Origin of the sequence: Vibrio sp. 11986-1-5, assembly GCF_963878025.1 — a bacterium.
Classification (GTDB): Bacteria; Pseudomonadota; Gammaproteobacteria; order Enterobacterales; family Vibrionaceae; genus Vibrio; species Vibrio injensis.
Window position 1 is genome coordinate 1 of sequence record NZ_CAWNVW010000001.1, and the last position, 57671, is coordinate 57671.

Annotated in this window: 48 protein-coding genes, 3 tRNA genes and 1 pseudogene; 36 read left to right on the forward strand and 16 right to left on the reverse strand. The window is 44.0% G+C overall.

Annotated elements, in window-relative coordinates; all coding sequences use genetic code 11:
* Positions 1 to 436: 436 nt before the first annotated feature.
* From AACS00_RS00005 to AACS00_RS00015, 3 genes are all read left to right on the forward strand, one after another.
* A complete protein-coding gene (locus tag AACS00_RS00005; RefSeq protein ID WP_110168090.1) occupies positions 437 to 1291 on the forward strand; it encodes a co-chaperone YbbN in 855 nt (284 codons plus the stop codon).
* Positions 1292 to 1537: 246 nt separating this feature from the next.
* Positions 1538 to 2461, forward strand: a complete 924-nt coding sequence (locus AACS00_RS00010; RefSeq protein WP_110168091.1) for an SPFH domain-containing protein — start codon at positions 1538 to 1540, stop codon at positions 2459 to 2461.
* 3 nt (positions 2462 to 2464) lie between these two features.
* The gene (locus tag AACS00_RS00015; RefSeq protein ID WP_072668630.1) at positions 2465 to 2932 is read left to right on the forward strand and encodes an NfeD family protein; all 468 of its coding nucleotides are present in this window, start codon (positions 2465 to 2467) and stop codon (positions 2930 to 2932) included.
* Between the two features lie 142 nt (positions 2933 to 3074).
* Here AACS00_RS00015 and cueR read toward each other — a convergent pair whose 3' ends face one another.
* From cueR to zipA, 5 genes are all read right to left on the reverse strand, one after another.
* A complete protein-coding gene (gene cueR / locus AACS00_RS00020) occupies positions 3075 to 3491 on the reverse strand; it encodes a Cu(I)-responsive transcriptional regulator (protein WP_110168149.1) in 417 nt (138 codons plus the stop codon).
* An 11-nt stretch (positions 3492 to 3502) separates the two neighbouring features.
* Positions 3503 to 4135 carry a DUF2057 family protein gene (locus AACS00_RS00025; RefSeq protein WP_110168092.1) on the reverse strand — a complete coding sequence of 211 codons (633 nt, stop codon included), beginning with the start codon at positions 4133 to 4135 and terminating at the stop codon, positions 3503 to 3505.
* A gap of 71 nt (positions 4136 to 4206) precedes the next feature.
* The gene (locus AACS00_RS00030) at positions 4207 to 5280 is read right to left on the reverse strand and encodes a porin (protein WP_072668632.1); all 1074 of its coding nucleotides are present in this window, start codon (positions 5278 to 5280) and stop codon (positions 4207 to 4209) included.
* A 468-nt stretch (positions 5281 to 5748) separates the two neighbouring features.
* On the reverse strand, positions 5749 to 7758 hold the full coding sequence (gene ligA / locus AACS00_RS00035; protein WP_110168093.1) for an NAD-dependent DNA ligase LigA: 2010 nt from the start codon (positions 7756 to 7758) through the stop codon (positions 5749 to 5751).
* 56 nt (positions 7759 to 7814) lie between these two features.
* Complete coding sequence (gene zipA / locus AACS00_RS00040; RefSeq protein ID WP_110168094.1) at positions 7815 to 8684, reverse strand: cell division protein ZipA; 870 nt, start codon at positions 8682 to 8684, stop codon at positions 7815 to 7817.
* 221 nt (positions 8685 to 8905) lie between these two features.
* Between zipA and cysZ the strand changes: the two genes are divergently transcribed.
* The 5 genes from cysZ to crr all read left to right on the forward strand — a co-directional run bounded on the left by cysZ (position 8906) and on the right by crr (position 13906).
* Entirely contained in the window at positions 8906 to 9679 is a 774-nt protein-coding gene (gene cysZ, locus AACS00_RS00045) for a sulfate transporter CysZ (RefSeq protein ID WP_110168095.1), read from the forward strand.
* A gap of 193 nt (positions 9680 to 9872) precedes the next feature.
* Positions 9873 to 10841, forward strand: coding sequence for a cysteine synthase A (cysK, locus tag AACS00_RS00050; RefSeq protein ID WP_110168096.1), 969 nt, complete (start codon positions 9873 to 9875; stop codon positions 10839 to 10841).
* A gap of 297 nt (positions 10842 to 11138) precedes the next feature.
* Positions 11139 to 11396: an HPr family phosphocarrier protein gene (locus tag AACS00_RS00055; protein WP_004395710.1), complete on the forward strand. Its 258-nt coding sequence runs from the start codon at positions 11139 to 11141 to the stop codon at positions 11394 to 11396.
* A gap of 146 nt (positions 11397 to 11542) precedes the next feature.
* Positions 11543 to 13267 (forward strand): phosphoenolpyruvate-protein phosphotransferase PtsI, encoded by a 1725-nt coding sequence (gene ptsI, locus AACS00_RS00060; protein WP_110168097.1) that lies wholly within the window; start codon positions 11543 to 11545, stop codon positions 13265 to 13267.
* A gap of 129 nt (positions 13268 to 13396) precedes the next feature.
* Positions 13397 to 13906 carry a PTS glucose transporter subunit IIA gene (gene crr / locus AACS00_RS00065; RefSeq protein ID WP_072668639.1) on the forward strand — a complete coding sequence of 170 codons (510 nt, stop codon included), beginning with the start codon at positions 13397 to 13399 and terminating at the stop codon, positions 13904 to 13906.
* Positions 13907 to 13989: 83 nt separating this feature from the next.
* Here the strand turns inward: crr and AACS00_RS00070 are convergent, their stop codons facing one another.
* Positions 13990 to 15144, reverse strand: coding sequence for a 2-octaprenyl-3-methyl-6-methoxy-1,4-benzoquinol hydroxylase (locus AACS00_RS00070; RefSeq protein WP_110168098.1), 1155 nt, complete (start codon positions 15142 to 15144; stop codon positions 13990 to 13992).
* Positions 15145 to 15377: 233 nt separating this feature from the next.
* On the opposite strand from AACS00_RS00070, the gene miaB reads away from it, so the two are divergent.
* The 5 genes from miaB (at position 15378) to lnt (ending at position 21179) form a co-directional block, all read left to right on the forward strand.
* On the forward strand, positions 15378 to 16802 hold the full coding sequence (gene miaB, locus AACS00_RS00075; RefSeq protein WP_110168099.1) for a tRNA (N6-isopentenyl adenosine(37)-C2)-methylthiotransferase MiaB: 1425 nt from the start codon (positions 15378 to 15380) through the stop codon (positions 16800 to 16802).
* 117 nt (positions 16803 to 16919) lie between these two features.
* Positions 16920 to 18005, forward strand: a complete 1086-nt coding sequence (locus AACS00_RS00080) for a PhoH family protein (RefSeq protein WP_110168100.1) — start codon at positions 16920 to 16922, stop codon at positions 18003 to 18005.
* Positions 18006 to 18007: 2 nt separating this feature from the next.
* A complete protein-coding gene (ybeY, locus tag AACS00_RS00085; RefSeq protein ID WP_072668643.1) occupies positions 18008 to 18472 on the forward strand; it encodes an rRNA maturation RNase YbeY in 465 nt (154 codons plus the stop codon).
* A 133-nt stretch (positions 18473 to 18605) separates the two neighbouring features.
* Positions 18606 to 19505 carry a CNNM family magnesium/cobalt transport protein CorC gene (gene corC, locus AACS00_RS00090; RefSeq protein WP_110168101.1) on the forward strand — a complete coding sequence of 300 codons (900 nt, stop codon included), beginning with the start codon at positions 18606 to 18608 and terminating at the stop codon, positions 19503 to 19505.
* A gap of 162 nt (positions 19506 to 19667) precedes the next feature.
* A complete protein-coding gene (lnt, locus tag AACS00_RS00095; RefSeq protein ID WP_072668645.1) occupies positions 19668 to 21179 on the forward strand; it encodes an apolipoprotein N-acyltransferase in 1512 nt (503 codons plus the stop codon).
* Between the two features lie 72 nt (positions 21180 to 21251).
* On the opposite strand, the gene AACS00_RS00100 is transcribed toward lnt, so the two are convergent.
* Positions 21252 to 21722 carry a zinc ribbon-containing protein gene (locus AACS00_RS00100; RefSeq protein ID WP_110168102.1) on the reverse strand — a complete coding sequence of 157 codons (471 nt, stop codon included), beginning with the start codon at positions 21720 to 21722 and terminating at the stop codon, positions 21252 to 21254.
* A gap of 121 nt (positions 21723 to 21843) precedes the next feature.
* On the opposite strand from AACS00_RS00100, the gene leuS reads away from it, so the two are divergent.
* From leuS to lipA, 12 genes are all read left to right on the forward strand, one after another.
* Positions 21844 to 24420, forward strand: a complete 2577-nt coding sequence (leuS, locus tag AACS00_RS00105; RefSeq protein ID WP_110168103.1) for a leucine--tRNA ligase — start codon at positions 21844 to 21846, stop codon at positions 24418 to 24420.
* A gap of 210 nt (positions 24421 to 24630) precedes the next feature.
* Positions 24631 to 25224: an LPS-assembly lipoprotein LptE gene (locus AACS00_RS00110; RefSeq protein WP_072668647.1), complete on the forward strand. Its 594-nt coding sequence runs from the start codon at positions 24631 to 24633 to the stop codon at positions 25222 to 25224.
* Positions 25225 to 25232: 8 nt separating this feature from the next.
* Positions 25233 to 26261, forward strand: coding sequence for a DNA polymerase III subunit delta (gene holA, locus AACS00_RS00115; protein WP_110168104.1), 1029 nt, complete (start codon positions 25233 to 25235; stop codon positions 26259 to 26261).
* Positions 26262 to 26307: 46 nt separating this feature from the next.
* The gene (gene rsfS / locus AACS00_RS00120) at positions 26308 to 26667 is read left to right on the forward strand and encodes a ribosome silencing factor (RefSeq protein WP_110168105.1); all 360 of its coding nucleotides are present in this window, start codon (positions 26308 to 26310) and stop codon (positions 26665 to 26667) included.
* A gap of 2 nt (positions 26668 to 26669) precedes the next feature.
* Entirely contained in the window at positions 26670 to 27140 is a 471-nt protein-coding gene (gene rlmH, locus AACS00_RS00125) for a 23S rRNA (pseudouridine(1915)-N(3))-methyltransferase RlmH (protein ID WP_110168106.1), read from the forward strand.
* Between the two features lie 6 nt (positions 27141 to 27146).
* A complete protein-coding gene (gene mrdA / locus AACS00_RS00130; protein ID WP_072668651.1) occupies positions 27147 to 29030 on the forward strand; it encodes a penicillin-binding protein 2 in 1884 nt (627 codons plus the stop codon).
* Positions 29030 to 30151 carry a rod shape-determining protein RodA gene (gene rodA / locus AACS00_RS00135; RefSeq protein WP_072668652.1) on the forward strand — a complete coding sequence of 374 codons (1122 nt, stop codon included), beginning with the start codon at positions 29030 to 29032 and terminating at the stop codon, positions 30149 to 30151. The genes mrdA and rodA overlap by 1 nt, the downstream gene beginning before the upstream one ends.
* Positions 30152 to 30156: 5 nt before the next feature.
* Positions 30157 to 30954 carry a septal ring lytic transglycosylase RlpA family protein gene (locus tag AACS00_RS00140; protein WP_110168107.1) on the forward strand — a complete coding sequence of 266 codons (798 nt, stop codon included), beginning with the start codon at positions 30157 to 30159 and terminating at the stop codon, positions 30952 to 30954.
* Positions 30955 to 31081: 127 nt separating this feature from the next.
* Entirely contained in the window at positions 31082 to 32257 is a 1176-nt protein-coding gene (locus tag AACS00_RS00145) for a serine hydrolase (RefSeq protein ID WP_110168108.1), read from the forward strand.
* A 172-nt stretch (positions 32258 to 32429) separates the two neighbouring features.
* Positions 32430 to 32708 carry a DUF493 family protein YbeD gene (ybeD, locus tag AACS00_RS00150; RefSeq protein ID WP_072668655.1) on the forward strand — a complete coding sequence of 93 codons (279 nt, stop codon included), beginning with the start codon at positions 32430 to 32432 and terminating at the stop codon, positions 32706 to 32708.
* A 204-nt stretch (positions 32709 to 32912) separates the two neighbouring features.
* Entirely contained in the window at positions 32913 to 33575 is a 663-nt protein-coding gene (gene lipB / locus AACS00_RS00155; protein ID WP_072668656.1) for a lipoyl(octanoyl) transferase LipB, read from the forward strand.
* On the forward strand, positions 33572 to 34537 hold the full coding sequence (gene lipA, locus AACS00_RS00160) for a lipoyl synthase (RefSeq protein WP_072668657.1): 966 nt from the start codon (positions 33572 to 33574) through the stop codon (positions 34535 to 34537). The genes lipB and lipA overlap by 4 nt, the downstream gene beginning before the upstream one ends.
* 116 nt (positions 34538 to 34653) lie before the next feature.
* Here lipA and glyA read toward each other — a convergent pair whose 3' ends face one another.
* The gene (glyA, locus tag AACS00_RS00165; protein ID WP_110168109.1) at positions 34654 to 35904 is read right to left on the reverse strand and encodes a serine hydroxymethyltransferase; all 1251 of its coding nucleotides are present in this window, start codon (positions 35902 to 35904) and stop codon (positions 34654 to 34656) included.
* 377 nt (positions 35905 to 36281) lie between these two features.
* Here glyA and AACS00_RS00170 point away from each other — a divergent pair, with 377 nt between their 5' ends.
* Positions 36282 to 36884, forward strand: a complete 603-nt coding sequence (locus tag AACS00_RS00170) for a YitT family protein (RefSeq protein ID WP_072668659.1) — start codon at positions 36282 to 36284, stop codon at positions 36882 to 36884.
* A gap of 89 nt (positions 36885 to 36973) precedes the next feature.
* On the opposite strand, the gene vexH is transcribed toward AACS00_RS00170, so the two are convergent.
* Both vexH and AACS00_RS00180 read right to left on the reverse strand, forming a co-directional pair.
* Entirely contained in the window at positions 36974 to 40084 is a 3111-nt protein-coding gene (gene vexH / locus AACS00_RS00175) for a vibriobactin export RND transporter permease subunit VexH (protein ID WP_110168110.1), read from the reverse strand.
* Positions 40084 to 41130, reverse strand: coding sequence for an efflux RND transporter periplasmic adaptor subunit (locus AACS00_RS00180; RefSeq protein ID WP_072668661.1), 1047 nt, complete (start codon positions 41128 to 41130; stop codon positions 40084 to 40086). Before AACS00_RS00180 ends, vexH begins: the two co-directional genes overlap by 1 nt.
* A gap of 332 nt (positions 41131 to 41462) precedes the next feature.
* Here AACS00_RS00180 and AACS00_RS00185 point away from each other — a divergent pair.
* The 3 genes from AACS00_RS00185 to AACS00_RS00195 all read left to right on the forward strand — a co-directional run bounded on the left by AACS00_RS00185 (position 41463) and on the right by AACS00_RS00195 (position 41898).
* A tRNA-Tyr gene (locus tag AACS00_RS00185) sits at positions 41463 to 41547 on the forward strand.
* Between the two features lie 91 nt (positions 41548 to 41638).
* Positions 41639 to 41723: transfer RNA gene (locus AACS00_RS00190), tRNA-Tyr, on the forward strand.
* 90 nt (positions 41724 to 41813) lie between these two features.
* Positions 41814 to 41898 (forward strand) — tRNA-Tyr (locus tag AACS00_RS00195).
* Between the two features lie 143 nt (positions 41899 to 42041).
* Here the strand turns inward: AACS00_RS00195 and treC are convergent.
* From treC to gmhB, 4 genes are all read right to left on the reverse strand, one after another.
* Positions 42042 to 43733: an alpha,alpha-phosphotrehalase gene (gene treC / locus AACS00_RS00200; RefSeq protein ID WP_110168111.1), complete on the reverse strand. Its 1692-nt coding sequence runs from the start codon at positions 43731 to 43733 to the stop codon at positions 42042 to 42044.
* A gap of 61 nt (positions 43734 to 43794) precedes the next feature.
* The gene (treB, locus tag AACS00_RS00205) at positions 43795 to 45219 is read right to left on the reverse strand and encodes a PTS trehalose transporter subunit IIBC (RefSeq protein ID WP_110168112.1); all 1425 of its coding nucleotides are present in this window, start codon (positions 45217 to 45219) and stop codon (positions 43795 to 43797) included.
* A 342-nt stretch (positions 45220 to 45561) separates the two neighbouring features.
* Positions 45562 to 46515 (reverse strand): trehalose operon repressor TreR, encoded by a 954-nt coding sequence (treR, locus tag AACS00_RS00210; RefSeq protein ID WP_110168113.1) that lies wholly within the window; start codon positions 46513 to 46515, stop codon positions 45562 to 45564.
* Entirely contained in the window at positions 46515 to 47087 is a 573-nt protein-coding gene (gene gmhB / locus AACS00_RS00215; protein ID WP_072668665.1) for a D-glycero-beta-D-manno-heptose 1,7-bisphosphate 7-phosphatase, read from the reverse strand. Before gmhB ends, treR begins: the two co-directional genes overlap by 1 nt.
* Before the next feature lie 265 nt (positions 47088 to 47352).
* Here gmhB and metN point away from each other — a divergent pair, with 265 nt between their 5' ends.
* The 3 genes from metN to AACS00_RS00230 are packed head-to-tail and all read left to right on the forward strand — an operon-like array spanning position 47353 to position 49885.
* Positions 47353 to 48387: a methionine ABC transporter ATP-binding protein MetN gene (metN, locus tag AACS00_RS00220; protein WP_110168114.1), complete on the forward strand. Its 1035-nt coding sequence runs from the start codon at positions 47353 to 47355 to the stop codon at positions 48385 to 48387.
* Positions 48377 to 49054: a methionine ABC transporter permease gene (locus tag AACS00_RS00225; protein WP_004395739.1), complete on the forward strand. Its 678-nt coding sequence runs from the start codon at positions 48377 to 48379 to the stop codon at positions 49052 to 49054. The genes metN and AACS00_RS00225 overlap by 11 nt, the downstream gene beginning before the upstream one ends.
* A 27-nt stretch (positions 49055 to 49081) precedes the next feature.
* A complete protein-coding gene (locus AACS00_RS00230; RefSeq protein ID WP_110168115.1) occupies positions 49082 to 49885 on the forward strand; it encodes a MetQ/NlpA family lipoprotein in 804 nt (267 codons plus the stop codon).
* A gap of 102 nt (positions 49886 to 49987) precedes the next feature.
* On the opposite strand, the gene AACS00_RS00235 is transcribed toward AACS00_RS00230, so the two are convergent.
* Together AACS00_RS00235 and syd are read right to left on the reverse strand one after the other, a co-directional pair.
* Positions 49988 to 50779 (reverse strand): Zn-ribbon-containing protein, encoded by a 792-nt coding sequence (locus tag AACS00_RS00235; RefSeq protein ID WP_072668669.1) that lies wholly within the window; start codon positions 50777 to 50779, stop codon positions 49988 to 49990.
* A gap of 4 nt (positions 50780 to 50783) precedes the next feature.
* Positions 50784 to 51329 carry a SecY-interacting protein gene (gene syd / locus AACS00_RS00240; protein ID WP_110168116.1) on the reverse strand — a complete coding sequence of 182 codons (546 nt, stop codon included), beginning with the start codon at positions 51327 to 51329 and terminating at the stop codon, positions 50784 to 50786.
* A 96-nt stretch (positions 51330 to 51425) separates the two neighbouring features.
* Between syd and queF the strand changes: the two genes are divergently transcribed.
* From queF to ppnN, 4 genes and pseudogenes are all read left to right on the forward strand, one after another.
* The gene (gene queF, locus AACS00_RS00245) at positions 51426 to 52271 is read left to right on the forward strand and encodes an NADPH-dependent 7-cyano-7-deazaguanine reductase QueF (protein WP_072668956.1); all 846 of its coding nucleotides are present in this window, start codon (positions 51426 to 51428) and stop codon (positions 52269 to 52271) included.
* Positions 52272 to 52287: 16 nt separating this feature from the next.
* Positions 52288 to 54555: a tetratricopeptide repeat protein gene (locus AACS00_RS00250; RefSeq protein WP_110168117.1), complete on the forward strand. Its 2268-nt coding sequence runs from the start codon at positions 52288 to 52290 to the stop codon at positions 54553 to 54555.
* 125 nt (positions 54556 to 54680) lie between these two features.
* Positions 54681 to 55997: pseudogene (locus tag AACS00_RS00255) on the forward strand (diguanylate cyclase domain-containing protein); the annotation flags it as partial.
* A 282-nt stretch (positions 55998 to 56279) separates the two neighbouring features.
* A complete protein-coding gene (gene ppnN / locus AACS00_RS00260) occupies positions 56280 to 57638 on the forward strand; it encodes a nucleotide 5'-monophosphate nucleosidase PpnN (RefSeq protein WP_110168119.1) in 1359 nt (452 codons plus the stop codon).
* Positions 57639 to 57671 lie beyond the last annotated feature (33 nt).

The window sequence follows — 57671 nt, forward strand, 5'->3', positions numbered from 1 at the left end:
AAAATATCGAGTTCGCACATCTTGTTGTCTGGTTATTGATTTTTGGCGAAACCATTTGATCATACGACAAGATGTGTATCTACCTTAACTTGATGATTTTTATCAAAATCATTAGGGGATTCCTCAGTACTGAGCACCTCCTTCTAAACATATTCTGAATGATGGATTGATATTCTCTGCAATCATCATTTAGGAAAGGCATTGAGTATGACCCAAATGACATTAAATCAATGGAATTGGCTCGGTGTCATGATTGTTTTGGCACTGCTAATTCTTTTTTAACACCTTTGCTTGCTGTTTTGACAAAAAACCACTTCGGTGGTTTTTTTGCACGACCTAAAGAAATGCTTCATCTTTCATGTTATTCACCAGTCTTGAGTTTTGCTTCTTTACCCCCCATTTGTTTAACAATGCCTCCATGCAATAAGGAATGATCATGCTCCCTAATCATCATAGTGATGTCTCTGCACACAATTTTCAGGAAATACTGGCCAATTCAGCTCATCAACCTGTATTATTTTATTTTTGGGCTCCCATCAGTGATGAAAGTGCTCAACTACTCCCAGAGCTACAACAACTTGCCCAGCAATACGCTGGCGCCTTCCAATTAGCTACCTTAAATTGCCAGCAAGAGCAGCATATCGCGGCTCAATTTGGTATTCAGGCACTACCAACCATTGCATTATTTATTAATGGCCAACCGGTGGATGGATTAGGTGGACCACAGCCGCTTAGTGCCATCATCGACATGCTCGATAAACACTTACCTAGCCAAGAAGAGCGTACGGTTCAACAAGCATTACAACTCGTTAAGCAGCAAGACTATACACAAGCGTTACCGTTACTCCTCGAGCTCAGTGAAACTTGGCAAAACCAAGGTGAAGTTAAGCTAGCATTAGCGGACTGCTTTATTGCCACTCGTCGTTTTGCCGAAGCCAAAACGTTGCTAGATAGCGTCCCTATGCAATATCAGCAAAGCGATTACAAACGTTTGTTGGCACAAATTGAATTGTATGAACAAGCCGCAGAAAGCCCAGCGATTAAAGAGCTAGAAGAAGTGTTAGCGCAAGATAGTACCAATGCGACTATTGCTAATGAATTGGCCTCTCAATACCATCAAGTCCAACGTGATGAAGATGCACTAGAACTACTCTGGCGCTTTTTAGAACGTGATTTAACACTATTAGATGGTGAAATGAAAAAGACATTTATGGATATTCTAAGTGCTTTAGGTCAAGGTAATCCAACTGCGGCTCGTTATCGTCGACTGCTTTATTCTCAACTTTATTGATATCTTAACCCAGCCGATAACGCTATCTTTAGTAAAAGATAGCGTTAAATTTATCATTTATTTTTACTCTTTTATCTTGCGTCTCTCCTCTCGTCATTAATCAGTCAGCTCTCATTAGCCTCTAGTTTTTAATGCTAATGATTGCCTATTCCAGTGTTCTGATAGACAATGATTTGGGAATTTTTATATTGGCACTTAAGCAACGTAAAAACGTTGTCGCAAGTTCTATAACTCAAAGGGAACGTCATGGCTATTGATTCATTGATTACAATCGGCATATTTGTCTTCGTCGCCATTGTATTTATTATGTCGGCAGTAAAAACCGTCACTCAAGGTAACAACTGGACCGTAGAACGTTTCGGTCGTTACACCCATACACTCCGTCCCGGCTTAAACATTATTGTTCCATTTGTTGATAAAGTCGGTAGACGCATCAATATGATGGAGCGTGTTCTCGACATTCCAGCTCAAGAAGTGATCAGCAAAGACAACGCTAGTGTCGTCATCGATGCCGTCTGTTTTGTTCAGGTTATTGATGCAGCCAAAGCCGCTTATGAAGTAACAGATTTAGAGCACGCCATTCGTAACCTCACATTAACCAATATGCGGACAGTACTTGGTTCTATGGAACTGGATGAAATGCTCAGTCAGCGTGACATGATTAATACCAAGTTATTAACTATCATTGATCAAGCAACCAGTCCTTGGGGCGTAAAAATTACTCGTATTGAAATCAAAGATGTTCAACCACCAGCTGATCTTACTGCTGCAATGAACGCGCAAATGAAAGCCGAACGGAATAAACGTGCAGAAGTTCTCGAAGCAGAAGGGATTCGCCAAGCACAAATTTTACGCGCCGAAGGTCAAAAACAGTCTGAAATTCTTAAAGCCGAAGGTGATAAGCAGGCTGCAATATTACAAGCAGAGGCTCGTGAACGCGCCGCAGAAGCAGAAGCGAAAGCCACTAGCATGGTTTCTGAAGCCATTGCGAAAGGGGATATGCAAGCCGTCAATTACTTTATTGCTCAAGGCTATACCGATGCTCTAAAATCTATTGGCCAAGCAGAAAATAGCAAAATCATTATGCTGCCACTGGAAGCAACCGGCTTGATGGGGTCTATTGCTGGGGTCGCAGAAATGTTCAAACATTCAGCAGAGAAAAAGGGATAACGCTTGATTGAATGGCTCGCTCAATTTAATTACTGGCATTGGTTAGCCTTAGGGCTAGCCTTATTGGCTGTCGAACTGTTAGGAACAGCAGGCTATTTCTTATGGCTTGGTCTGTCTGCTCTTTTGGTTGGCCTAGTTATGCTGCTAATCCCGATAGGTTGGCAGTTACAGTGGATGACGTTTGCCAGCTTTGTACTATTAACTACTTGGCTTTGGTGGCGTCGCCAGTTTAAAGCTGATCGAAATAGTGATGCTCAACGTTCGCTGAATCAAAAAGAAAAGCAATTGATTGGGCGACGCCTATTGCTCACTGAACCCGTAAAAGCGCAGGTGGTCACTCGATTACAATTAGGTGATAGCACGTGGTCAGCAATCAGTGACCAAGATATTGCGGCTCAGTGTATGGTAGAGGTTGTTGCTCTTGATGGTATTACGCTTAAAATTAAACCTTATCAGCCTTTAGAAAAATAAGTAGCTACTTTGAGTGAGAGCTAAGAATAACTCTCACACTCTCTATATGAAGATAGACTCACTGTATTAATTAAGATAAATCAACGTAGCCTATGCTGCTGCAGCTTCAAGTCAGAAGTAGACCGTAGAAAACGATAAAAATCTACGTGCTCTTATCGTCAACATCTTTACAAGAACCCTTCAATTCTTTAATGATCGGACAATCATGTCCTTCATCACCGGGACAAGATGCAATCCACTCTTCAAGCTGCCGCTTAATCAAGGTGAGTTCAGTCAGTTTACTCGAGACTTCCTGCAACTTTTCTTGTGCTCGCGCACGCACCGCTGCGCGCGTGCGCTGTGGATCATTGGCCAGTGTGAGCATAGCTTTACACTCATCCAGACTAAAACCTACTCGCCGACAGCGAGCAATTAATAATAAATCATCGACATGCTGTGGTGTGTAAGTTCGGTAACCACTTGCAGATCGTAATGGCACAGTGATCAGACCTTTCTCTTCATATAAACGAATCGATTTAGCACTTAATCCTGTTAATTTAGCAACTTGGCTAATATTCATCATATTTTTAATTATTGGCTTACTGCCCAAGATAAGAAAGATTTCTGTTGCTTTTCATCTAGCTCAAGATAAATTTTTTGAATCTCTTTTAATTTATCTATATCAATTGGAGTCTCTTTTACTAATGATTTAGGGTGTACCGTAGGACTAATCATCGATAAATCGTTTATCGCAGCTTTACTCCCCGAGCGATTAAATTGACGAAGTTGTTTCGTGTAATCTCCCATAAAAGAAAATGAACGACCAGGTATAAAATCTTGAGTAATAATAAGATCTCCTTGGGTGATTTCTACATTTAAACTCGGATAACGATCAAATTCCCTAGCATTGCTTTCATCCCGAATAGTCATTGCTGATGCTAAGTTAACGACTCCAGAATCGCCAACCACTTTTAATACCATGAGTGGAGATTTATATTTATTTTGCTTGCCTGACATCTGAATTATTCGCTCAGTTCGTACAAGTAACTGATGTTCACCTGGCTCTAAAGTCAATTCAGCTCGATGCCCAAAACTAACACCTTCTGATTCACCATTTACGGCCAACAATTGAATATCACGATCAAAATTAACATTAATTACCGCATATCCGTTAAACGAAATACTCAATAATGAAATAAGTAAACTAATAGGTAAAATTTTCATAGGACATCCTTAAAATGAAATGGCGAGCCAAAGCTCGCCTTATACTCTACAGCTCAATAATCTAGCTTCGCTTAGAAGTAGTATTCTACACCTACAGAGTATTCATCATAATCCGCTGATTTCCAGCGACCATTATATGAGTTACCAAAATCAAGAGTACGAGCTCGTGCATATAGTACAGCTGACGGGTCTACGAAATATAGCGCTTGCACAGAGAGCACATCATCATCGGAGCCTTTTAACTTACTACCGCCGACTTTTAGCTCATCATTTTTGGCATAACCTAGCTTAAACTGCCAATCACCTGTCGTATAAGCTAAACCGGCTGAATACGCATTTTGTTTCTCTTTATCACCAGCGACAGGTTTCGCTTCCATCATCTTATATTGCGCATAGAAGGAAAGTCCATTATCAAACCATCCTTGAACACCAAATAGATAGGCATCATTATCCCATTCAGTGCTTTCTTTTGCTACGTCGCGGTTACCTTCATAAGCTAAATCAAATTGGAAAACAGAAACTTTATAATGCGCCGCGGCACCTATCCAATAATCTTTACCATCGCCTTTCTGTGCGCCATCTTTACCGGCCATACCATAGGCTAGATTAAAAGATAGGCTATCTGCAAATGTTGGTGTATCCCAACGAATAGTATTTGAAGCACGGTCTTGGTGCTTAGTGCCACCGATAGCACCACCCCAGTCGTATACATCACCTAAACCAGGGTTAGATGCAGGCCAGTCCACCAATTCGTAAAGAGGTGACAAAACTCGACCTAAACGAACAGTACCATAACTATCATGTTTAAAACCAACAAAGGTATCACGAGCACCTAGTTCAGAACCCGGATCAGAGAACGACGGATCAACATATCCAGCCTCAATTTGCCAAATAAAAGTTGATTCAATATTTTTGAAGTCTTTCTCACCACGGAAACCAATTCGAGACTCATTATTAAGCTGAGAGCCTCCTAACTTATCATCCGTTTCTTTATTACCAGCATCGTAATCTCGGTAAGCGGCTTGTAATGCGATAACGCCATAGACCTCATAGTTATCTGCTGCAGAAACATTAAATGCGATACCAGATGCAAGCATTGTTGCAACTGCTGCACCGACTAAGGAAGGTTTAAAATATTTGTCCATGGAAAACTCCTAAAAATGGATATAGCTGTTTTTATGTTTTCCCCCAAAAGTTGGCCGCCGAAGGGAGAAAGCTTTTCCTTGTATGAGAATAAGTACTATCTCTCATCACTATCTGCATACACATTGTGTATCCATGCATTAAGACTATCTGGATAGGGTAAAACATCAATCAGATCTTAATTTTTAACTAAAAAAATATGAGCCATAACAAATTTTAAGCGAGTAAGTGATCCAGATCGAATAATTAACACATTAAACAATAAATAAAAAAATAATTTAATTAACAATGACTTAAAAATAAAAATAATTAAATAATTGAAGTAGGTCGCATTGCTCAAAAATAGAAAGTGACAAAATAGTTACATTCAATCTCACTAATTTCTCCTTATAAATTAAGTTATTTTGGGCAATAAAAAACCCTTAGTCATTGATCAAGTGGCTAAGGGTTGTCGTTAGCATTTAAAATCGTTAGGAGAGGAGATCCAACAAATCTTGCTCAGAAAATATCTCGATTCCCAGCTCTTGAGCCTTAACTAATTTAGATCCTGCCGCCTCGCCCGCAAACAGCATATCGGTGTTTTTTGATACACTACCAGTCACTTTGGCCCCTAAGCTTTGTAAAGCCGCTTTAGCTTCATTGCGTGATAATTGAACCAGAGATCCCGTTAATACCACCGTTTTCCCAGCCAGAGGTTGTGGTTTTGCAGCATCTTGAGGCTCAATATCAGGCCAAGTTACGCCTAAATCTCTTAGTTCTTGCACAACACGTTGATTCTTTTCCTGACTAAAGAAAGCATGCACATGGCTCGCCACAATCACTCCTACATCTTGAACTTCAATTAATTGTTCTATAGACGCTTGGCTGATCGCTTCCAAAGTACAAAAATGTTGAGCCAGATTCATCGCTGTAGCTTCGCCAACTTCACGGATACCTAGGGCATATAAAAATCGTGCTAAGGTCGTATGCTTAGCGTTAATTAGTGCCTGAGTGATATTTTGAGCAGATTTAGGGCCCATTCTATCTAATACCGTTAACTCACCTGCTCGGAGTTTAAATAAATCGGCTGGCGTTTCGACCATTTCTCGCTCAACGAGCTGCTCAATGACTTTATCGCCTAAACCGTCTACATCCATTGCTTTGCGTGATACAAAGTGCTTTAACGCTTCTTTACGTTGTGCTTGACATACTAAGCCGCCAGTACAGCGAGCAACCGCTTCGCCCTCAACTCGCTCTACATCAGATTGACAAACTGGACAATGACTAGGGAAAATTATCGGTTGAGCCTCCTGGGGGCGACGTTCTAACACGACGGAAACAATTTGTGGGATCACGTCCCCAGCACGACGAACAATCACTGTGTCACCAACCATGACGCCTAATCGCTCGATCTCATCCGCGTTATGTAACGTCGCATTGCTGACTGTCACACCGCCGACAAATATCGGTTCTAACTTAGCAACAGGCGTGATGGCTCCGGTTCTTCCTACTTGAAATTCAACTTCATTTAAGCGAGTCATTTCCTCTTGAGCTGGGAACTTATAAGCAATCGCCCAGCGAGGAGCCCGAGCAACAAATCCCAATTTCTCTTGCAGTGCAATATCATCAACTTTAATTACCACACCATCAATTTCGTAAGGCAAATCCGCTCGTTTTGCCATGATAGTTTGATAGTAATCTTTAACTTGCGCCGCGTTTTCTACCCGCTGCGTCTCAGGACTAACCGGAAGCCCCCAGCTTTTTAACTGTAAAAAACGTTCATAATGACTGGTCGATAACTCAGCACCTTCAACCACACCAACACTGTAAGCATAAAAAGCTAAAGGACGCTTAGCGGTAATACGAGAATCCAGTTGGCGCAAACTCCCAGCCGCCGCATTACGTGGGTTAACAAACACCTTTTGACCTTTTTTCAGTGCTTGAGCGTTCATCCGCTCAAAACCCTCTTTAGGCATAAACACTTCACCTCGAACTTCAATCCGTGAAGGCCATCCAGTGCCAGAGAGTTTAAGTGGGATCGATTTGATGGTACGTACATTTTCAGTGATGTTCTCACCTGTCGTACCATCGCCACGAGTCGCAGCTTGAGTCAATCGACCATCCACATACAATAAGCTAACGGCTAACCCATCCAATTTAGGCTCACAACAAAAACGAGTATGCTGAGTGGCAGCAACTCGCTCACCGATACGACGAAAAAAGTTATCCAACTCACTATCAGCAAAGGCATTATCTAACGATAACATCGGTCTTTCATGAGTAACGGCTTCGAAACTCGATAACGGCGCTCCGCCAACACGCTGACTAGGAGAATCTTCGCTTATCCACTGTGGATATTGCGCTTCAATTTCTAATAACTCCTGCATCAACCGATCATATTCAGCATCTGGAATGGTTGGGGCATCTTCCACGTAATAACGTATCGCATGTTCATTCAGGATCTGCCGTAACTCTTGTAATCTTTGCTCTACGCGTTGCATTGTTATTCTCTCGGATCATGAAAAAAGGCTCCGGTCGGAGCCTTAAGATAGGTTAATTATTTCTGTTTAAGCTTGAACTGTTGAATTTGTTTACGATATTCAGCCAGCCGATTGGGGGTCATCAAGTTGCGCGCATCATCTAAAACGTTAGCACCCATATCATCAGCAATTTGTTGGGCCGTTTTGAGCATTAACTTAAAGTTTTGCTCAGCATCACCGTAACAAGGTAAGGTCATAAAGAAAGAGATACCTTTGGTGGTAAATTCCGCTGGATCATCATGTTTTAATGTTCCCGGCTGTAACATATTAGCCACACTAAACAAAACTTTTCCCGTTCCCGATAAATCAGCATGACGGTGATAGATGTCCAGCTCACCATACAGCAATCCATTTTGTTGGAAGCTATCAAACAATTTACTACCCACAAAAGGCTCAGCACCTGCGCAATGTACATTAAGCACAATCACCTGCATTTCAGGCTCTTCTTCTGGGATTTCATTTTGAGTAGAGGTAATGGCTTCAGATGAGTCTTCAACTACCGACGTATCAAGACGACGTTCCTCGTCAAAATCAACGTTTGGTTCAACTATTGCCTGTTCCGAGATAGTGTTGAGATCATGACTCAAAACGCTTTGTGCTGCGTCACTATTCTCTTGTAAATCATAATCAGCAATTAAAGGATCAATTTCATGACTGGTTAAACCAAAATCGGGCTCTCGGCGATCAGGGCGAGTGACTTCGTCATTCGACGTCACTTTCGCCTCTTTTACCGCCTTCTTATCTTGACGTTCAACATTGATACGCCCGAGCGGCTTATCGCCAAACTTCGACTTCCCTTCCTTTTTACTGGTCCAAAGACCATGAAACAATAAAGCGGCTATCGCTAGCCCGCCAACAATAATGAGTACGAATCGCAATTCCTGCATCTTAAACTCTCAGTGTTTCGGTGTTGATGTTCTGAGCTTTAACGCCTATGTTGAACGTCTGCCAAAGTGGGGTGTATCGAACTATAAGGTTACTTTACCAAAAGTTACCCCTGATTTAGAACAACTTAATGTTAGAAGTTACGTCTACAAGCGCATTTTTATTATTGTAAGCTTCAGTTACAATCTAAATTCTGCTTTTTACGTTCATATCGGAAGACATCATGTCCCCACGTTCTGGATTAGATTATTTTTTTGATGGTGTTCATCTGGCTTTTTCACCGGGCATCCGTCGCTTTACTTTACTCCCACTGATCATCAACTTACTGTTGGTTGGAACGGCTTTATATTACCTTTTTACTCACCTTAACGATTGGATAAACCAGTGGCTTAACGCTCTACCCAGTTTTTTATCTTGGCTATATTACCTACTTTGGCCATTGCTCACTATCACTATCCTCGGTACTTTTTCCTATTTTTTCAGCACGCTAGCTAATTTTATTGCTTCGCCTTTTCATGGCCTATTGGCCGAAAAGGTCGAGCAAAAAATAACCGGAGAAATCGAAAGCGATCTTAGCTTATTCTCTGTACTCAAGGACACGCCACGCATTCTTCTTCGTGAGGGACAAAAACTCCTTTACGTTATTCCTCGCGCACTAGGACTTTTCCTATTGTTACTCATTCCTGGTTTGGGACAAACGCTAGGGCCTGTTATCTGGTTTTTATTCACCGCTTGGATACTCGCCATCCAATACTGTGATTATTCCTTTGATAACCATAAAGTGGACTTTAACGTGATGCGTAAGCAATTAAAACAGAAACCAGGTAAAACCTATGGCTTTGGCATGGTAGTCGCGCTATTAACCACGATCCCTGTCGTAAATCTTTTTATTATGCCAATTGCAGTATGCGGAGCTACCGCCATGTGGGTTGGTGAGTTTAAATATTCTCACACCAACCACTCGGCCTCTGCCAGCAAGACTATATCCACCAAATAGATTAACGACCTAAATAATGAAATGAATAACGTAAGGCTATAAGCGAAGAGAATAAAGCCATCTGATAAATCGCTAATAAGTTATAACTTTTTAATCCTTTTACTTTTCTATCGAATCTCTATTCTTGACCAGTATCAACCAATTTGTAGCAACGCATCAACGATTGACCAATGCGTAATAAAGGGACAGCACAATGAGTAAAATTTACGAAGATAACTCTCTGACTATCGGTAACACGCCACTGGTTCGCCTAAACAAAGTCAGTAACGGTCGTGTATTAGCCAAAATTGAAGCGCGTAACCCAAGCTTCAGTGTTAAATGTCGTATTGGCGCTAACATGATTTGGGAAGCGGAAAAACAAGGCAAACTAAAAGAAGGGATTGAGCTAGTCGAACCAACCAGCGGCAACACTGGGGTTGCTTTAGCTTTTGTTGCTGCGGCCCGTGGTTACAAATTGACTTTAACCATGCCAGAATCAATGAGCCTTGAACGTCGTAAACTACTCAAAGCGCTTGGTGCTAACCTTGAATTGACTGAAGCGGCAAAAGGCATGAAAGGCGCTATTGCCAAAGCAGAAGAAATCGTCGCCAGCAACCCAAGTAAATACTTACTGCTTCAACAATTCGATAACCCGGCCAACCCTGCTATTCACGAAAAAACTACAGGCCCTGAGATCTGGCAAGCCACCGATGGTCAAATTGATGTCTTCGTTGCTGGGGTGGGTACTGGTGGTACTCTCACCGGAACAAGCCGTTATATTAAGGGTGAAAAAGGTAAAGCGATCATTTCTGTCGCCGTAGAACCAGCTGAATCACCAGTGATTAGTCAAGCCTTGGCAGGAGAAGACATTAAACCTGCACCGCACAAAATCCAAGGCATTGGAGCTGGCTTTATTCCAGGCAACTTAGATTTAGAACTGATTGACCGTGTAGAAACTGTAACGTCTGATGAAGCTATCGATATGGCTCGCCGCTTAATGGAAGAAGAAGGCATTTTAGCCGGAATCTCTTCAGGAGCAGCTGTTGTCGCGGCTAACCGCCTAGCTGAACTCCCTGAATTTGCTGGAAAAACCATTGTTACAGTGCTACCAAGCTCAGGAGAACGTTACCTTAGCACAGCACTCTTTGCTGGTATTTTTACTGAGAAAGAAAACCAACAGTAATAGGTGGTTAAATCAAATTTTCGTTTAAAAAAGCCCCATGCAGGGGCTTTTTTGTTGATCCTAGCCCCACCTTTGGTAATATCGGGATGTTTTATTTCTAGCTTCAAAATAAAGAAGCAGGCAAGATTAAAGTCAGGGCTGATTTCTGGTAAAACTCTACCTCAGCCGCTGATTGTTTTAAACTGAAATAAGCGCTACCACGAAAATCCCGTTACTCTGCTAGCAGAAATGGGCAGTAAAGGTTAAGCTTATCTAAGTGAACAACTTACAAAAACTACATTAATTGGGGTATAACACATGTACGAGAAGCAAGTAGAAATCACTGCAGAAAATGGTCTTCATACTCGTCCAGCTGCACAGTTTGTTAAAGAAGCAAAAGCATTCGATGCTGATATTACTGTGACTTCAAACGGTAAAAGCGCCAGCGCTAAAAGCTTATTTAAACTACAAACCCTTGGCCTAGTTAAAGGCACAGTGGTCTCTATCTCGGCTGAAGGCCCTCAAGCAAAAGAAGCCGTTGATCACCTAGTTGCCCTAATGGACCAACTTCACTAATCGACGCTCTCTATTTTAAATAAAGGTCATTTTGTTTGAACGACAAAATGGCCTTATTTGAAATATGATCAACAATAAACTACATATTATTGTTGATGCATCGTCTATATTCTCCCGTTTACAGTTGACCAATTTAAGGTAAGGCTATGATTTCAGGCATCCTAGCATCTCCAGGTATTGCTATCGGTAAAGCACTACTACTTCAAGAAGATGAAATAGTCCTAAACACAAACACCATCTCTGACGCAGAGGTAGCAGCAGAAATTGAGCGTTTTTACGACGCGCGCGCAAAATCATCAGCGCAGCTCACCGTCATTAAACAAAAAGCGCTTGAAACCTTTGGTGAAGAGAAAGAAGCCATCTTCGAAGGCCATATCATGCTACTTGAAGATGAAGAGCTAGAAGACGAAATTTTAGCCCTCATCAAAAATGATAAATTATCAGCAGATAACGCAATTTATACCGTGATTGAAGAGCAAGCCGCTGCTCTTGAATCGCTCGATGATGAATATTTGAAAGAGCGAGCGACCGATATTCGTGACATCGGCACCCGTTTTGTAAAAAATGCGCTCGGCATTAACATCGTGTCACTCAGCGATATTAATCAAGAAGTTATCTTGGTTGCTTACGATCTAACCCCTTCAGAAACCGCACAAATCAATCTTGACTACGTGCTTGGTTTTGCTTGTGACATTGGTGGCCGCACCTCACATACCTCAATCATGGCTCGCTCGCTAGAACTGCCTGCCATTGTGGGAACCAATAACATTACCAAACAAGTAAAAAATGGTGACATGCTAGTCATCGACGCGATTAACAACAAAATTTTTGTTAATCCAACCGAAGCCGAACTTGAGCAAGCCAAACAAGTTCAACACGCCTTCTTTGCAGAAAAAGAAGAGCTTGCCAAATTAAAAGACCTTCCAGCACAAACCCTTGATGGACATAGTGTTGAAGTGTGCGGCAACATTGGTACCGTAAAAGATTGTGATGGCATCATCCGTAATGGCGGAGAAGGTGTTGGTCTGTATCGTACCGAGTTCTTATTTATGGACCGTGACGCTCTGCCTACCGAAGAAGAACAGTATCAAGCTTATAAGCAAGTAGCCGAAGCCATGAAAGGCCAATCGGTCATTATCCGCACCATGGATATTGGCGGTGACAAAGATTTACCTTACATGGATTTACCAAAAGAAATGAACCCATTTTTGGGTTGGCGAGCAATCCGTATTAGCCTAGACCGCCGTGATATTCTACGCGATCAATTACGTGGCATTTTACGCGCGTCAGCACACGGCACATTGCGCATCATGTTCCCAATGATCATTTCAGTTGAAGAAATCCGTGAACTAAAAAAAGCCATCGAAGAATATAAAGCTGAGCTACGCAGCGAAGGGCTAGCATTCGACGAAAACATCGAAATTGGTGTAATGGTAGAGACACCAGCAGCGGCCGCTATCGCTCATCATTTAGCCAAAGAAGTGGCCTTCTTCTCGATTGGTACCAACGATTTGACCCAATATACTCTAGCAGTCGACCGTGGTAACGAAATGATTTCTCACCTCTACAACCCATTATCACCAGCGGTTTTAACGGTAATTAAACAGGTGATTGATGCCTCTCATGCCGAAGGCAAATGGACCGGAATGTGTGGTGAGCTTGCAGGAGATGAGCGAGCGACACTACTATTACTTGGTATGGGTTTAGATGAATTCTCGATGAGTGGTATTTCTATCCCTAAAGTAAAAAAAGTGATTCGCAACACCAATTTCGCAGAAGTTAAAGCCATGGCTGAATATGCGCTGTCATTACCGACTGCCGCTGAAATTGAAGCGTGTGTAGAAAAGTTCATCACCGAGAAGTGCCAATAAGTTATCAACCCCCTACAATAGGTGACGATTAGCAAACTCCTTGAAGGATATAAAAATAGTCGTCTATTGTTTGGGATTGGTATACTATACTGGTATAGAATAAATTTGAAACGTTAGGAGCATGACACAATGGGTCTGTTTGACAAACTTAAAAAGCTAGTCTCTGATGACAGCGCTGACGCAAGTGCAATTGAAATTATTGCACCGCTTTCTGGTGAAATTGTAAACATTGAAGATGTGCCAGATGTCGTGTTTGCCGAGAAAATCGTTGGTGATGGTATTGCGATTAAACCTGCGGGTAACAAGATGGTTGCTCCAGTAAACGGGACTATCGGTAAAATCTTCGAAACGAATCACGCATTCTCGATTGAATCTGATGATGGCGTTGAGCTGTTTGTTCACTTCGGTATTGATACCGTTGAATTGAAAGGCGAAGGCTTTAAGCGTATCGCTCAAGAAGGCCAATCAGTAAAAGTGGGCGACACAATTATTGAGTTCGATCTTGCTTTGCTAGAAGAAAAAGCCAAATCAACACTGACTCCGGTTGTTATCTCTAATATGGATGAGATTAAAGAACTGAGCAAGTTGTCAGGTTCTGTGACAGTTGGTGAAACTCCAGTACTTCGAGTAACTAAATAAGCGATTTATCGCTAAATTACACTCAAGACTGAAAAACGCTGCTACTATGGCAGCGTTTTTTTGTGGCTAGCCATTCTATCCACTTACAAACCAAGCGCGTAACGTAATACCTGCTGCTTAATCGGCCCCGTATGATCCGCCCCTTTCAATAAAGCATTGCGCATTACTTTTAGAGGTAACTTATTGTTACTGAAGGTTTTATAAAAAATATCCATCCCAGTTTGCATCAACAAGTTATCAGGACGACGCTGACGCTGATACTGTAAAAAATGAGTATCAGTAAACACTGAAACGTCTTTTGTTACTGCTAATAATACAGAAACATCTTTAAAACCGAGATTCACCCCCTGTCCGGCAAGAGGATTAATCGTGTGTGCAGCATCGCCAACTAAAATACACCCCTGCTTCACGTAACACTGAGCATGACGACGAGTGAGTGGAAAATGACCATGCTGCAACACTTCAATATCACCCAGCTCTTGTGGAAAATGGCTAAGGATCGCTTTTCTAAGTTGACTTAATGACAAATTCGCCAGTCGCTTAATCCGTTGCGGTGAGTCATACCACACCAGTGAAGCCTGATGACCCGTTAACGGTAAAAAAGATCGCGGCCCAGAAGGAAAAAACTGTTGCCAAGTAATATCTTGTTGTGGTTTTTCAGTCGCCACGTTGATCAACATACAGTGCTGACGATAATCCCAAGCCGTGATACCAATGTGTGCCATCTTTCTCACTAGTGATTGAGCGCCATCGGCCCCAATAATCCATTGGCTATGCAAAACCTGACCCGATTGTAAAGTGATCGCTTTGAGCTCAGAACTAAAATCAATATGACTGAGTTGATCGGGGCAAAATAGTGTCAAATGAGGATAAAGCGCAAACTGCTCCCATAATCCCAATTGAAGAATTCGGTTTTCAACCATAAAACCCAGTTGTGCTAACCCTAGCGAATCGCTCGAAAAACGTGTGCGACACTCTGGATGCTCCCAGGTTTCTAAACGACGATAGGGACAGAGACGCTTTTGTGCAATCGCTGGCCAAGCGCCTAACGACTGCAATAAGTCCACAGAGGTTTGCGAGATGGCTGAAATCCGGACATCCATCGGTTGCTCTGACGAAAATGGCTGCGGAGCGTAACCTTCGACTAACGCCACTCGTCGTCCTTGCTTTGCAAAACCCAAGGCAGCAGCAGCACCGACCATTCCACCACCGACCACAACAACATCAAATTTATTCATTCTCGACCCTTTGGGGTTACTCTTTTTTCTTAGCTCATTGTACGGAGTGAGTTTTTTTTTGCGAACATATTTATCGTAAAACCTTGCACAAAACAGGGTAAAAACCTAGTAACAGCAACGGTTATAATTTATTTCTAACCCTAGTCAGTCACAAACGAAAGCAGTACAATACGCCGCTACCGTCGTGATGGCGGATCCTTATTTGAACAAACTATTGAACGAGCGAAAGTGAGATGAGTAAGAAACTGCTAATTAAAACCTGGGGCTGTCAGATGAACGAATACGATTCATCGAAAATGGCCGATTTGCTCAACGCGGCAAATGGTTATGAGCTAACTGAAGAGCCAGAGGAAGCAGACGTACTTCTACTTAATACCTGTTCAATCCGGGAAAAAGCCCAAGAGAAGGTCTTCCATCAACTCGGGCGTTGGAAAAATCTTAAAGACAAAAAACCAGGTGTCGTGATTGGTGTCGGCGGCTGTGTGGCCACCCAAGAAGGCGATCATATTCGTGAACGCGCCCCGTTTGTTGATGTGATTTTTGGCCCACAAACTTTGCATCGCTTGCCTGAAATGATCAAGCAATCACAATCGACTGATGCGCCTGTGATGGATATCTCTTTCCCTGAAATCGAGAAATTCGATCGCTTACCTGAACCTAAAGCAGAAGGCCCTACCGCTTTTGTCTCCATTATGGAAGGTTGCTCGAAATATTGTACTTACTGTGTCGTACCTTATACGCGTGGTGAGGAAGTCAGCCGTCCGATGGATGATGTGTTATATGAAATAGCCCAATTGGCCGAACAAGGCGTGCGTGAAGTCAACCTCCTAGGGCAAAACGTCAATGCTTATCGTGGTCCAATGCACGATGGGACCATCTGCTCATTTGCTGAACTATTACGTTTAGTGGCTTCAATCGATGGTATTGACCGTATTCGCTTCACGACCAGTCACCCGCTAGAATTTACTGATGACATCATCGCCGTATATGAAGATACGCCGGAGCTAGTGAGCTTCCTGCATCTTCCAGTACAAAGTGGCAGTGATCGTATCTTAACCATGATGAAGCGCCCACACACAGCGATTGAATATAAGTCGATCATCCGTAAGCTACGTAAAGCTCGTCCTGATATCCAAATCAGCTCTGACTTTATCGTCGGCTTCCCTGGCGAATCAGACAGTGATTTCCAAGCTACGATGAAACTGATCAGAGACGTTGATTTTGATATGAGCTTTAGCTTTATTTTCTCACCTCGCCCTGGTACGCCAGCCGCCGATTACCCTTGTGATGTATCGGAAGAGACGAAAAAAGAGCGCTTATATGAACTTCAGCAACAAATTAATAGCCAAGCGATGCGTTATTCTCGTTTGATGCTTGATACTGAACAGCGTATTTTAGTCGAAGGCCCATCAAAGAAAAACTTGATGGAACTGCGCGGACGCACTGAAAATAACCGTGTCGTTAATTTTGAGGGCTCACCTGATCTGATTGGTCAATTCGTTGATGTGAAGATCGTCGATGTTTTCTCCAATTCCCTACGTGGTGAACTGATCCGTACTGAGTCAGAAATGAACTTACGCGTCGTTATTTCACCTTCACAGATGATGGCGAAAACGCGCCGAGAAGATGCCTTAGGCGTTGCTTCTTTCACACCATAGATATGGGGCATATCCCCTCATAATGACGTGTGAGGAAGATTGACGTTTTTGGTCACAACATTCCATGAGTAGCCGGTCAACATCGGCTACTTATTCATGATTTATTGAGAGGCCAATTTGAGCAATAAAATCGTTACTTTAGAGATCACTCTCGAACCTTCCGACAACCGCCGCTTAGCCAGCTTATGCGGTCCTTTTGATGATAATATTAAACATCTTGAGCGTCGCCTCGGTGTCGAAATTAACCACCGTAGCAATTTCTTTACTATTGTCGGCAAGCCTCATACTGCCGCAGCCGCCCTAGACATCATTAAAACGCTATATGTAGACACGGCACCTTTGCAAGGCAATATTACTGATATTGAGCCAGAGCGTATTCATCTTGCGATTAAAGAAGCTGGTGTGCTCGAGCAAAATCAAGAATCTACCATCACTTATGGCAAAGAAGTCTTCATCAAGACCAAAAAAGGCGTGATTAAACCACGCACACCAAACCAAGCTCAGTATTTGGTCAATATGGTCACCCACGACATTACCTTTGGGATTGGTCCTGCCGGTACGGGTAAAACCTATTTGGCGGTAGCTGCCGCGGTTGATGCCCTAGAGCGACAAGAAGTACGGCGTATTCTTCTCACTCGTCCTGCGGTAGAGGCGGGGGAAAAACTGGGCTTTTTACCCGGTGATTTGAGTCAAAAGGTTGATCCCTACTTACGCCCACTCTATGACGCCCTATTTGAAATGCTCGGTTTTGAACGCGTTGAAAAACTCATTGAGCGTAACGTTATCGAAGTCGCTCCACTGGCGTACATGCGTGGACGAACGCTAAATGATGCATTTATCATCCTTGATGAAAGCCAAAACACCACTGTGGAACAGATGAAAATGTTCCTGACCCGCATCGGTTTTAACTCACGCGCAGTGATCACTGGTGACGTAACGCAAATCGATTTACCTCGTGGTGCTCGTTCAGGGCTACGCCATGCCATCGAAGTGCTCAAGGAAGTCGATGAGATTAGCTTTAACTTTTTCTTAGCTGATGATGTGGTTCGTCATCCGGTTGTCGCCCGTATCGTTAATGCTTATGAAAAGTGGGAAGCTGAAGATCAAAAACAACGTAAAATCAATGAGCAACGTCGTCGTGAAGAACGGGAATCAATGAACATGACGCCGACAACCGCATCGAATACTGAGGAATCTCATTAGTCATGTCTATCGAACTAGACTTACAAATCGCCGTTGCAGACGAGCAAGGCCTGCCTAGCTTTGATGATTTTTTAACGTGGTTTAGCGCCGCAGTAACGCCTTTTCAATCTCAAGCCGAAGTCACCATTCGTGTGGTTGATCAAGCGGAGAGTCATCAGCTAAATTTAAACTACCGTGGCAAAGATAAACCGACGAATGTGCTATCTTTTCCATTTGAAGCCCCAGCTGAAATTGAACTGGATCTACTGGGAGATTTAGTCATTTGCCGGCAAGTGGTTGAGCAAGAGGCTCTTGAACAGCAGAAGCCTTTGATGGCTCATTGGGCGCATATGGTTGTACATGGCACTCTTCATCTGCTAGGTTATGACCATATTGATGATCAAGACGCGGACGAAATGGAAGCCCTTGAGACCGAAATCATGCAAAACATGGGGTTTGATGACCCATATTTAGCGGAGAAAAACTAAGCCAATACGCCCCATTAACCAAGCGCTGTAGGTAACCATAAAACCACTGCCGCTTGGTTCGCTGGGAAACGATGCGGATAAAGCTTACATGTGAGCTATCACACATCTGATAGCGTTACCAATAAGAGAAATAATGAACGACGATAACTCGCCCTATTCGACCGAAGGAAAAAAAGAAAAATCTGAAGGTCCGAGTAGAAAGTCCTTCTTTGAACGCCTAGGTCAACTGTTTCAAACAGATCCTAAAGACCGTCAAGATTTAGTTGATGTGATCAGAGACTCAGAAATCAATGACCTTATCGACCACGATACACGCGACATGCTTGAAGGCGTGATGGAAATTGCAGAGATGAGAGTACGGGATATTATGATCCCCCGCTCACAAATGGTGACCGTTGAACGCACCCACGATATGGATACGCTCATAGCGATCATTACCGATGCTCAACACTCCCGCTATCCTGTTATCAGTGAAGACAAAGACCATGTCGAAGGCATACTTCTTGCGAAGGACTTACTCAAATATTTAGGCTCAAGCAGCGCTCCCTTCAATATCGAAGAAGTCATTCGGCCTGCCGTGGTAGTTCCTGAAAGTAAACGCGTTGATCGCCTATTAAAAGAGTTCCGTGAGGAACGTTATCATATGGCGATTGTCGTAGATGAGTTTGGCGGTGTATCTGGCTTAGTCACTATCGAAGATATTCTCGAAGAGATTGTTGGTGATATCGAGGACGAATTCGATGATGAAGAGCAACTGGATATTCGTAAATTAAGTAAACATACCTACGCCGTGAAAGCGTTAACGACCATCGAGTCGTTTAACGAAACGTTTGGCACTTCGTTTAGCGATGAAGAAGTGGATACCGTTGGCGGTTTGGTAATGACCGCGTTTGGTCATTTACCTTCTCGTGGAGAGGTCATTGATATCAGTGGCTATAACTTTAAAGTCACTGCCGCCGACAGCCGAAGAGTAGTCCAACTGCAAGTGACTATTCCTGACTTACAAGCCCTTCCAGAAACCATGGAAGAATAGCTCGCTAGCGAGAACGGCCAGTCACGGTACGTAACCATAAAATCACTGCCATTGAACCTTGACGCGAACCATCAACATAACGCTGACGATTCGCGTCAAACTTAAAGGTAACGATGCTGATTCAGGCTCTCTGCCTGAATCACTTAATGAGAGCATGACTGGATGAAAGATCTTATCCCACAGCGCCTACAGCCTATCTTGGCTGTTTTTTTTGGTTCGCTGACCACATTAGCCTTTGCCCCTTATCAAATCTGGCCTATCGCTATTCTCAGCCCTTTGGTTTTATTACTGCTTATAGAGAAGAAAACGCCCAAACAAGCCGCACTACTCGGATATGGCTGGGGACTCGGGCAATTTGGTTTTGGGATCAGTTGGGTCTATGTCAGTATTGATACCTTCGGAGGCATGCCAACAATAGCCGGCTTGTTGCTGATGCTATTACTGGTTGCCTATCTCGCTCTGTATAATGGCCTATTTGCTTGGACTCTCAATCGTTTTTTCTCAACCACTCATTGGTCACGTTTTCTCTTCGCTGCGCCCGCACTGTGGCTACTCAGTGATTGGTTACGCGGCTGGGTTATGACCGGATTCCCCTGGCTATGGCTTGGCTATAGCCAAATCGACGGGCCGTTGGCTTCTTTCGCTCCTTTGGCGGGTGTTGAACTATTAACATTATTACTGATCATCAGTGCTGGTTCATTCGCCTATGCTTGGCAAAATAAAGCTTGGCGCTACTTACTGCTGCCCATCGGTATTTTTATCATCGGTGTCGTACTTCGCCCTGTCCAGTGGGTAACACCGCAACCAGAACGAGCCACTAGCGTAGCGATTATCCAAGGTAATGTTGAGCAATCTTTAAAATGGCATCCCAGCCAACGCTGGCCCACCATCATGAAATATACTGATCTGAGCCGTGAAAACTGGGATGCTGATATTATTATTTGGCCAGAAGCCGCCATCCCTGCTTTTGAAGTAGAAATTGGTTCATTTCTTAGCAATTTAGATTCAGCCGCACAAATGAACCAGAGCGCAGTCATCACTGGCATTTTAAACCATGACCAGCAGGGGCACTATTTTAATAGTATTTTAGCGTTAGGTGAGACGGAACATGCAGAGTATCGCTACGATGTGACTCAACGCTATCACAAACATCACTTGTTACCGTTTGGTGAGTTTGTCCCCTTCGAAGAGTGGTTAAGACCATTGGCACCCTTATTTAATCTACCGATGTCTTCATTTAGTCGGGGAGATTATATTCAACCGAATATCATCGCTAAAGGATTCGCCTTCGCCCCCGCACTGTGTTACGAAATCATCTTTAATGAACAACTTCGTGTCAACGTCACCGAACAAACCGATTTTTTGCTGACTTTATCGAATGACGCTTGGTTCGGTGATTCGATTGGCCCATTGCAGCATATGGAAATTGCCCGTATGCGGGCCTTAGAACTTGGTAAGCCTCTGATTCGTTCAACAAATAACGGAGTCACCGCGATCACCGATCATTATGGCCGAATCACGCATCAAATCCCGCAATTCGAAACGGCAGTGTTGAGAGCCGAGATCATTCCGACTCGCGGACAGACGCCCTATCATCGACTCGGGAGCTGGCCACTCTATTTATGGGTTATTGTCAGCCTTGCCATAGGGATGATCACGATTCGCCGCTCTTAAATCAGCAATAACACTCGATCTATCCTCAAGCGCTATCCATATCGCGCTTGGGGTTCGTCCCTTTGATTTTTGCTAAGGTTGCAAAGGCTGACGGCTAAATAATTTATGGCCGCAGCGCAGACAAGGAACTATTTCTGTTGGGTGATTATACTCAACTTTATGATTGCAACTTTCGCACACTAAGATCCCCAACCCAATCATTTCCCCAGCTTGATAGACACCTTGATGCTCAAGATCTTGAAATAGCTCCACCCACTCTACTTTAGTTTTATCCGTAATATCCAACAGCCCTTGCCAGATAGAATTAGCAATCATTAAATAAAATGGCCCCGTTTTACTCTGCTCATACTGTTCAGAAAAAGCTTTTAAATCCGCTTTAACATAAGCCGAAATCAGCGCTAATTCATCTTGAGTCAGGTCATTGGCCGCCGCCACGATCTTACCCGACGTGTCTAAAATATGCTCTAACTCTTCTGGACTTTGTTTCAACGTTTCGAGCACTTCTTCTACTAACGCCTCATAACCTGCTTTTTGTTTTGGCATAAGTCACCTCGTTCAGTCGTATTGGCTATTGTTGTGCTGTGCCGCTTTAGGTATTCTATGTTGATCTATTACTACCTGTTCGAACCGAACTCACAAATTCCAAGATAACCGGATGTCATCGATGCAAGATCAATATAACCCGCAAGATATTGAACAGAAAGTTCAACAGCACTGGGACAACAACAAAACCTTTGTTGTAAGTGAAGACCCAAATAAAGAAAAATTCTACTGTCTTTCGATGTTTCCTTATCCAAGCGGTCGACTGCACATGGGCCACGTACGTAACTACACGATTGGTGACGTCGTTTCTCGCTTCCAACGTTTACAAGGTAAAAACGTCATGCAACCGATTGGTTGGGATGCGTTTGGCTTGCCGGCCGAAAATGCTGCCGTTAAAAATAAAACAGCACCAGCGCCATGGACTTACGAAAATATCCAATACATGAAAAACCAGCTCAAATTACTGGGCTTTGGTTATGACTGGAGTCGTGAATTCGCTACCTGCCGTCCTGAATACTACCGTTGGGAACAAGAGTTTTTCACCAAACTGTACGAAAAAGGGTTGGTTTATAAGAAAACCTCCTCAGTAAACTGGTGTCCTAATGACCAAACCGTACTTGCTAACGAACAAGTGGAAGACGGCTGCTGCTGGCGCTGTGATACGCCTGTTGAGCAAAAAGAGATCCCACAGTGGTTTATTAAGATCACCGCTTACGCGCAAGAATTGCTTGATGATTTAGATAATCTTGACGGCTGGCCAGAAATGGTTAAAACCATGCAACGCAATTGGATCGGCCGCTCTGAAGGGGTAGAACTGAGCTTCCAAGTTAAAGATCAGGCGCAAGATCTGGAAGTCTATACAACTCGCCCAGACACGCTGATGGGGGTTACCTATGTGGGTATTGCCGCCGCGCACCCTCTCGCGGTTCAAGCTGCTGCCAATAATCCGCAACTTGCGGCCTTTATCGAAGAGTGTAAAAACACCAAAGTTGCCGAAGCCGAACTCGCGACGATGGAGAAAAAAGGCATGGCGACGGGCCTGACGGCTATCCATCCTTTAAATGGCCGAGAAGTGCCTATCTATGTCGCGAACTTCGTACTAATGCACTATGGTACTGGTGCGGTAATGGCCGTTCCGGCACACGACCAACGCGATTACGAATTTGCCACCAAATACGGCTTAGATATCATCCCGGTGATTAAGCCTGAAGATGGCAGCGAGTTAGATATCAGCCAGCAAGCTTATACAGAAAAAGGCGTACTGTTTGACTCTGGTGAATTCGACGGCCTAACTTTCCAAGCGGCTTTTGATGCCATTTCAGCAAAACTCGAAGCGCTAGGTAAAGGTAAAAAGACCGTTAACTTCCGTCTACGTGACTGGGGCGTTTCTCGTCAGCGCTACTGGGGTGCCCCCATCCCAATGGTCACCACTGAAGATGGTCAAGTTCATCCCGTCCCTGCCGACCAATTACCAGTAATCCTGCCTGAAGATGTCACAATGGATGGTGTAACCAGTCCGATTAAAGCCGATAAAACGTGGGCTGAAACTACATTTAATGGTCAACCAGCTCTGCGTGAAACCGATACTTTTGATACCTTTATGGAATCTTCTTGGTATTACGCACGTTACTGCTCACCACAAGCAGACGATATTTTAGACCCAGCTAAAGCCAACTACTGGCTACCGGTTGATCAATACATCGGTGGTATTGAACACGCTTGTATGCATCTACTCTACTCACGCTTTTTCCATAAGCTATTGCGTGATGCTGGTTATGTCACCTCCGATGAACCATTCAAACAATTACTTTGCCAAGGCATGGTATTAGCTGATGCTTTCTATTATAGCAATGAAAAAGGCACCAAAGAGTGGATTTCACCTACTGATGTTAAAGTAGAACGCGATGGTAAAGGTCGCATTATTTCAGCGATTGATCATCAAGGCCGACAAGTTGAGCACTCAGGCATGATCAAAATGTCTAAGTCAAAAAATAACGGCATTGACCCGCAAGAGATGGTCGATAAATACGGTGCAGATACAGTACGCTTATTTATGATGTTCGCTTCGCCTGCCGATATGACATTGGAGTGGCAAGAGTCTGGTGTTGAAGGAGCAAACCGCTTCCTAAGACGGGTATGGAAGCTCATCGCTGAACATACCGCTAAAGGCGCTGCGGTTGCGGTACAAAGCGATGCCTTAAATGCCGACCAAAAAGCGCTGCGTCGTGATGTGCATAAAACCATTGCTAAAGTGACTGATGATATTGCTCGTCGTCAAACCTTTAACACGGCGATTGCTGCGATCATGGAGCTGATGAATAAACTCACTAAAGCGCCACAAGAGTCTGAACAAGACCGAGCTATTTTGGATGAAGCGGCCAAAGCCATCACCTTAATGCTTTACCCTATTGCACCACATATCTGTTTTGAAATGTGGCAAGCACTAGGTGAAGCGGATATTGACCAAGCAACGTGGCCGACATACGACGAAGCAGCATTGGTTGAAGATCAGAAACTGGTTGTCCTGCAAGTTAATGGTAAGTTACGTGGTAAATTAACCGTTGCTGCGGATGCCAGCAAAGAACAGGTTGAAGCGCTTGGTCTACAAGATGAAAACGTACAGAAATTTACTGATGGTTTAACCATTCGTAAAGTTATTTACGTACCGGGCAAACTGCTCAATATTGTGGCGAACTAATCGCTAAGCTGATTGTCTGTATAGCCAAGCAACGTTAGGTTATCCGCTTACTATTCATGGTGGTCATCAATATCGAGCTGACCACCGAAATAGACTAAGCTGCCTTTCGTTATCAGCAAGTAAACAGGGCTTGTGCCCTGTTTACTTATCTCAGTTTATCGAACGAGGTAAGCTAAGATAAGTAAACTCACTGACGAGAACTAATAACCCATGCGTTTTATATTGCCTGTAACAACTCGACCTTGGTTGATTCTTTTGTTGATCACTTCAACATTTCTTGCTGGCTGCGGCTTCCATCTACGTGGAGACTACGACATTCCAGAAGAGTTGAGTATGATGTCTCTGACCAGTAACGATCAATACAGCACCTTAACACGGCTGGTCAAAGGTCAACTGCGCATGAACGAGATCCAACTCGTTGAACCTGCAAGCAATGTAGCTAATTTGCATCTCAATGGGGAAAGCCTGAGTGAACGAACCTTGTCGCTGTATCAAAACACTCGCGCTGCCGAAAAAGAACTGACGTTTAACACTTCTTATCGCGTCACCATACCAGACGTTGGGACTAAGACATTTTCTACCAGCGTAACCCGAAGTTACTTGGATAACCCACTGACTGCATTAGCAAAATCAGCTGAACGAGAAATGATTGTCGACGAAATGCGTAAACTGGCCGCCAGTCAAATTATTCGCCAAATGGCTCGCCTAAAGGCCAGCATTCCTAATGGCAGTTTTGAAGAGACTGACTCTAACGTCCAAACTCAATCTGAGCTTGATAACTCAAATACCATTAATATGTTATAGGGTTAACCATGCGATTGTACGCCGATAAACTCAGCGAAACCCTCAACCGCTCGCTCTCTTCTATCTATTTAATCTTGGGTAATGAACCTTTATTGATTCAAGAATCACGTTTAGCGATTGAACGCAAAGCGCGAGAGCAAGGATTTACTGAGAAATACCGTTTTAATGCCGATGCTTCTCTTAATTGGGACGAGGTGTATGATTGTTGCCAATCAATGAGTCTCTTTTCTCAACGCCAGATCGTTGAAATAGAAGTCGCTGATAGTGGCTTTAACGCAGCATTAGGTAAAGAACTCGCCAGCTTAACCAGTACTCTAAGTCCTGATGTGTTATTGGTGATCATCGGTGGCAAACTGGCTAAAGCACAAGAAAATACGGCTTGGTTTAAAGCATTAAGCGCACAAGCTTGTTGGGTTAACTGTTTGACTCCCGAACTTTCTCGTTTACCTCAGTTCGTTGCAGCGCGCTGCCGAGCTCTAGGTTTAAAACCGGATAATGAAGCGATTCAAATGCTCGCTCAATGGCACGAAGGCAATTTACTGGCTTTGGTACAAAGTCTCGAAAAATTAGTACTTCTTTATCCTGATGGGCAATTAACATTATTACGTTTAGAAGAGTCACTCAGTCGCCACAACCAGTTTACCGCTTTCCACTGGATCGATGCCTTACTCGAAGGTAAGGCCAACCGAGCGCAACGCATTTTACGCCAACTGGCTGCCGAAGAGACTGAAGTGATTATCTTAATCCGTACGGTACAAAAAGAACTATTTCAATTGTTACAGATGCGGCAGGCATTAGAAACACAAGCGATAGGTACTGTCTTTTTTAACCAACATCGGATTTGGCAAACCAAACGACCACTTTATTCTGCCGCTCTACAGCGATTATCCGTGCCGCAACTGCGACATCTGTTGCAACTGCTTGCTCAGTGTGAATTATTGGCTAAAACTCAATATGTTCAACCCATTTGGCCATTGATGCAGCAACTGAGCTTACAATGTTGTTTACCGCAAGCAAACGTCGCTTTACCGACTTAAAAGCGTGTTATACTACGGCGCTTTTTTAGAAGCAGAATAACCCTTGATGACCATCATCAACGAACCATACTATGAGGATTCACCATTGCAACAGCAACAACAACTTACCCATTTCCTTGCTGATAAAGCCGATGACATGAAAGCCGTTAATATCGTTACCCTTGATGTCCAAGGCAAATCGAGTGTGACTGACTACATGGTAATTTGTACTGGCACATCAAAACGCCATGTGGCTTCGATTGCTGATCACATTGCCAATGAAGTAAAAAAAATCGGCCTAGAACCTCTCGGTATGGATGGCGAGAAAGAGGGTGAATGGGTCGTGTTAGATATGGGTTCGACCATGCTCCATGTCATGCAAGAAGAGCATCGCGCTTTATATCAATTAGAAAAGCTCTGGGGCTAAGTGTGAGAATTCAACTGATCGCCGTCGGCACTAAAATGCCGAAATGGGTTGAAGAAGGCTTTCAAGAGTACCGTCGACGCTTTCCTCATGATTTACCATTGGAATTAGTCGAAATAACGGCGGGTAAACGTGGAAAGAATGCTGACATTGCACGTATTTTACAAAAAGAAGGCGAAGCCATGCTCGCCGCCGTGCCCAAGGGAAATCGAATTATTACGCTCGATATCCCCGGAAAACCTTGGAATACTGAGCAGTTGGCAGAGCAATTAGAAAGTTGGAAACTCGATGCACGAGATGTGTCTATTTTAATTGGTGGACCAGAAGGGCTAGCACCAAGCTGCAAAGCGGCCGCCGAACAAAGCTGGTCATTATCACCGTTAACTCTGCCTCATCCACTGGTGCGTGTGGTTATGGCCGAAAGTCTCTATCGAGCATGGAGTATCACGGCCAATCATCCTTACCATCGAGAGTAATGAACGATGCTGCGTAAGCGAAGTCCAATCAGAGATTACCAAGCGGAAGCCCGACTGTTTCGTCGTCGAGCTATCGTGGCCTTCATGGGAATTATCGTGGCGATGGGTGTGCTGATCACCAACCTCTATCATATTCAGGTGAAACAGTACCAAGATTATAAAACTCGCTCCAACGACAATCGCATTAAAATTGTCCCGATTGCCCCCAACCGTGGATTAATTTACGATCGCAATGGTCATTTACTGGCGGAAAATCGCCCTGTGTTTAACTTGGAAATTATTCCTGAACAAGTAAACAATATGGACGAGACTATCGCTCGTCTGCAGCAAATTTTAACCATTCCAGAAGAACGAATTGCGGCGTTCGAAAGAGATCGCCGCCAAACTCGACGCTTCAATGCCATTCCTTTACTCACACAACTCAGTCATGAAGACGTGGCAAAGTTTTCCGTGCATCAGCATAACTTCCCTGGAGTCTCCGTTAGCGCAAATTTAAAGCGTTTTTATCCTTATGGAGAAGTCTTAACTCATGTAATTGGGTACGTATCACGAATTAACGATCGAGACGTAGAACGACTACAACGTGAAGGTAAAGCCGCTAATTATCAAGCAACACGGGATATTGGTAAGTTAGGTATTGAGCGTTACTACGAAGATCTGTTACACGGCACTGCCGGCTATCAAGAAGTTGAAGTCAATAGCCGTGGACGTATTATCCGGACGTTGAAATACGTGCCGCCTTCTCCCGGTAAAGATATTGTTCTCAATTTGGATATTGATTTACAGCTTTATATCCATCAATTACTTGACGGTCGCCGCGGCTCGGCGATTGTCTTAGATCCAGAAGATAACGGCATACTAGCGATGGTTTCAAGCCCAAGTTATGATCCGAATCCTTTTGTGCATGGCATTTCGTCAACCGAATACAATAAGTTACTGAATGACATCAACCGTCCTTTAGTTAACCGAGCGACCTTGGGGATTTATCCACCAGCCTCAACCGTAAAACCATTTATTGCTCCAGCTGCATTGCATGACGGCATCATTACACCAAGAACGACACGTAACGATCATGGTTCCTGGCAAATCCCTAATTCCGATACGCGTCCCTTTCGAGATTGGCTACGCTGGGGACATGGCCGGGTTGATATTTTAAAAGCGATTGAAGAATCGGTGGATACCTTTTTCTACCAAATTGCGTACGACATGGGAATTGATAACCTATCGACCTGGATGATGCGCTTTGGATTTGGTGATTTAACGGGTATTGATATCTTCGAAGAAAGTCGAGCCAATATGCCCACTCGCGAATGGAAAATGGCTCGTCATCGAACCCCTTGGTATAAAGGTGACACCATCCCAGTCGGGATCGGTCAAGGTTATTGGACCGCAACACCAATGCAATTGGCGAAAGCCACTTCGGTGGTTGCAAATAAAGGTAAAGTGATTGCTCCGCATTTACTGCGCTCTACGATTAAAAATGGTCAGCCCTTTTCGACTCAAAAAGAGACCGAGTATGTCACCTATCCTCCTATTGATGAGATCGATGACAAATATTGGGACATTGCAATACAAGGAATGTATCTGGTTAACCATGGCAGTCGAGGCACCGCACGACGCGCCTTTCAAGGCTTAAAGTACAAAAGTGCCGGTAAATCAGGAACCGCGCAAGTCTTTGGTCTGGCTGAAGGTCAAGAGTATAACGCTGACGAACTGGCCGAGCATTTACGAAATCATGCTCTCTATGTCGGTTTTGCACCGATAGATCATCCGAAACTGATCGTCAGCTTGGTGCTCGAGAACGCAGGCGGTGGTTCAGGTACTGCCGCCCCCGTTGTTAGACGAATTTTTGATCATGTAATCTTGGGACCACAAGAGGATAAACCATAATGAAGATGGATCCCGCAACCGGACAAAACCGGGCTTTCTTTGAACGTTTACATATTGATCTCCCTCTATTACTTGCCTTATTAGTGGTTATGGGATTTGGTTTGGTGGTGATGTACAGTGCTGGTGGACAAAGTTTAGCGATGATGGAGCGCCAAGCCATGCGCATGGCCATGGCGCTGTTAGTCATGGTTGGCTTGGCACAGCTGTCGCCACGCAGTTATGAACGATTGGCGCCGCTGCTGTTTTTTTGTGGCGTGATATTACTACTAGGCGTACTCTTTTTTGGAGAATCGTCCAAAGGGGCACAACGTTGGCTTAACCTTGGTTTTATCCGCTTCCAGCCCTCTGAACTACTGAAACTAGCTGTACCACTAATGGTGGCACGATATATTGGTCAACGACCTATTCCAGCAGATTTAATGACCCTAGCCGTCGCATTAATGATGGTCTTTTTCCCAGCAATATTGATCGCCAAACAGCCTGACTTAGGGACCGCCATTTTGATTGCAGCTTCCGGTATTTTTGTTATTTTCTTAGCCGGTATTAGCTGGAAAATCATCTCGGCAGCCGTGATCGCCGTTGGCGCATTTGTCCCTGTCATGTGGTTTTTCTTTATGCGCGAATATCAAAAAACTCGCGTACGTACCCTTTTTGATCCAGAATCCGATCCACTGGGAGCGGGGTATCACATTATTCAAAGTAAAATCGCAATTGGTTCGGGAGGCTTATCTGGTAAAGGGTGGTTACATGGCACCCAGTCTAACTTAGAGTTTTTACCCGAAAGGCACACTGACTTTATCTTTGCCGTCATTGCTGAAGAGTGGGGGTTGATTGGCGTGCTTGCTCTGCTCGCGGTGTATTTATTTATCATTGGCCGAGGGCTATACCTTGCCGGTAGTGCTCAAACCGCTTTTGGCCGAATGATGGCAGGGAGTATTGTTTTAAGTTTCTTTGTCTATGTCTTTGTTAATATCGGCATGGTAAGTGGCATTTTACCCGTTGTCGGTGTCCCCTTACCCCTCATCAGTTATGGCGGCACATCGATGGTGACACTGATGGCCGGATTTGGCATTTTGATGTCGATTCACACTCATCGTAAAGCGTTTTCTAAGGCGAATTGAACCGTATGAAATCCTCTCACTATTCATTACTCTTAAGCTTACTTTGTAGCGCTTTACTCATCGGTTGCAGCAGTAAACCGACAGGGCGCTATACTTTGTTTGATGATGTAGCGCCTAACATGCCAATTTCTGTCGAACATATTGAAGATGCCTACCCGCAATACGAACCCTATAGCCTAGGGGGAAATAGAGACTACACACTGCGTGGCCAGAGTTACCAGATCATTCGTAACCCCAAAGGGTTCACTGAGCGTGGTCAAGCATCTTGGTATGGGAAAAAATTTCATGGTCATCTAACGTCTAATGGCGAAATTTATGACATGTATTCGATGACAGCTGCACATAAAACGCTGCCCCTGCCAAGTTATGTCAAAGTCACCAATTTGGATAATGGCCGAGAAGCCATTGTTAGAGTCAATGATCGAGGGCCGTTTCATGAAGGACGGATTATTGATTTAAGCTACGCCGCCGCGTATAAGTTAGGTGTCATACAGACGGGAACAGCCAATGTTGATATCGCGGTCATCACCGTAGAAAGAAACAACAGTCGCCCGCTAAAGACACCCTTTGCTCAGTATGTTATTCAAGTTGCTGCCTCCCAGCATCAACAGCGAGTAGAACAGTTATCCGCCGAGATGAGTGACCAACTAACGGTCCCAAGTTTTGTCGAGAGTAACCATCAACAGCATCGGTTATTTCTAGGGCCATTTACTGACTATGCCCTGACGCAAGAAATACTTGAACGTGTAAAATCGCTCGGTTACGACACCGCTTTTGTGAGAAAACACCACGCAAAACCGTAACGTCGATGCAAAGCAGATCGGCCTTCTCCTTTATCCGCTCAACGATGCCGGGAGGAATGGGCGGTCTGATTTGCAAGGTCGTTTCTGTTAAGCTATTCGATAACTAACCAATAGTTTTAATATTATTATGAAAAAAATCTCTCTATCTTCTGTTTTAGCGACATCTTTTGCGCTATCTGCTACGTTTTCAGCATCCTCTTTTGCTGCACCGACCGTCATTCCAGATGCTCCACAAATTGCCGCCAAAGGCTATGTGTTGATGGACTACCATTCGGGGAAAATCCTCGCTGAGAAAGAGATGAACACAAAGCTTTCTCCAGCCAGTCTCACCAAGATGATGACCAGCTATGTTATCGGCCAAGAGCTTAACCGTGGCAATATTTCTCTCGATGACGATGTGGTGATCAGCGAAAATGCGTGGGCGAAATACTACCCCGATTCATCCAAAATGTTTATCGAGGTAGGAACCTCGGTTAAAGTCCGAGATCTGAATAAAGGGATTATTATTCAATCAGGTAACGATGCTTGTGTTGCGATGGCAGAACATGTCGCTGGTTCAGAAGATGCTTTTGTCGATCTCATGAATGCTTGGGCCAGTTCACTGAACATGACCAACACACATTTTGCCAACGTGCATGGACTCGATCATCCTGAACTCTACTCTACGCCTTATGACATGGCCTTATTAGGTCAAGCATTAATCCGAGATGTGCCAGATGAATACGCTCTCTACGCCGAGCAAAAGTACACCTACAACGGCATAACCCAATACAATCGTAACGGATTACTTTGGGATAAAAGTATGAACGTCGATGGTATTAAAACTGGCCATACGACTAATGCAGGATACAGTTTGGTCAGCTCAGCGACCGAAGGCAATATGCGCTTAATTGCCGTCGTGATGGGCACTAAAGATATTAATTCTCGTAAAACGGAAAGTAAAAAGCTGCTTAGTTATGGGTTCCGCTTTTTTGAAACAGTTGCTCCACACAAAGCAGGCGAAACCTTTGTTAACGAAACGATTTGGATGGGCGACAAACCAACCGTTGCGCTCGGCGTAAAACAAGATACTTACGTTACGCTGCCCCGTGGCCAAACCAAAGATCTGACGGCTAGCTTTGTCTTAGAAAAAGAGCTCAAAGCACCGATTAATAAAGGGGATGTCGTGGGTACTCTCTATTACCAAGTACAAGGTAATGAAGTTGCTCAATATCCTCTGATGGCATTAGAAGACGTCAAAGAAGGCGGGCTATTAAGTCGTCTATGGGATTACTTAGTGCTCCTGTTTAAAAGCCTATTCTAATTGATAATCGATAAAGAGGGGGAGCTTTCCCCCTTTAATGGCTAGTAACAATATTGGCTACGTTTGCTCGCTGAGAGAAACTCATGCTCACCTCAGTCTATCGTCAACTTGAGATATCTTTAAATTGACGGTACTATCCGCCACCGCTTAAGCAAATCTTGGAGCTTTCATTATGATGACCATTAACTCTGATGCAAAATTAAAAGATCTTTTAGAGTTTCCTTGTTCTTTTACTTACAAAGTTATGGGCCATGCGAAACCTGAGTTACCAGAACTTGTGTTAGAAGTGATTCAGCGCCATGCTCCTGGTGACTATAGTCCACGAGTTAAACCAAGTGGCAAAGGCAACTACCATTCAGTTTCTGTGACCATCACGGCGACGTCGATTGAGCAAGTAGAAACACTGTATAAAGAACTAGGCGATATCGAGATCGTTCGTATGGTTCTGTAACATTAAGTTGCAGCGAAATATCAAAAAAATTTTAATTGTTATACATTATTTTTAAAGCAGCATTACGCTGCTTTTTTTTATTTTTCATTACCTTAAATTACTCATAGAAAAAATGAGGTTAAAAAAATCCCCGAGATGAGTAGTTCAAAACGCCTAAGATGTTTATAATCAAAAAACTTTATATATCACTGGTGGACAACGACAATGGATAATCCGCTTGTTATCAGGCGACTGGGTAGACAAGATTATTTGCCTGTTTGGCAAGCCATGCATCAGTTTACCGATCAACGTGATGAACAAACGGCCGATGAAATATGGCTTGTTGAACACCATCCCGTTTTTACCCAAGGTCAAACAGGCAAAGCTGAGCATCTTCTCAATCCAGGAAATATCCCGATCGTACAGAGTGATCGTGGAGGTCAAGTGACTTACCATGGCCCAGGTCAATTAGTTGCTTATGTATTGATTAATTTAAGACGCAAAAAACTCGGCGTTCGAGAATTAGTCACACGTATTGAACAACTCGTGATAGACACCTTAAAAACCTACCATATTGATTCTGCCGCTCGCCCAGACGCTCCGGGTGTCTATGTCGATGGAAAGAAAATATGCTCGCTAGGTTTACGTATTCGTAAAGGCTGTTCATTTCACGGTCTTGCCCTTAACGTCAATATGGATCTTTCTCCTTTTCTGCGCATTAACCCTTGTGGCTATCAAGGCATGGAAATGGTACAAGTCTGTGATTTAGGTGGGCCAGACAACTTACCAGAAATTGAACAGCAAATGATCCAAGAGCTTGTCCGTTTATTCGGTTATCAACAAGTCGAATTCAGCACAGAAGCACCTTTTATAGGTAAAATAGCATGAGCAAACCAATTCAAATGGAAAAAGGCGTTAAATATCGTGACGCTGATAAAATGGCACTGATTCCGGTGAAAAACATGCCGGTTGAGCAAAAAGAAGTGCTACGTAAGCCATCGTGGATGAAGATTAAACTCCCTGCCGATAGCCAGCGTATACAAGAAATTAAAGCCGCGATGCGTAAAAATAATCTTCACTCTGTCTGTGAAGAAGCGTCTTGCCCCAACTTGGCGGAGTGCTTTAATCATGGCACCGCTACGTTTATGATCCTTGGTGCTATTTGTACTCGACGCTGCCCATTTTGTGATGTAGCCCATGGACGTCCAAATGCCGTTGATGGCGCAGAGCCGAAAAAACTCGCTGAAACCATTCGTGATATGAAGCTCAAGTATGTCGTGATCACTTCGGTCGACCGCGATGACTTACGCGATGGTGGCGCTGAACATTTTGCCAACTGTAATCGTGAAATTCGTGCTTTAAATCCAGGAATTCGAATTGAAACTTTAGTCCCTGACTTTCGAGGCCGGATGGACATTGCGCTAGAAAAACTCAAAGATAATCCGCCAGATGTGCTTAACCATAACCTAGAAACAGCTCCACGCCTGTACCGTAAAGCGCGCCCTGGGGCAAACTATAAATGGTCTTTAGAATTGCTGCGTAAGTTTAAAGAGCAACATCCTGATATCCCAACCAAATCAGGTATCATGATGGGCTTAGGTGAAACCAAAGAAGAGATCATCCAAGTTTTAAAAGATTTACGAGAGCATGGCGTAACAATGCTGACATTAGGTCAGTATTTAGCACCAAGTCGTCACCATCTACCGGTTGAGCGCTACGTGCCACCTGAAGAGTTTGATGAGCTAAAAGAGATCGCTCTTGAGCTTGGCTTTACCCATGCTGCCTGTGGACCTTTTGTCCGCTCATCTTATCATGCGGATTTGCAGGCTAAGGGCTTAGAAGTCAAATAACCCTATCGCGAATCTATACGGTTATCAGCAGTAGAGCCTATCCCTCCGCTGATTAATGATTGCGTTATAAAAAAATGGCCCGCACAGCGGGCCATTTTATCTACTATGACAAAGTATTAAGCGTAAACCGGTAAGCGTTGACAAATCGCTAACACTTTCTGTTTAGTCGCTTCAATAACCGCTTGATCGTTGGCGTTATCTAATACGTCACACATCCAGTTTGCCAAATCTTGTGCATCTTGCTCAGTAAATCCACGACGTGTGATCGCTGGTGTTCCAATACGAATACCCGAGGTTACAAATGGGCTACGAGGATCGTTAGGTACCGAGTTTTTATTCACGGTGATATTCGCTGCACCCAGTGCGGCATCGGCTTCTTTACCAGTAATCCCTTTATCAATCAGATCAACTAAAAACAGGTGATTTTCAGTGCTGTTAGAAACAATCTTGTAACCGCGTTCTTGGAATTGAGCCACCATCGCTTTGGCATTTTTTACCACGCGAGCTTGGTACTCTTTAAACTCAGGCTCCATTGCTTCTTTAAATGCTACCGCTTTCGCCGCAATAACATGCATTAATGGCCCACCTTGGCCACCCGGGAAAACCGCCGAGTTAAGCTTTTTGTACATCTCTTCGCCCGCATTGGACAAAATCAAACCGCCACGAGGGCCAGCTAACGTTTTATGCGTCGTCGTGGTCACCACATGCGCATAAGGGAGCGGAGTTGGATAAACTCCCGCCGCAATCAAACCAGCAACGTGCGCCATATCGACAAAAAAGTAAGCGTCAACTTTATCGGCAATCTCACGCATCCGTTTCCAATCAACGATTTGTGAATAAGCCGAGAAACCACCAATAATCATCTTCGGCTTGTGCTCAAGAGCTAATGCTTCCATCTCTTCGTAATTGATCTTACCGCTTTCATCAATACCGTATGGGATAACATTATAGTGTTTACCCGAAAAGTTAACTGGAGAGCCATGAGTTAAATGACCACCATGAGCGAGACTCATGCCTAATACGGTATCGCCTGGGTTAAGTAACGCCATATAAACGGCACTGTTAGCCTGAGAACCAGAGTGAGGCTGAACGTTAGCGTACTCACAACCAAATAGCTGACAAGCACGGTCAATAGCTAATGCTTCGGCTTTATCAACGTATTCACAACCGCCGTAATAACGTTTACCTGGGTAACCTTCAGCGTATTTGTTGGTGAGCTGAGAGCCTTGTGCTTCCATAACCCGTGAGCTAGTGTAGTTTTCTGAAGCAATAAGCTCGATGTGTTCTTCTTGACGAAGCGTTTCTTCTTGGATTGCTGCGAATAACTCCGCATCGTAATCAGCGATATTCATATCACGCTTAAGCATCTGTATCTCCTGACTCAGATTTATCTGAAATTAGCTATCCCCAAACGACTTAGTATCTTTTGGGCATAAAAACCACACAATGACCCAACGCAAACGTTTTCGTCACCCTAACGGCGCGCATTCTACCTAATTTAACGTGTCTCATAAAGCGTAAATTACATAAAATATCATGCAGTTTTTTCATCATGACTAACGATAATAGTCCGCTGAACGTGAACCTATCGCTTAAGTGTCAATGTTACGCTTTACAGCCTGTAAAACGCTCATGACATAGATCTACCTTAATTTCTGCCTGTATGCTACCGAAAATCGCCACTTTTCATTACTATAGCGCGCAACTATTCCCTCTAATCCGATTGATCTTTTGAGCTGTAGCAATGGATAAACACACCCACAAAGAAGATATAATCGCCATGCTGACTGGAACGTTCTTAGTCGCGCAAGGCGTGTTTTTTCTCCAAGCTGGAGAACTACTGACTGGCGGAACTGCTGGATTAGCACTGCTGATGACCCACTTTTTGCCTTGGTCATTTGGCTGGCTGTATTTTATGGCTAATAGTCCATTTTATTTATTAGCTTGGCGTCGTTTCGGCGGTCGATTTGCTATCAATAGCGCGTTATGCGGGGCATTAGTCTCGATTTTTACTGATCATTTGGCCATGTTCATTACCCTCAGCGAAATAGATCCATTTTATTGCGCACTGGCGGGCGGACTATTAATGGGCCTTGGCATGCTGATTCTTTTTCGTCATCGCGCGAGTTTAGGCGGTTTTAATGTCCTCTGTTTAGCGATACAAGATAGGTATGCAATACCTGCAGGCCATGTACAGATGGTGATCGACGGATTAATACTGAGTGCTTCTTTGTTCTTTATCAGTCCAAGTACGGTGTTGTTGTCTATTTTTGGGGCGATTATCTTGAATCTAGTGCTGAGTATGAATCATAAGCCTACTCGCTATAACGTTACTTATCAGCCTTAAATCTAAGTGCTAGCCATGAAAAACGCCTTAAGCCAATATCGGTTTAAGGCGTTTTTTTATACGCAAATCGAAACAGCGTTCGTCATTGACTAATGGGTCGCGCGTGATTTCACATCATGACTGATCGCTTTATCCAGTTCAGCCGCCACGTGCCCCGGTGAACGCGTCGTTTGTGAAATCAATCGATACATCGCTGGAATAACAAATAATGTCACCAATGACGCAAACGCCATCCCAAAGAAAATCACGGTCCCTACCGAGACTCGACTTTCATAGCCCGCCCCTGTCGATAAAATCAGGGGTATCGCTCCAGCCAATGTGGTGAACGCCGTCATCAGAATCGGCCGTAGACGTCGCGCAGAAGCATCAATAATGGCTTTCTCGAATTCATAACCTCGATCGCGCAACTGGTTGGCAAATTCAACAATCAGAATACCATTTTTCGTCACCATACCGATCAGCATGATCATCCCTATTTGGCTATAAATGTTCATCCCCTGCCCCATGACAAATAGCCCGACAAATCCACCGAACACCCCCATAGGCACAGTAAACATCACCACTAACGGATTAATAAAGCTTTCAAATTGCGCCGCCAAGACCAAATAGGCGACTAGCAAAGCTAATGCAAAGACAATCGCAACGCTGGATTGATTTTCCCGAAAATCTTTTGACTCCCCAGAGTAACTGACGGTGATGTCACTCGGTAATATCTCTTGAGCTGTCTTATCCAAAAAGTCGAGTGCTTGGCCTAAGGTATACCCCTCGGCAAGGTTAGCCGTCATAGTGATCGCTTTTTGCTTATTGTAGCGCGCTAAACGAATCGAGGATGCAACCTCCTCAATATGGGTCAAGGTGTCTAAGGTCACTAGCTCCCCTGATGCTGTTCGCAAATAGATCTGACTCAAATCCGAAGCGTTATTGAAGCGATTTTCGTCACCACGTAAATACACATCGTATTCTTCCCCTCGCTCGACAAAGGTTGTCACCTTTTGTCCACCGAGCATCACTTCTAAGGTATTGGAAATCTCTTGCACACTGATACCGAGTTCAGCGGCACGCTGACGATCAACCGAAACAACCAGTTCTGGCGTTTTCTCTGAATAGTTACTGTCAACACCAGTCATCATCTGTGATTCTGTTGCACGCTGTTTAAGTACTTCAGTCCATTGTTGTAGCTCTTCATAATCGGAGCCGCCAAGAACAAACTGCACCGGTTCACTAGACCCGCCTCGAAACCCCGGCATAAATGGGAACACACGCACATCAGGAATCCCCGCCAACGCTTGTCGTATATGATTCAAGGCTTGTTGAGCGGTGATATCGCGCTCATTCCAATCATCCAGAATCATAATCACAAAACCCGTTTGATCCCCAGCGTTACCACCAAACGCTGGCGACTGGATACTGAAAGACTTTAAAAAACCTTGACCGAGTAATGGCATTAATCGTGACTCGACCAAATCCATATTGGCTGCCATGCGGTTATAACTGGTCGCATCAGCACCACGCACAAAGGCAAAAATCACGCCGCGATCTTCGGAAGGGGTTAACTGAGCGGGAACCTGTTGATTAAGCGCATAGCTGCCCCCGACACAAGCCATAATCACTAACGGTGCGGCCCACTTTATCCGTAAAGCCAATTGTAAAGCACGGCGATAATTAGCTTCTAATCGAGCAAACAATTTATCGACCAAGCGATTAAAACGGTTTGGTTTAACATTGGCGCGTAAAATTTTGCTGCTCAACACTGGCGTCAGGGTTAAAGCAATTAAGGAAGAGAAAATCACGGACATTGCTAGCAGCACCGAAAATTCAGTGAAGAGTAGCCCTACCATGCCATCCATAAACGAGATCGGTAAAAAAACCATCACTAAAACCAGTGTGGTAGCAATCACCGCAAACCCAACTTCCTGCGCCCCTTTATAAGCGGCCAGTAAGGGTTTATCTCCCTGCTCAATATGATGATAGATATTCTCCATCACCACAATGGCATCATCAACGACCAATCCAATAGCTAAAATTAACGCCATTAACGTGATCAAATTAATCGAAAAACCAAAATAATAGGCGGCAATCAGCGAAGATATCAATGAAACTGGTACAGTCACTGCAGGGATTAAAGTAGCACGAGCTTGACCAATAAAAATATACAGTACCAGTACCACCAACCCGCCAGTAATAAACAGCGTGCTATAAACTTCTTCAATCGAACGCTCGATAAACACCGTTGAGTCGTAATCAATCGCTAATCGAGTTCCTTCGGGCAAAAACTGTTGGACACGATCAACCTCTTGATGAATTCGAGCGGCAACTTCCAACGGGTTAGCATCAGATTGAGGAATTATCCCCATGCTGACATTGACCACCCCATCACTTTTAAAGGTCGAGTTTTCATTTTCTGCACCAATAAAGACGTCCGCTACGTCGCGTAAATAGATCGGCGTATTGTCACTGGCTTGTTTAATCACTAGTGACTGAAAATCCTCTTCGCTTTGATAGCTTCTCGCCGTACGTACTGACATGACTGTAGAATCATTACGAACTTGTCCCCCAGGGCTTTCAATGTTTTCTCGCCGCAATGCATTAGTAATATCGGTGGTGGTGATACCGCGTCCGGCCATTTGTTCTGGATTAAGACGAACGTACATGACTTTATATAAGCCGCCAGAAATATCCACCGAGCTAACGCCACTGATCAAGCTAAACCTATCAACTAAAACCCGATCGATATAATCGGTAAGCTGAGTACGATCCATATTGGATGAGCTTAAGTTAATGTATACCGAGGCTTCACCCGAACCATTATTCTTAAACACTTGTGGATCGTCCGCTTGCTCTGGTAGTGATCGTTTTGCTCGCGCAACAGCATCACGAATATCGCTCACGCCTTCATTCAAATCGTAACCAAGCTTAAAGGTGACAGTAATCCGTGACATGCCATTACGAGTAGTTGAACTAATTTCATCTATACCACTGATCCCGGCCAATTGGTCTTCAAGTACTGAAGTGATTTGACTTTCAATAATGGTCGCAGAAGCACCGCTGTATCGCGTCGAAATTGATACGACAGGGCTTTCAATATCCGGCATTTCACGTACAGACAGTTTAGAAAAAGAAACCAAACCAAAAACACACAATAATAAACTTAATACCACCGCCGCAATGGGGCGTTTTACTGAAATATCTGATAACAACATTATTGTGCGCCTTTCTTAACCGGTTGACCGTCAGCAGTAACTTCCCTCACGCTTAGCCCATCACGCATATTGACAATCCCTTGAACCACAATGCGTTGACCGATCTCTAAGCCTCGTTCAATCACCACTTGATTGTCGATTCGAGTGCCCAATAGCACTTCCGTCCGAGTCACCCGACTATCATCACCAACCACATAAACATAACGTTTGGTGCCTGAATACTCTAAAGCTTGTACTGGAATGATCGGAGCTGAGATAGGCGGAAAGTCGAGTCGAGCAGAGATAAGCATCCCTGGTTTAAGACGTTGCTGAGGATTTTTAAACGCTATCCGTACGCGTAAATTCAATGTTTCAGGATTAATACGCGAATCGATCGCAACGACTGTACCGGTGAAGACTTGATCAGGCCAAGCCGTGGTTTGCGCCGATACGGTCATCCCGCGTGAGAGACTCGATAAATAACGCTCCGGCACATGTAAATCTAAACGCATCACCGATAGGTCATCTAATGTCATGAGCTCATTACCGATACTCACTAATTGACCACGATTAAAATCAATGAAGCCAATGGTGCCATCAAACGGTGCTGTAATACGAAAATCAGCCAACTGAGCTTGCGCAGCAGCCAGCCTTGCTTGAGCAATATCAACACTGGAGCGTTGAGCATCTAACTCCGTTTGAGTAATCGCATTGCGTTGCACCAAACGCTCATATTCCGCGAGTTTACGTTGTTCATCACGCAGATAGGCTTGTGCTTCGCTGACGGCAGCTTGGGCTTTAGCATCGTGTAACGTCATCAGCAATTGATCTTTTTTAACCAACTGATTGCTGTTAACCATGATGCCATCGATTCGTCCGGCCGCCTCGGCCGAAATACTTATCGATTGATCAGCGACTAATTTACCAATCAACGATAAACGTTGAGAAATTTGATGAACTTGTACCGACTCAATCACCACAGGCGTCGCCATGGTGGCAGAAGCCATAGTCGAAAAAGTCGGTAATGAGAGGAATAACAAAGCAACAAGTAACGATATTTTTTTCATGATTAGGTTCAGATAATAAGTCACTGATTCCATTGTAACCGTTTCTAAGAACAATAAACGTCAAGTAACGTAAAGATAGCTTTAAAAAGGTAAGTTAAACCATCTAAATAGCCACTAAGAATAAGGCCGCCAACACTCGCCATTGATGAATGAACGACGATAAACCTTAATATCTATAATGTTCTGCCCAAAAAGCCAGCATTCAATTCAAAATCAGCAAAAAAGGGTTTACAGTAAGGCCGAGTTTGATAATATGCGCTCCGCAGCTGAGCGATGCGTTGGGAAAACGTCACTCTAGCATCGGATTAACCTTTGGTTATCCGTAAAACCCTGGAGGGGTTCCCGAGTGGCCAAAGGGAGCAGACTGTAAATCTGCCGGCTCCGCCTTCGATGGTTCGAATCCGTCCCCCTCCACCATATTCTCTCGTAAGAGAAACCCTTGATTGATGCGTTGGGAAAACGTCAGTTGAGTCACGCGATAACTGATTGGTTATCCGTAAAACCCCTTGGAGGGGTTCCCGAGTGGCCAAAGGGAGCAGACTGTAAATCTGCCGGCTCCGCCTTCGATGGTTCGAATCCGTCCCCCTCCACCATATTCTCTCGTAAGAGAAACCCTTGATTGATGCGTTGGGAAAACGTCAGTTGAGTGACGCGATAACTGATTGGTTATCCGTAAACCCCTTGGAGGGGTTCCCGAGTGGCCAAAGGGAGCAGACTGTAAATCTGCCGGCTCCGCCTTCGATGGTTCGAATCCGTCCCCCTCCACCATATTAAAAAGCCTGCTCAGTGAGCAGGCTTTTTTTCATAGTCAATCAATCCGACATCCCCTAACAGATAAACCTTCAGATAATAAAAAAGGCTTCACGTTATTAAACGTAAAGCCAAATATTGAATCTTAACTAGAGACTCAATCAGGATTGTTGCTCTATGAGAATTACTCGCGTTTCGTAGGGACGGAGAACTTGGTGTGCTAACACCGATTGCTGCTCAATACCGGCATAGTTACCTAATAGATAACGAGCCTTATCTAAAGCTAACTTTTCGGGTAACACCCACTCTTCTTCTTGATCATAGTAGTTATTGATACACAACAGGATTTGCTGATCATCTTGACGTTGATAAGCAAAAATTGCCGGATGTGATGGTAAGAGATCTTGATAATCACCACGGGTAATAACCGGTACCGTTTTACGCAATTCAATCAAACGTTGATAAAAGTAGAACACCGAATTTTTGTCGGCTAACGCCTGTTCAGCATTGATCTGTGGATAATTACTCGCCACTTCTAGCCAAGGCTGGCCTTGGCTAAAACCAGCATAAGCTTGGCTACTCCACTGCATTGGCGTGCGAGAATTATCACGAGATTTTTGCGCCAGAATCGCCAACATTTCTTGCTCACTCACCCCTTGCTGATTGACCATTATGTCATACATATTGGTACTTTCCACATCACGATATTGCTCAATGGAAGTATAACCAGGGTTGGTCATGCCAATCTCTTCCCCTTGATAAATATATGGGGTGCCTTGCATCATATGAATAGAGGTCGCCAACATTTTCGCTGATTCAACCCGATATTGCTGATCATTACCTAAGCGACTAACCACCCGCGGTTGATCATGGTTACACCAAAATAGTGCTCCCCAACCTTGACCATTTAATCCTGTCTGCCAGTGATTAAAAATTTGCTTCAATTGCAGAAAATCAAATGGCGCTTTGGTCCATTTTTCACCGTTAGGGTAATCCGCTTTCAAATGATGGAAGTTAAATACCATTGACAATTCTTTGCCGTCTAACGAAGAGTATTGCTGGCAATGCTCTAACGTCGTTGATGACATTTCACCTACCGTTACGCTGCCATAACGCTGGAATACATCTCGGCTGATCTCTTGCAGATATTCATGAACTCGTGGACCATCGGTATAAAAACGGCGACCATCCCCTTGTTGATCATTAGGAAAGTCCTGCTGCTTAGAGATTAAATTAATCACATCTAACCGAAAGCCATCCACGCCTTTTTCAGCCCAAAATGAAATGATGTCTTTCACTTCTTGAAGAACTTTGGGGTTTTCCCAGTTTAAATCGGCCTGCTGCTCAGCAAATAGATGAAGATAATATTGATTGGTCGCTTTATCGAGCGCCCAAGCACTGCCACCAAACTTTGATTGCCAGTTATTAGGGGCCCCTCCCGCAACGGGATCACGCCAAATATAGTAATCACGATAAGGACTGTTTTTATCACCCAAAGCAGACTGGAACCATGCATGCTCAGTGGAGGTATGATTTACCACGATATCCATAATAATGCGGATACCACGCTGATGAGCTTGCTGTAATAACTCATCAAAGTCCGCCATGGTGCCAAAATCGGGGTTAATGGCGTAATAATCGGCAATATCATAACCATTATCGATCATCGGGGATTGATAAACCGGCGTTAACCAGATGGCATCGATAGCCAGTTTCTGCAAATAATCGAGCTTAGAAATAATACCCGGAATATCGCCAGTGCCTTTATTACCACTATCACAAAAGCTTTTCGGATAAATTTGATAGATGGTGGCGGTTTTCCACCACTGCGGGTCTTGATTAACGGCACTCATAACTTACTCACTTACCAAAATAGACAAAAGAGTGGCCAATCAGCCACTCTAAAAATACTGATTACGCTTTACTGACTTCTAATTCGCCTTTGGCTAATGCACGCTTGTACATCACTAAGGTTAACACTGCCGGGACAATGATCGCCACGAGCATCGCGGCTAAGAAAGTCAGCCAATATTGTGGTTGAATGGAGAGAATACCCGGCAAGCCACCAACGCCGATGCCATTAGCCATCACGCCAGCACTACCACAAATTGCCGCGGCTAAAGCACTACCAATCATCGCGCTCAACATTGGGAATTTATACTTGAGGTTGATACCGTACATCGCAGGCTCGGTAACCCCAAGATAAGCGGAAATTGCCGCTGGTACTGAAATATCGCGTTCACCATGTTTCTTACTGATAATGATGATGCCAACGACAGCAGATGCTTGCGCAATATTAGAAAGAGCAATCAGTGGCCAAATCGGTGTACCACCGAGTTGCTGCATCAGTTGCAAATCAACCGCGTTGGTGGTGTGGTGAATACCGGTGATCACCAGTGGCGCGTATAAGAAACCAAACACCATCGAACCCAACACCGCAAAATCGCCCGTCATCGCTGCTTTCGCTGCAAATGCTACCCCATCACCAATCACTCGGCCAAATGGGCCAATCAATGCATGGGCTAAAATGACTGCCAAAATGATCGATACAAAAGGGACAACGACTAAATAGAGATAAGCAGGGATAATGCGTTTAAGATTAGTTTCAATAAAGGCCAGCACCACCCCAGCAAGAATGGCAGGAATAACCTGTGCTTGATAGCCAACTTTTTCAATCGCAAACCAGCCAAAATCCCAAACTTCTGGTACTTGAGTACCAATCAGATAGGCGTTCATCAATTGTGGAGAAACTAAGGTTACCCCTAGGGTAATCCCCAAAATCGGTGTACCTCCGAGTTTTTTCACTGTCGACCAACATACCCCAACTGGTAAGAAGAAGAAGATCGCTTCACCAATTAACCATAAAAAGGCATGGACACTGGCCCAAAACTGACTGATTTCAGTTAATGTTTGGCCATCAAACATCTTGATGTCGCCAATCACATTACGGAAACCTAAAATCAAACCACCGGTGATGATAGCCGGTAGCAGTGGCACAAAAATTTCAGCCAAATGGGAAATACCACGCTCTAACGCATTCATATTTTTACGCGCGGCAAGTTTAGCGTCATCTTTTGACGCTTCTGATTTACCTGTAAGCTGCAATAAGATTTTATAAACCTCATCAACTTCAGTACCAATCACTACTTGAAACTGACCGGCATTAGTAAAACAACCTTTGACCATAGCAATGGTTTCAATCTGTTTACTGTCGGCTTTTTCAGTATCATTTAATACAAAACGTAAGCGAGTTAAGCAATGGCTAACACTGGCAATGTTTTCATTACCACCGATCAGCTCAATAAGACGTACCACGTCTTGTTTGACTATCTTACCCATACCCTTATCCACCCTATTTGGTTTTTACTTATAATAGTTGAACTTGCAATGGGAACAATCCCAAAATCTGATTGAATATTGGCACAATAAATTAAAACATCAAATGGGAACAATCCCATTAATTGAAAGGGATCACAAACAATCGAATCATCAATAGTAAAAGAGACACGCAACGCCTAAAGAATTTGCCGTGGTCGCTAGATTAACGAAGGTCGTCGCGTTAAAAGAAAGTGGGGATAAAACACGTTAACTCTGCCATACAGAGTTAACGACAAATGAAGAATAACCCACTGATAATAATGAAGAGTTTTCAGGACACCTAAAAAACCGACGCTCATAGCGTTATCTGAAATAAGCCGGGGTTTGAGTTAAATGCACCGGTTCTGTTAACTCACCAGATAATTGTTTAATGAGTAGCTCTGCGGCTTGCTTACCAGCCTGACGATAACCCGGATCAACGCTATAGATATTAGGAAATAAAAAAGACAGCAGCTCGTTACCACCGACACCCGTTACAACGATGTCATCACGCTGCTGCTCTTGTAAGCGCTTAATGACGCCTAATGCCAAAGTGTCACTGGCACAGACAATCGCCTCAGTATGGGGAGTTAACACCTTATCAACCAACTGGTAGGCACTTTCATGATGCAGTTCACCGGTTTGGAAAATAGGCTCAATATCGTGCCGCTGACACCAATCAAGATAAGCCTGTAGGCGCATTAAACCCGTGGTTTTATCTCGAGGATTGACCCCTATAAAAGCTATCTGAGTGAGCCCTTTTTGTTGCAGATGAGTTAACGCTGCTTCAATTAAAGCTTGATGGTCGTAATTAATCGAAGAAATGGAATCATGATCCATCGCAACCAACACTGCTTTATCTTGCCACTCTGCGAGTGACGCTAAATCGATATCAGTAAAACCAAAGACAATCACACCATCAACATTGCGCTTAGCCAACACTTTCAGATGTTCACGGGTTTTATCGCGGTTGAATTGGCTCTCCATGATCACCACGTCATAACCATGCGCATACAGTACCTGTAACATGCTACTGATCGAACGATTTTCTGATGGTGAATCTAAGCGGGAAATGATCACTCCAATCACTTTTTGACTACCGCCACGCATCAACTGGGCGGACTTGGAAGGCACGTAACCGGACTCAGCAATCACTTGCTCGACTCGTTGTCGAGTTTCAGGTTTCACTTTCGGATCATTGGTTAATACCCGAGAGACTGTCGATTTACCGACTCCAGAAAGGCGAGCGATGTCAGTTATGGTCAGTTTTTTAGCCATTAACCTTTTGCCACCGATAATTGAGACGCTAAATAGGCTGGCACATCAGCAATGCTGTTTAGTACAGCATCAGCTAAGGCTTCACCTTGAGGGGTAATAGGTTTACCTGTACGCACTAAAATTTTTTGTCCTACTTCTGCAGCTTGTGCCGCCATCATATCTTCGGCCTTATCACCAATCATCACCGAGTTAGCCATGTCTATTTTTAGAAAATCGCGTGCAGAGATAAACATGCCTGGCTTAGGCTTACGACAATCACACTCTTGACGATACGGCTCAACGCCATGTTCTGGATGATGTGGGCAATAATAGATACCATCTAACTCAACACCATGATCGACAAAATTCCAATCCATCCATTGCGTTAAAGAGAGAAAGCGATCTTCGCTAAATAATCCACGCGCAATACCTGATTGATTAGTCACTAATACCAATAAGTAGCCCATCGCTTTTAATTGCTTTGTCGCTGTAAACACGCCATCAATGAAATGAAAATCGTGCTCATCATGCACATAACCATGATCGGCATTGATCACGCCGTCACGATCCAAAAACACAGCTGGTTTTGCCAAAATCTTGCTCTCTTAGGATGTCTTTGCTAAGAATTATACTCAACTATACTCAAGATGCTACACGCAAACGCATTGCATCGCTGCCACTAGCGTCAGCACTTCACCTATTCCTTCCTTAATGAGTCGTTAGACTGATTACTTTTACTTTATAGCAATTTAGACGTCTAGACGTAAAAATATCTATTGACTTAAAAAGCGAGAACTCATAGCATCAAATCAAAGGACAGTTCAGGTGTATGCGCCTATCTCGATACAGGTTTCGTTTATGATTCAACTTCATCAAGTTAATAAAGTCTTTCATCAGGGTGATAAAGCTATTCACGCTTTGAAGAACATTGATCTAGAGATTAGCCAAGGAACGATTTTTGGTGTCATCGGCGCATCGGGAGCAGGGAAAAGTACCCTCATTCGTTGCGTTAACCTATTAGAAAAACCAACCAGTGGACGTGTGATTGTTGATGGAATTGATTTAACTCAGTTAACGAACCAGCAATTAGGCCAAGCCAGACGCAATATTGGGATGATTTTCCAGCACTTTAATCTGCTTTCATCCCGGACCGTGTTTGATAATATTGCACTACCGTTAGAGCTGGCTAATCATACCCATGAGCATATTGAGCACAAAGTTAGCGAGCTATTAACCTTGGTCGGTTTAGCGGATAAACGGCATACCTATCCTGCCAATTTAAGTGGCGGCCAGAAACAGCGAGTAGCAATTGCTCGCGCGCTGGCCTGTGAGCCAAAGGTACTGCTATGTGATGAAGCCACCAGTGCTCTTGACCCGGCCACAACTCAGTCAATTTTAGAGCTGTTAAAAGAAATTAACCGCAAACTGAATATTACTATTTTGCTCATCACCCATGAAATGGATGTGGTGAAAAGCATTTGCCATCAAGTGGCGATCATCGGTGATGGTGAATTGGTGGAAAAAGGCACGGTAGGCGATATTTTTGCTCATCCTAAAACCGAATTAGCGCATCAATTTATTCGCTCAACGTTAGATCTTTCTATTCCTGAAGATTATCAAGCTCGCTTACAACCGACTCGCGTGGCTGGGAGCTATCCGTTAGTGCGCTTGGAATTCACTGGAGCGACTGTTGACGCGCCCTTAATGTCGCAAATCGCCCGTAAATTTAATATTGATGTCAGTATCTTAAGCTCTGATCTCGATTACGCTGGCGGCGTGAAATTTGGCATGATGGTCGCGGAAATTTTCGGTGATGATGACAATGATGCGGCGGCGATAGATTATCTTCGCGACAATAATGTAAAAGTTGAGGTGCTTGGTTATGTCCTTTAATACGATTATCGACTGGATCGCTTTTAATGGTGATTTACTACTCAGCGCCACTTGGCAAACGATTTATATGGTGGCAGTCGCGGGTATTATTGGCTTTGCCATTGGTATCCCACTAGGGGTTATTTTACATACCACCAAACAAGGCGGGTTGCTGGAAAACACCAAGCTCAATCGCGTCCTTGGCGCTATTGTCAATATTGGTCGTTCAATTCCATTTTTGGTGTTGATGGTGGCTATCATTCCTATCACCAAAATGCTGGTCGGTACTTTTATTGGTACGACGGCGGCGATTGTCCCTTTAACCATAGGCGCGATTCCTTTTGTTGCCCGTTTAATTGAAGGGGCATTAATTGAAGTACCAAGCGGACTGGTTGAAGCGGCGCAAGCCATGGGCGCAACGCCGTTACAAATCATCCGTAAAGTCCTATTGCCAGAGGCGATGCCAACCATTTTAAACTCGGTCACCATCACCTTGGTGACTTTAGTCAGCTACTCAGCCATGGCGGGTACCGTGGGTGGCGGCGGTTTGGGTGATGTGGCGATTCGTTATGGTTTTCATCGCTACGACGTCACCATCATGACTGTGACCGTCATCATGCTCATTATTTTGGTACAAATTATTCAATCGGTTGGTGACCACTTAGTGCGCCGCGTTGATCATAGATAATAATGTTTATATAACAAGGAGATAATAATGAAGTTTTCACTTAAAGGTTTATTGGCTATTGCTGCCGCGGCTATTGCATTAACAGGATGCGGCGAAAAAGCAGTCGACATGAACAAAATCAAAGTTGGCGTGATTGCCGGTGCTGAAGAACAAGTCGCGGAAGTGGCGGCTCGCGTCGCGAAAGAGCGCTATAACCTTGAAGTCCAGCTGGTAACGTTTTCTGATTATGTTACCCCAAACGCTGCGCTTAACGATGGTTCGATTGATGCTAACGCATTTCAACATAAACCTTATTTAGATCGTCAAATTGCCGATCGCGGCTATAAGCTAGCGATTGTCGGTAACACTTTTGTTTATCCTATCGCTGGCTATTCAAAACAAATCACCACTCTTGATGAATTAGCTAGCGGATCACGAGTTGCGGTGCCCAATGACCCAACCAACTTAGGTCGCTCTTTATTGCTGCTACAACAACAAGGTTTAATCACCTTACGTGATAACGTTGGCCTGCTTGCGACCGTGCGTGATATCACTGACAATCCGAAAAACCTGCGCATTATGGAACTGGACGCCGCTCAGCTTCCTCGTGCTTTGGACGATGTCACACTCGCCATCATTAATACCACTTACGCCAGCTCGATTAATCTTACCCCTGAAAAAGACGGTATTTTTGTCGAAGATAAAGACTCACCTTACGTGAACCTACTGGTTGCTCGTCAAGATAATGTTAATGCTGAGAACGTACAAAACTTCCTCAAAGCCTATCAAACTGACGAAGTGTATAAAGCAGCCTCAGAAATTTTCCAAGGCGGCGCTGTCAAAGGCTGGTAATTGACCAACACCACTGTCTTTGCAAATACACGACAAAAAAGAGACCGCCACTGGCAGGTCTCTTTTTTATTAGCGGTCATCAGTAAATACTCGTCATTGGGATCAGGCGACGGGCTCATTTTTCAAATGATCCCAAGAGAGGTTGGAGACGATTTTGCAGCCATCGCATTTAAAATGGAAAATCTCATGAATAGGTTCATCCAATAACCACGCGCCGCCACATTTAGGGCAAGGACGCGCTTGCTCATCGGCCAAACTCGTTCCGCCCACTCGGTACTGATAATAATAGGTCGGGATCTTGGTTAAATACTCGATGCGTCCCCGTAAATCCCAACCACGACGAAACAGATCGCTATCAATATCACATAGCTCATGCAGCGCGGCGTGTTCAGCTTTGCAGCCTCCCGCCATCTGAATTTCATCACAAGCTTGCCATTCCGTTTGCCATTTGATCACCGCTTTATGATCACCATTAAAGGTAGGCGGATTACGATACAAAGGGATCGGTAATAAGGTATCGCCGCTACGAAGTGGCGAGCAAGTGTGCACATAAGTGGTGTATAGCACCTGCCAACTCGGTGGCTCAATATCTGCTGCTTGTTCTGAGTTAATATCACGGCCAAGCAAACGCACTTTAGGAGCCAGTAAACAAGCCTCCGATAATCGATGCAAACAGGCTTTAACAAAATCTGAATGGTATTTTGGGTGCAAACTATCTTGCTCTGGACATACGGCGCGCAAGAAAAACTCGCCATCACCAAGCACCAGCGGAAACTCTCTGCCCAACACTTGACCGTTATAGCGCAAGGCATCCATCAAACCGTTGACCGCTTTATCTACCGCACTGATGGTCGTGTTATCAAAACATTCAAACTCAAGCTCTACTACATACATCGTTCTACACCGCTGGCTCAAGTTGGTTTAAAAAATCCGCCACATCGGTGCACAACACTTCTCGCTGATCGGTGCCTAACGTTTCTCTAATCACATTCCCAGTGAGATTACAAATCGACACCACCGCCATTTCATCATCTGTAGTAGCAATAAAAATGGTTGGTTTTTGTTTTAAACGGCGCTGCATGACAAAGTGGCCAAGAATATTTTCCTGCAAACGAAGATAATCGTCATCACTCCAGACTTGCAATAACGTCAGCGAGTGACCGCGCCACGTTGCGGATAAATCGCCACTGTATTGGCTGCCATAAAAAGGCGCAATATCACTATGCAAACTCAGCTCGATTCCCTGCTCCACCGCTTGTAAATCAGCACTGTGCTCACGTTCCACTGGCTGCCAATAAACGCTATTGTTACTTTGCTGCTCAATGCAAGGGGAAGGCATATGGCTTAACTCATCACTACTAGGCAGATGATTATGTCTCTGTTGATAAGCTTGAAGATAACGTTGCGAGAAATCACGCAACGCGGCGGCGACCAAATGAGCCATAGGGTTCTCCATAACGAAACTGACCACAAACGCTAATGACAGCGTGAGCAGTATTGCGTAAAATTCTGATTATTCTAATCGATTTGATGATAAATGATGAGCAAATATTCTGATGCCAAAGAGCTATCTGGCTTAACTCTTGGCAAAGCCACTGCCTATGCCAGCCAATATGATCCAAGTTTGTTGCAACCGGTACCACGCAGCCTCAACCGCAACGATCTCGACCTTGGTGAGACTCTCCCCTTTCAAGGCTGTGACATTTGGACTTTATATGAGCTCTCTTGGTTAAACAGTAAAGGGCTACCACAAGTGGCGATTGGTGAAGTGCGCATTCCAGCCACCAGCGCTAACTTAATTGAATCTAAATCGTTCAAACTGTACTTAAACAGCTTCAATCAATCTCGTTTTCAAGACTGGCAAACGGTACAAACTCACTTAATTAACGATCTGTCGGCGTGCGCCGGTGAAAACGTTGCAGTGCAGTTATTCTCACTGGATCACTATACCAATCAACCGATTGTTTCGATGCAAGGAGAATGTATTGATCAGCAAGAGATTGAAATCGAACACTATCAGTTTGATGCGAGCTTATTAGAGCAAGCGACGGATACTGACATCGTTACAGAAACGCTGCACAGCCACTTACTTAAATCAAACTGCTTGATCACCAATCAACCCGATTGGGGCAGTGTTGAAATCACTTATCACGGGCCAAAAATACAACGCGAAGCGTTATTACGTTATATTGTCTCATTCCGTGAGCATAATGAATTTCATGAGCAATGCGTTGAGCGAATTTTCCACGATTTGTGTCGTTACTGCCAACCAAAGCAACTGACAGTATTCGCGCGTTATACTCGTCGAGGTGGCCTAGATATCAACCCATTCCGCTCAACGGAGCAATCATCACCTGAGCATAATTTACGCATGGCTCGCCAATAAAAGGACGCCCATTATCATGCCCTCTTTCCGCTGGATACCTTACCTTTGCCTACTCCTTCTGAGCATTTCTCCTTGGGTAAAAGCCGCCGTCTACGCTTCGCCTCAGCTCAACGAAGCGCACGGACTATTGGAGATTTCTCCTATTCAGGCCAAAAATCTTGTCGAAGAGTATTTAGAGCAGCGTAAACTAGCGGATAAGACGGAGAAAACACCGTCCAATATTAGTCGAGATGAAACCGATAATCGTATTCGAACCCCAAGTAGCAGCATTGATGCACTAAAGATTTTAGCCACAGCTGAGTTTGTCTTAGGTAATACACAAACGGCGTTTGACACGCTCAATGAAGCCAAGCAGCTCGCGCAAGAGCATCAGCTTCCTTATTTGGCGTTAGACCTAGATATTATGACGATTCGTTTACATTGGCGACACAATCACGACGCCGATGCCGCTCGTCAACAACTGAACGAGCTCACTCATCAACACCATCTCTTGCTTGAGGAACATCGCCTCTCAAAACAAATTGATTATCATATCACCATGCTCAGGGCAGAAATTGCCTCACAAAATAACGAGCTTACTCTGGCTAATCAACTGTTTGCAGAAGCCAAACCTTATCTTGAATCATTGCAAGCCAAAAAACCCTTGATTGAATACCATCTGATCGTGGGAGAACATTATCTACACCATAAACTCTACAATTTAGCTTTATCTGAACTTCTTACGGCTTATTGGGGAGCAATAGAAACCAATGCCAGTGCCGAATTAGCAAAAACCAATAATCTATTAGCACAGTTGTTTTATGAGCGTCGGGTACTGGATAAAGCTTTAGTTCATCTCTCTCAAGCCGCTGAATTTTATGGTAACTATGAAAAATCGCCGATCCTTGTTTCCGTCCTTAAACGGATGGGTGACGTTTATTTTCAACAAGGTAAGTACAATTTAGCCTTGGTACATTATTTTAATGTTATCGATCATGAAAGCAGTGAACTCAATCTGGCCAGTGTGATTGATGTTCGGTTAAGTTTATCCGCGACTTATCGGCAGCTCTATAACTATACGTTGGCCGAACAATATCTCAGCGTGGCGAAAGAACTCCTTCAGTACACACCAAACTTACGCTTGCAAGCGCGAGCCGCCTTACTTAGTGCTCAGTTAGCTCTATCTCAGCAAAACAATAAACAAGTCATTGATTATGCCCAAGCGGCAATAAAGTTTAATGAAACACTACACGACATGGAAATTGAAGAGCAAGCCTATCAACTTCTTTCCTTAGGTTATGAGCAAAAAGAGCAATATTTACCCGCGTTAGAATGGAGTAAAAAAAGCCACCAAATCACTCAACTTCGCCAAGCTCAGCTTAACCAAATTAGTGAAGATGCCTTTCGCCAGCAAAAAGAATTTGTTGAACAAACCCTGCATTTAGTTGGCCAAGAAAAAGCCCTACAAGCGACTCAACGTGAATACAGTAAATTTCAAAAAATCGCTTTTACGCTATTTTTAACCAGCATTGTGCTGTTTCTCTACCTGATGCGTCGTGGTTATATTATCCAAAACCAACAAGACGAAATCGATGAGCTAAATAGCCATTTATTCACTCACTCTCGTTCTCGTTTACCCAACCTAAGAATGCTCAATGCGAAATTACTCTCTTCTCTTCAACGCAGTAGCTATAACTACGAGCAGTGGTTAATTGGTGAATTGATTCATGAACCGTTAAATGATCGTCTACGCTTTGCGATGATTGATCTCCCTTTCCTGCGCAGCATGTACTTACAACATGGCTATACGGCTGGTGTGGAACTCGAACATGCCTTTGGGCGTTTTTTAACTGACCATCTGGAAGAGCCAGCCCGGCTCTATCATTTCTCGGATGCAAACTTACTGTACATTGAACCGAATACCGATCGGGATCGGCCACCAGAGGAACTGTTTAATAAAGTTCAAGACTTGATCAATCAGTTCCAACCAGAGCGGCGTTTAAACCGAACGATTCGCTTAGGTATTGCCGATTATCCTTTTTTACCTAGAGCCTACACCGCCATCAATGATAAAGAATTATTGGATATTCTATTGATGGCGACTGGTGTTGCTAGAGAGCTGAGCCTAAAAGACAACGCCAGTCATTGGGTCTATTTTAAAGCCATAGATAACGCCCCAGCGGCCAGTTTCGCCTCTAGTAACATCCGTAAATCGTGTCAACAAGCGATCAATCAAGGACTGATTAAGGTCCATTCATCTTATCGTGATGAAGAACAGATCAAAAAATTTTTAAAAGATGGATAAATGCTATGCGGTTAACAAATTGAGCTAATGATCCGTGCCGATTATTTGTTATTATCGATAAATTGATAAATAGCGTCTCATCCTTGAGATAGTGTAAATTGGTCATTAGAGACTAGCTCAATTTTCCTGGTTTAGCCGTACTGGAGCGCATGTTGAAACCACAAACATCGAACGATGCACAGCAAATTCCCCCTGCGGATATCCGAGTCAAACAGTGTGCTGAAACCCTGTTATATCTACCAGGATTACCCATCAAACTTAAACGTGATGTTCAGCAACTTTTAAGTCTCCCCCAAACACAGACAGAGCAAGATCAAGCATTACGTTTACTGAATTTATACCAACGCGCGGTGAAAATTTTTGCTCATAATGGCCATGCGGGGACCCCAGGTACTCTCCATAATACCGATCAGATCCTCCTGAATCAGCTTAGTAATGAACTACAACACCTGATCACCGAGCTAGATTTTGAAGGAGAAGCCGGAGATTTACTGACCGATATCCGCAGCAAGCTATTACTTGGAGTCAATAGCCAAGGATTACTTGAGTTGGCTTTGCAAGTACTGAAATTAGTTATCGATGGAACCCAATATGAGCGTAAAAATTCAGAGAAATTCCTCGAACAAATCAATAGTTCATTATCGAAAAATCTGCAAAGCACCCGCGTTAATCTTGAGCAAAGCACCCATTATCAACAGCATCGCCAACATATGCATCAAGATCTTCTTCATCTCGTCAACCGCGGTCAACATGCTTTATCATCACAAGCCAGCGAATCCAATAAGCCTGTAAGTGCGGTATTGAGTGAAATTGAAGCCTTATCCGAGCGTTTGATTCATGCTGAACAACGAGAACAAGTGCTGATTGAACGTATGCAATATACCCAGCACCAAATGGAAACCTTGCTAGAACTGACCCAAGATTATCGCCGTCGATTAGAAGATCAAGCGCAGCGACTGCTGCAAGATCCACTGACCAAATTGTATAACCGCACTGCGTTTAATGATCGATTAGAATTGGAGTATCGACGCTGGATTCGCACGCAGCATAATTTGCGTCTGGTGATTTTAGATATTGATGCTTTTAAAGCCATTAATGAAAGTTTTGGTTATCTTGCTGGTGATAAAGCGTTAAAAGTGATTGCTCGAACCATTCATAAAGAGTTGGAGAAAACCGATACCGCTGCGCGTTTTTCAGGAGAAGAATTCATCTTACTGTTACCAGAACGCGCCGATAATGAGTGCCATCAGGTTATACAAAAAATACAGCGTAATGTGGCTAGACTGCCTTTTAAATTTCGCGATAAACAGATCACCATCACTCTTAGTGCCGCTTCAACCCACTTTAAAGAAGCCGATACACCAGAAATTGTTCTTGAACGGTTGCATCGTTCCCTACAGGAGATGAAGCCTTATGGTCCTAATCAACTGGCTTGGAAATAAGTCACTAACCGAACAACATTTAACCACTTGCCGTAAACTTAGTGACTCATTTCACATCTTGCGCCTAGCGATGTTTTCCAAAACCATGGTTACGCACAAGATTAATAAGCCATTTCAGACAGTTGAATCTAAACGAACTAAAATGGCATCCCGATACGACAGAGTGTTACCCCTAAGTCACTCGTGTAAACTCTATCTCCATCAATAACGACTATGATTGAAAGAGTGCCTTGATGACATAGGACAAATAGCACTTCTCCCCCGATTGTTAAGGAGGTCAAGATGATCACTCAAGTTAGCCCAGCCGGCAGTATGGACTTACTGTCGCAACTTGAAGTAGAAAGACTCAAAAAAACCGCATCCAGTGATCTCTATCAGCTGTATCGCAATTGCAGCTTGGCAGTACTCAACTCCGGAAGCCATACCGATAACTCCAAAGAAATGCTCGAACAGTACAAAAACTTCGATATTACCGTACTGCGTCGTGAACGAGGCATTAAACTCGAACTCACTAATCCACCAGAACAAGCGTTTGTCGACGGGCAAATTATTAAAGGGATTCAAGAACACCTGTTTGCTGTGCTACGTGATATTGTTTACGTCAACATGCACTTATCTGAAAACCAAAGGCTGAACCTGACCAATGCCAGCCATATCACGAACTTGGTGTTCGGCATCTTACGTAATGCAGGTACTTTAGTGACAGGGGTAGAACCCAACCTTATCGTCTGCTGGGGTGGACATTCGATCAATGCGACCGAATATCAATATACCCGTGAAGTTGGCCATGAATTAGGGCTAAGAGAGCTCAATATCTGTACCGGATGTGGACCTGGTGCTATGGAAGGTCCAATGAAAGGCGCAGCTATCGGTCATGCCAAACAACGCTATCAGCAACAACGCTACTTAGGCTTGACTGAACCGTCAATCATTGCTGCCGAGCCACCGAACCCGATAGTCAATCAATTAGTCATCATGCCTGATATCGAAAAGCGCCTTGAAGCTTTTGCCCGAATGGCACACGGAATCATCATTTTCCCCGGAGGTCCGGGAACCGCAGAAGAATTGCTGTATATTCTCGGGATCATGATGCACCCTGATAATGCAGACCAACCAATGCCGATTGTGTTGACAGGTCCCAAAGAAAGCGAAGCGTATTTCCGCTCAATCGATCAATTTATTGCCAGTACGCTAGGTGAAGAAGCCCGCAAACACTACACAATTGTGATTGATGATCCGGTTCAAGCGGCAAGAATTATGAAAGATGCCATGCCACTGGTTCGTCAGCATCGAAAAGATCACGACGATGCTTATAGTTATAACTGGTCCTTAAAAATTGAACCGGAATTCCAACTGCCCTTTGATCCGACTCATGACAGCATGGCGAGCTTGGATTTACATCTCAATCAGCGTCCTGAGGTACTCGCTTCCAACTTACGCAAAGCCTTTTCTGGTATTGTTGCTGGTAATGTCAAAGCAGAAGGGATCCGCGAGATTGAACGCAAAGGGCCATTTACTCTACATGGCGAACCAGCATTAATGAAAAAAATGGACCGATTACTCAACGACTTTGTTAATCAACATCGGATGAAACTTCCTGGTTCAACCGCTTATGTGCCTTGCTATCGAATTAGCTCCTAGTGACGCTCAGCAAGGATAGCAATCTGCTTTAAT

Coding starts and splice junctions, on each gene's coding strand:
- AACS00_RS00005 (WP_110168090.1), top strand. CDS start 437: ATGCTCCCTAATCATCATAGTGATGTCTCTGCACACAATTTTCAGGAA.
- AACS00_RS00010 (WP_110168091.1), top strand. CDS start 1,538: ATGGCTATTGATTCATTGATTACAATCGGCATATTTGTCTTCGTCGCC.
- cueR (WP_110168149.1), bottom strand. CDS start 3,491: ATGAATATTAGCCAAGTTGCTAAATTAACAGGATTAAGTGCTAAATCG.
- AACS00_RS00025 (WP_110168092.1), bottom strand. CDS start 4,135: ATGAAAATTTTACCTATTAGTTTACTTATTTCATTATTGAGTATTTCG.
- AACS00_RS00030 (WP_072668632.1), bottom strand. CDS start 5,280: ATGGACAAATATTTTAAACCTTCCTTAGTCGGTGCAGCAGTTGCAACA.
- ligA (WP_110168093.1), bottom strand. CDS start 7,758: ATGCAACGCGTAGAGCAAAGATTACAAGAGTTACGGCAGATCCTGAAT.
- zipA (WP_110168094.1), bottom strand. CDS start 8,684: ATGCAGGAATTGCGATTCGTACTCATTATTGTTGGCGGGCTAGCGATA.
- cysZ (WP_110168095.1), top strand. CDS start 8,906: ATGTCCCCACGTTCTGGATTAGATTATTTTTTTGATGGTGTTCATCTG.
- cysK (WP_110168096.1), top strand. CDS start 9,873: ATGAGTAAAATTTACGAAGATAACTCTCTGACTATCGGTAACACGCCA.
- AACS00_RS00055 (WP_004395710.1), top strand. CDS start 11,139: ATGTACGAGAAGCAAGTAGAAATCACTGCAGAAAATGGTCTTCATACT.
- ptsI (WP_110168097.1), top strand. CDS start 11,543: ATGATTTCAGGCATCCTAGCATCTCCAGGTATTGCTATCGGTAAAGCA.
- crr (WP_072668639.1), top strand. CDS start 13,397: ATGGGTCTGTTTGACAAACTTAAAAAGCTAGTCTCTGATGACAGCGCT.
- AACS00_RS00070 (WP_110168098.1), bottom strand. CDS start 15,144: ATGAATAAATTTGATGTTGTTGTGGTCGGTGGTGGAATGGTCGGTGCT.
- miaB (WP_110168099.1), top strand. CDS start 15,378: ATGAGTAAGAAACTGCTAATTAAAACCTGGGGCTGTCAGATGAACGAA.
- ybeY (WP_072668643.1), top strand. CDS start 18,008: ATGTCTATCGAACTAGACTTACAAATCGCCGTTGCAGACGAGCAAGGC.
- corC (WP_110168101.1), top strand. CDS start 18,606: ATGAACGACGATAACTCGCCCTATTCGACCGAAGGAAAAAAAGAAAAA.
- lnt (WP_072668645.1), top strand. CDS start 19,668: ATGAAAGATCTTATCCCACAGCGCCTACAGCCTATCTTGGCTGTTTTT.
- AACS00_RS00100 (WP_110168102.1), bottom strand. CDS start 21,722: ATGCCAAAACAAAAAGCAGGTTATGAGGCGTTAGTAGAAGAAGTGCTC.
- leuS (WP_110168103.1), top strand. CDS start 21,844: ATGCAAGATCAATATAACCCGCAAGATATTGAACAGAAAGTTCAACAG.
- AACS00_RS00110 (WP_072668647.1), top strand. CDS start 24,631: ATGCGTTTTATATTGCCTGTAACAACTCGACCTTGGTTGATTCTTTTG.
- holA (WP_110168104.1), top strand. CDS start 25,233: ATGCGATTGTACGCCGATAAACTCAGCGAAACCCTCAACCGCTCGCTC.
- rsfS (WP_110168105.1), top strand. CDS start 26,308: ATGACCATCATCAACGAACCATACTATGAGGATTCACCATTGCAACAG.
- mrdA (WP_072668651.1), top strand. CDS start 27,147: ATGCTGCGTAAGCGAAGTCCAATCAGAGATTACCAAGCGGAAGCCCGA.
- rodA (WP_072668652.1), top strand. CDS start 29,030: ATGAAGATGGATCCCGCAACCGGACAAAACCGGGCTTTCTTTGAACGT.
- AACS00_RS00140 (WP_110168107.1), top strand. CDS start 30,157: ATGAAATCCTCTCACTATTCATTACTCTTAAGCTTACTTTGTAGCGCT.
- AACS00_RS00145 (WP_110168108.1), top strand. CDS start 31,082: ATGAAAAAAATCTCTCTATCTTCTGTTTTAGCGACATCTTTTGCGCTA.
- ybeD (WP_072668655.1), top strand. CDS start 32,430: ATGATGACCATTAACTCTGATGCAAAATTAAAAGATCTTTTAGAGTTT.
- lipB (WP_072668656.1), top strand. CDS start 32,913: ATGGATAATCCGCTTGTTATCAGGCGACTGGGTAGACAAGATTATTTG.
- lipA (WP_072668657.1), top strand. CDS start 33,572: ATGAGCAAACCAATTCAAATGGAAAAAGGCGTTAAATATCGTGACGCT.
- glyA (WP_110168109.1), bottom strand. CDS start 35,904: ATGCTTAAGCGTGATATGAATATCGCTGATTACGATGCGGAGTTATTC.
- AACS00_RS00170 (WP_072668659.1), top strand. CDS start 36,282: ATGGATAAACACACCCACAAAGAAGATATAATCGCCATGCTGACTGGA.
- vexH (WP_110168110.1), bottom strand. CDS start 40,084: ATGTTGTTATCAGATATTTCAGTAAAACGCCCCATTGCGGCGGTGGTA.
- AACS00_RS00180 (WP_072668661.1), bottom strand. CDS start 41,130: ATGAAAAAAATATCGTTACTTGTTGCTTTGTTATTCCTCTCATTACCG.
- treC (WP_110168111.1), bottom strand. CDS start 43,733: ATGAGTGCCGTTAATCAAGACCCGCAGTGGTGGAAAACCGCCACCATC.
- treB (WP_110168112.1), bottom strand. CDS start 45,219: ATGGGTAAGATAGTCAAACAAGACGTGGTACGTCTTATTGAGCTGATC.
- treR (WP_110168113.1), bottom strand. CDS start 46,515: ATGGCTAAAAAACTGACCATAACTGACATCGCTCGCCTTTCTGGAGTC.
- metN (WP_110168114.1), top strand. CDS start 47,353: ATGATTCAACTTCATCAAGTTAATAAAGTCTTTCATCAGGGTGATAAA.
- AACS00_RS00225 (WP_004395739.1), top strand. CDS start 48,377: ATGTCCTTTAATACGATTATCGACTGGATCGCTTTTAATGGTGATTTA.
- AACS00_RS00230 (WP_110168115.1), top strand. CDS start 49,082: ATGAAGTTTTCACTTAAAGGTTTATTGGCTATTGCTGCCGCGGCTATT.
- AACS00_RS00235 (WP_072668669.1), bottom strand. CDS start 50,779: ATGTATGTAGTAGAGCTTGAGTTTGAATGTTTTGATAACACGACCATC.
- syd (WP_110168116.1), bottom strand. CDS start 51,329: ATGGCTCATTTGGTCGCCGCCGCGTTGCGTGATTTCTCGCAACGTTAT.
- queF (WP_072668956.1), top strand. CDS start 51,426: ATGAGCAAATATTCTGATGCCAAAGAGCTATCTGGCTTAACTCTTGGC.
- AACS00_RS00250 (WP_110168117.1), top strand. CDS start 52,288: ATGCCCTCTTTCCGCTGGATACCTTACCTTTGCCTACTCCTTCTGAGC.
- ppnN (WP_110168119.1), top strand. CDS start 56,280: ATGATCACTCAAGTTAGCCCAGCCGGCAGTATGGACTTACTGTCGCAA.